Source organism: Microbulbifer variabilis (assembly GCF_052467165.1).
The window spans coordinates 2,551,615-2,609,285 of the sequence record NZ_CP174301.1 but is presented as its reverse complement, the minus strand read 5'-3'; the positions used below and the strand labels follow the sequence as shown (position 1 = coordinate 2,609,285).

Below are 57,671 nucleotides of genomic sequence, written 5' to 3'. Positions count from 1 at the left end.
GATACGCAATCAGAATTAGAAACCCCGACTGATAGTGGACATTGACCTCCTTATTTTGAGTGCCTCTTATTGCAAATAAATGAATAATGATAAGGCACAATAAGCAAACAGGAATGTTTATTAAGAAAGCCCATCGCCAACCCAGATGGGTAACAATAAATCCACCTAAAATAGGGCCTATTGATTGAGCGGCAGCGGTGAATATTACCAGTAGTCCTACGACTAAACCCCGTTCAGATTTGGGGAAATGGCTTTCAGCTAGAACAAAGATCATACCGAAGGAGGCCGCCATGCCTGATCCCTGTATGAATCTTCCTATTATTATGGTTCCTAGGTTTGGGGCTGCACTTGCAATCAATGATCCGACGAGGAAAATGGTTATGCCAAGCATGAGCGTAATTTTATGCCCAAATCGATCTCCAAATTTTCCAGTGGTGATAATTAATCCCCCCATGGCTATTAGATAGATATTGTTGATCCATTGCAGTTGATATATTTTTGCAGAGAAATTACGCCCTATTGTAGGGATGGCGAGGTTGATCACGGTGACATCGATATTAACGATCATTAGAGCCAGACCGAGGCCTCCCAGCACCCACCATCGATGTGGATATGGAGCGTTTTTTGAGGGATGTTCCTTTTCGTTGCTCATGTTGTCCGATCAACCATATTTATTGAAAGTTTTTTTGGGAAGGTCTTCGTTGAATAGAAGAAGTAAGATAAGTAGTTCAATAAAGGTCTAGATACTATTATGCCTTCTATATAACTTAGTGATTTAATCTATTGTCTAAAGGTGGAGATACACAAGATTTAGGTATAGAGAGCCAAAATATAGTATTGCTGTAGTGCAAAGTTATCAGCTAGTGCTTAAGTTATCTATAGTGATACGTGACAGTTATCAATGCTATATACGCTAGTCTATTTTTCCTCTTGCCAACTTGAGAGTGTGGTATATAGGGGAAAAAAGCCCCTATCATTAAGTTGGGTCAGGACTCTTAATGGAAAAGGATATGGGGCTAAATATACGACGCGTAGTGACAGGACACGATAGTGCCGGCAAGCCTGTCGTGGTTCTGGATGATAGGGGTGAACATACTGCCAGTTGGCGTCCTCATATGGAGCAGCAACAGTTCTGGACAACAGCCGATCTGCCCGTTGAGATTGACACGGCAAATAGCGATAAAGGGGCTCGTAGGGCTGGTACTACTATTGCGGGTGGCTCCATCTTTAAAGTGGTTGAATTTGGCCCAGGTGTAACGCCTCGTATTCATCGTACAGATAGTATTGACTATGCTGTAGTCCTCTCTGGGGAGATTGACATGGCTCTGGGAGAGGATAGAGAAGTTCATCTGGTTGCTGGAGATACATTGATACAGCGCGCGACCATCCATAATTGGATTAATCGAGGGACTGAGCCTTGCCGTATTGCGTTTGTTTTAATCAGTGCTAATGGGAACTCGGCAATTGGTTAATATGAATTATTTGGTTGGGCTGTAAATCTCGAATTCCATAAAATGTTTACAGGCCGATATTGTACGTCTGTAAATGTACTGGAAGGTAAAGAGGCTAATTTACCGGCGTAACCTGTGATGAATAGTTGATATAATGGACTCTATATCTGGAACCTGGATGGAATAGGCTCATTGATATCATTAGGGTGAATGAGCGCTGCTTCTATCCCCGCATGTACGCCGAGTGCGGCTGTCTCCCTGGACATACTTGGAGTGCCAAGATTTTCAGGTAATGCCGCCACGTGAGGTAATTGTGGGAGGTGAATCCAACCGGCACGTATATCTAGCTGATTTATGGCAATATAATGTAGTACACCGTACATTAAATGGTTACAACAAAAGGTGGCTGCGGTATCTGAGATATCTGCGGGAACGCCCACGCCACGCATAGCCTTAACCATGGCCCTTAAAGGTAGGGTGCTGCGGTAGGCCACGGGACCGTCGGGTATGGTTGGCTCACCCTGCATTTCTACACCGCGGTTATCCTTTAGGTTATATCGGGTAGAATCATTAAAATTTTGTGCGATTCGTTCCACTGTTATTTCTGCACGACCGCCATACTCACCCAGCATCACCACTAACTGAGGTTGTAACTCTTTTATTGCAACAGTAACAACCTCAATACTTTCAAAAAAATTATTGGGCACTAAGATTCCAGAAATTTCAGCTTCCCCTACATAGGTTCCATCTAAAACACGCATGACTGATTCTGCTGGATTTATGGGGGTGTGCCCAAAAGCTTCGAAGCCGGAAACAATAATTTTTTTCATATTTGGTGGTTCCGCTGAAATTTTCTCTCGGGCAATTGGTTGCTGACAAAGATAAAATTTATAGGCTTAAATTTACATTGGGAATTGTTTGCCCAGACCACGAAATTTAGTCTGTGAGGCCCAGTTGTTCCAGGAAGGAATACTTATCCCAGTCAACCCAACTTTCCACCATTTTGTCTTTTTCGTATAGATCAGTGTGAATACCAGTCCAGGTGGTAGTTTTTCCTGTCGGTTCGTACTGCATAAATTTACCAGTATGCTTTGCTGTCATTCGCCAACGTGTGCAAACATAGTCGCCCTCGGCCACTTGAAGTAGGATTTCCATCTTTACATCTGAAAATCCTTTATGGAATTCGGTGACAAGTTCCTGCCATTCTTTAAGTGACTTGCATGAGGTTGCACTTCCTGCATCAGGCATCTGGTGGTTCTTGTAGTTGGGCGAGAGATAGCTAGTGGCTTTATGAGGTGTGTTATCTCCCCACTGCTGGAGAAGACTCTTTGACGTTTCTTTATGATTGGCAGTCATATAATCCTCGGATGATTTGTTAGTCGGTACTGTGCCATGGCAGAAATCCAAGCATAGTGTAGGGCGTGAAATTTTATAGAAAGTAGTAGCGCACTATGCCTTTTATTAAGAGACTTTTGTGACAAGTCAGGATGAGGCGTTCAACTGTTACTTAAGGTCTCTAATTTTGTTCAACAATTTTTGATATTTGGTGGAAGGCATAGTAATTCTTGTGCCATTAGATATGAAATTTGATTAATACCATGGATTTAAGTTGTGCCAATCATTGATATGTTTGTCAAAGACTGGAATGATTAAATTGGATCTTTAAGCTCCTAAGTGGATATATTTTTTAATTCTTGTAAAAGCTATCGAAATCATGATGTGTGGTTGATTTCTCCATAACCCTCTATATAAAGACTACATAAAGCCTGGGTGAGAGACGAATTTATTGGGGTTGTTATTTGAATCAATCCCTGGGAAAAATTCCTTGTAAAAATTTCCATAGTACGCCCAGCTTGCGTGAAGTAGCCTTCCTTTTGCTGATATACACCAAATAATGGCCGGCTCGCTTGTATCCATTGTGGCAGGATTTCAACTAGAAGACATCGATGTGATGTCATTGTTTTCCAGGTAATCGCATAAGCTAGCGATGCCTGATTCGGCCAGGGTAGCTTGGTATAGGGGGAAATAGTTATTGGCTATGTAATAGTGGGCATATTGATTGTTATTTCCTGATTATTGCTCGATAAATTCCAATGAGCAGGGCTTTTATCAAAGCTAAAGGCAAGCAAAACCGTTTAGTTCTTTCGGACTCCGGGATATACCCGATTGATGTATATTTTCTAGTGATGCAACTAAGCGCCGGTGATGCTTACCCAACTTTTGTGCATATAGAGAAGAGTTAACGGATGTTGCTTTGATGCGTATTGCCAGGTTAAAGCCTTCTCCAATGATATCTCTTAACTGGTTATCGAGAAACAGCTCCAATCGATTAAGGGGGTGAGCTATAAGTTTTGGAAACTGTGGAGCGTGCCAAAATTGTCCGAGTGTTGTAGGTGCCCTTAAGGGAATAAGCCCAGCTGGTCCACTGTCACGATTGGCGATACGATCTTCAATTTCTTGGAAATCAGTCAATAGTTGACTAAGGCTAGATTCGAAAATTTACCGGATTTGGAGATAGTACTGTAGAGGTACGGGAGACAGCACGGGCTTCTTACTATAACTGGATAGCTCTAGAGGCTGAATACTGATAGTCGTTGGCACTAGTGATAAAACATGAAATCTATTAACGACACTGCCATAGTCCATTGATTATTAATCCTGCAGGAACAAAGATACCCTAGTTAGAAAGTAAAATAAGAAAGGGGCCCGAGGGCCCCTTAAGGGTCTGTTCTTTGTGCGTATAGCACTTTGCTAATAGCGCAGATTGCTAATGCACTGGTTATATTCGCGGATATACACTTTACCACCGATACGAGGATTGGCATTTGCTTTGTCCGCTGCCGCGTTCATACAACCTTCTACTTGATCGCGAGTCAGGCCATAGTAACGAGGCGTAGAGTCGCGCCAATAGTAGCTAGGCTGAGAACCACGCCAGTAGTAGCGAGGCTGAGAACCACGCCAGTAGTAGCGAGGCTGGGAACCGCGCCAATACATATTTCTAGGTTGCTCATATTGACGGATACGAGTCGGAGGTTGTACTGGGTAAAAATAACGACCCTGTTCATTAAAGGCATAGAAAGTATTGCCGCTTTGATAGTAAGTTTTACCAAGTATTTGCACCGGTGATGCGCCTGCTGGCAGCTGTGCCAGACGCTCTTGCGCATAACTGAAACCGGCAAGAGAGAGTAGTAATATCATTGAAAGTACATAACGCATAACGTTTTCTCCTTCTCCCAACTTGGCAACAAGTCTACTCGAACATGTGTGCAGTCCCAACGTGCTGTTTGAGAAGTTTCATTTTTTTGTAGATTTTTTTTGTTATTTCAGGCAAAGCTTTTTTGAGTTCCCTTGTGCTGTTTATTTCGATAACTGGCAGCAGCCTCAAATAATATTCCAGACCATGAATCGACTATAGAACTTAAGTCTCGATTTATGTCAGTTTGTACGGTTGACCATGACTTTATACGTAATGCTTTTGCTTTAAAATGGGGCTAAATTGAATGATATTTGCGATGACTGGTTCGTCATATTATTTATAAATATTTTGGAGCCATTCCGGATACCTTGATAGAGAGTAAGTGCCAAAAATGCGTAAAGCTAGGGGATTAAGAGGCCTTTTAATTCGAGTAGATGTGGTTGGGGCTGCAGTTCCAAGCTTTGGGTTGCATTGGCTAGGATGGATCCTTCACTGAATGAGCCTAGTAGAAGGCTCTTTTGTTGCAGGCTCATCAGGTGATTTTTTTAGTTGATATGAAATTATCTCGATACGTTATTTTTTCAAAAATAATAAGCGTCTAGCGTGACAGCGTGTAAAATGATTTTTTTCTCGAAAAGCTGTGTTCATGATTGCAAGACCAGATAGCACATTTTTTTTAGATCTAAGAAGTTTTCAGTGAACTATAAATATGTATAGAAGGAGGGGATAAAACTATTTTTCAATAGTATTGATGTTTGTGACTCCTTGGGTTTCTCAATCTATATGGCTCTATTTCTGCTGATTTCTACAGGGTGATAGTAATCTAGTCGAGTTGGAATTGCTTTTTTGTATTGGCGCCCCTTGTAAGTTCTTTTCATTGTGTTTTGTATAAACGCTGGAATCCAATTGAATTATAGGTTACCCGTCAGTTTCTAAGTTCTTTGGTCTGACATTGGTTGTCATAAAGTTTGGTACATATTATCTGTGTTGGTGGGGGTAACTTTGTTATTAATTGTTGTCTTATTTGGCAGGCTAGGCGTGCAGCTGATGGCTTTTGCTGTTCACAAAAAATGGCTTAATTCTTACGTAGGATTGGAGTTTATACGGTAATATTATTGGGGCTTTGTGTCCTGTCTATGGTGGAAATTCTTCTCAGCTCTGATCTTTTTTTCTTTGGGGTGGCTGATTTCTGATTTTGTTTGGCTGTGTTGATGGGGCCTGTCTGATTGACAATTTTAACTGTAGTGATGTCATTATTCTTGATGGCTTCCACTATCAGATTACATGAATTGGTAGGTCACTTACCAATGCTGGTAGCTGGTTTTTTGGTGATTTTTTTGTAAGAGGAAAGTCAAAGTTAATTGAATTTATGAAGTTATTTGCTTCGAGCCTGTTAACTTAAGGATTACCTTGGATACCCCGTTAGTTATCTATCAATATAATATCTCCCGCTGAGATCAATTAGGGCTTTGTAGGATAGGCCTACTCGAAGGAGCGTTCACTATTATTTAGATATAGTTTGGTCGAAACCGGCGTTGCGCAAGCTACAGTTTGAAGTGACATGCAAGCTTGTCGACAGCAGTGGGCGAATTCCAGCAGTTTTTCTTCTGATTCGTCACTCTCGATGATCAAATGCATTTCCACTCGATCACCTTTGCCAAAAACCTCCTCAGGTTTGATCCCCCCAAAATTCATTGTTGTAGAAAACTCGGTTTTTTGCTCGAGCCTCACACTGTTCAGTTTAATATCTGCTAGTTTTGCTAGCATCTCTACGTGGGACATCATGCAAAGTGCCAGTCCTGCAGAGAAATACATAATTGGTGATGGGGCACTGCCTCGACCGCCAACCGCGGTACCTTCATCACAAATCAGTTCCCAGGTGCCACCATTGGGAACATTGGAAAATATCGTAGCTTTTTTAAGGTGATGCCCCTGAGGCAATTGTTCTACGTTGATATGTGCATGGAACTTCAGTAGCTCCCCTTGTTTCACCTTGTCCAGGTGAGGTGCGGCAAACGTTAATTGTTCAGCTTCTTCCGAAAGTTTGCGAACAATTGTTGAAGAAGACATGTCCCACTTGATGGAGTCCATATTTGCCTCTCCTCAATTAATTTAAGTCCTGACCTGCGGGTCACAATGAAGGCAAGTTATTGACCTTAGAACTCGGGGCTGGGAATCATACAGGTAGGGCGGAATATTAGGGTGCCTTTGATCTACTTCACAGAGTCTTTAGAGAAAAGCAGTTATAGGTATAGAGAGTAACTTAGGATTATCTTCCTGAGTCAGCTTAAAGCATCCTATCAAAACTCAAAGATTTTTCAGTCCAGGACTGGTAATGCGGTTAGCTCTGAAAGCTTATCAGCAAATTCCAGGGCATCCTCTTTTCTGGTGAAAACCCTGGCCAATACGCCTTCGTTGGCGCTGGCATGTCGAAATACCAGATTGATATGCCAGCTGGTGTAGCTTTTTTTACTGCTTGCCGAGTAGCTTGAATAGGGAATTACTTTTATTCCTTGAAAGATGCTAAGGGGGTGCCTCTCTGTCCAGCTATGCCAAAGGATTCGGTTTTCAGAAATAAACAACTTCTTTGTGCCGTCGACATAACGTGTTTTTTCGAATGAGAAGGTGATGAAAGCAAGTAGTGCAAGCAGGGTAGTGGCAATCCAGGGGAACATCGCATTGCCTTCCAGAGCGAAGCTAAGGCTCACTAGCAGCCAAACTAGGATAAATCCGCCGAATATATAGGTTAAGACTTTGTTGGACTGCAGTTCCATTATTGTGGCCCGATTTAAACCGACTAATTACATGCCTCGTTGACAGAATTAAATAGATAAAATGTAGACTTTGGCGTCACAAAATGGTAACTCCTGCTGCAGCATACTCCTGTAAATGAAGAATGTCAGCGATTCTTAGGTAGAGGACTAGGGAAGGGAGGTAGTGGGAGTTGATAGAGCGAAGGTATCAGGACCTCTAGAAGGCCCTGATACTATCAAAGGGTTTGATCAAGCGTTACGCCGCTTTAGTGGGTCATGCAGTTGCTCTGCTATTCCCAGTAGTAACGACTCGGTAGTTTCCCAATTGATGCATTTGTCGGTAACGGAAACGCCGTATTCCATATCATCCAGGTTCGGCAGGATTTTCTGGTTGCCGGCTTTCAGGTTGCTTTCCACCATGATACCGATAATTGACTGGTTGCCGTCGAGGATTTGATGGGTCACATTGTCCACAACAAGGGGCTGTAATTCGTGGTTCTTGTTGGAGTTCGCATGGCTGCAATCCACCATAATATTTGGCACGATATTAGACTTGCGTAACTCCTGCTCACACATTGCAACACTTACCGAGTCATAATTTGGCTTGTCATTACCACCGCGCAGTACCACATGGCCGTATGGGTTGCCGGACGTGTGAATGATCGCAACTTGACCGCGCTTGTTGATACCAAGGAATCGGTGGGGATTAGCGACAGACTGCAAGGCGTTAATCGCCACTTCCAAGCCGCCGTCGGTACCATTCTTAAAGCCCACAGCGGAGGATAGGCCGCTGGCCATTTCTCGGTGAGTTTGGGATTCGGTAGTACGCGCGCCAATAGCTGACCAGGAAATAAGGTCTTGCAGGTACTGGGGTGAGATTGGGTCCAGCGCTTCTGTAGCGGTGGGTAACCCCAGCTCGGCGACATCCAGGAGCAGTTTGCGGCCGATGTGCAGACCTTCCTCAATCTTAAAAGAATCATTAAGATGAGGGTCGTTGATCAGACCCTTCCAGCCAACTGTGGTACGCGGTTTCTCAAAATAGACACGCATCACTATCAGCAGAGTATCGGAAACCTTATCAGCTACCGCCTTAAGGCGCTTGGCATACTCCATCGCGGCGCCCACATCGTGAACGGAGCAGGGTCCGATTACCACCATTAGGCGGTGGTCTTTGCGATCCAGGATGTCACGCACGGCGGAACGCCCTTTGGCGACAGTTGCTTCGGCGGCATCACTGATGGGGAGTTCTGATTTCAGCATCTCCGGGCTGATCAGAACTTCCTGGGAGACGACATTCAAGTCGTCGAACTGCTGTGTGGTCATAGCGTCTTCTGATTACTCTGTTCCATAGTACCGCGCTGCACTTGCAGGCGGATGACTTATCCTACTGTGCCACAAAGAATAGGGCGAGGGTTTCATTTGCAACCAAATATTTGGCCCGATTTTGGGATATTCATTTACCTTTATCCTGTGACAGTTTGGCACTTTGACAGAATTTAGGGGAGCTCAGTTGAGTCCGTTGTGGCGAATAGGGCCTGCGAACTGAGAAGATAATCACGTGCAGCTTGGGAATGCTGCCACTGAGGAAAGGAGACCTTGAGGGGGTGAACTACTCGTTCACCGGTATGGTTGGTTGGAAGGGCTGCAGTAGAAGGGCCTCTGGCTTGGTAGATTAAAAGTCACAAATTTGAACCCCTTTGAGCAATCAGGAATGAAATTGAAGTCGATGGTGTGGATGCTCTCATATGAATCTTTGCAGTTGCTTTAGGTATTAGGCTTGAATCAGCACTCAGAATCGTAGTTGGGCTCTACCTTTCCGAACATGCGCCATTCTGACTGTTTTCAAGAATGTGCTCTACTTTCGTGGCTGGATTGAGGGGAGGATACTCTGCACATGAAACGATGTTTGCGAATAATCGCTTGCCTAAAGATTGCGGAATTCTGAAGTTTCTGCCCATGGGCTTGGTGACCCATTCGGAAGGGTTAAGATGCTAATGGTCAATTGGTCAGTTTATGAAAAATAGCTTCAGGGATGATGTGGAATCAGAAATCAAACGGAATCAAGAGCCAAACGGACTGCTGAAGATCTAAGAAGGCTCGTGAGGCGTGACCTTCGCGGGAATATTTGTACTGCTTTTAACCCGCCCTTAATAAGACATTAAGTTAGTCTTGTTCTATAATTTTACTGATCTATGCTAACGCATCAATTTGCTTGCATATCTTGCTAAATTCAAATGTGGCAATCCTAGTGAATCACTGCTACCCCTTTGCTTGAATAAAACTTTGAGTAAAAAACTATGAGGCTACCGATACTTTTAATGCTAGTTATTTACTCCAGTGGGCTTATTGCCGAAACATTCAAGGAAAAAGCAGTTAGTAAAATATCCGCATATTACTGCAGTGGAAATCAAAATTTTCTTTACTGTATCAAGCCTGAGATACTATCAGACTTACAAAATTGCGTTACATATTTTGTAAAGAATACAACTGAATGTTCTTCGAAATACCTGGATTTAGGCATGAGTCTATCTGATGAAGAGCAGATGAATATTACGATGGAGTTTGGGCAGTGCTCATTGAGAGAGTTAATGAAGGCAGAAGATATAAAGGAATCGGATTTTGATGAGTGTTTTAGTAGAAACTATGATGAATCTAAACGAAGTCCAGTCCTTGATAGATAGCAAAAAGATGTATTAGCTAGCATGAGTGCATTTAAATTTTTCATGTAAAATATGCTTAGGGGAAAGTTAATATGTGGGTGTTATAAGAATAATTATTTTTCTTAGAAGTCTTAATGAGACTTCTAAGAAAAAAGTAGAGACATTAATGGTGTGTGGTATGGCGATGTTATCCATTAGTGAGGAATACTGATGGAGATTCCATGATTAGTAATCAGTCACTCAGAAAGCGCCAATAAACAAAATATAAACTAAAGCAGATCAGCAAGCCCAAGCAGGCAAAAGTATAAACCAAATACCAGCCTTTTAAGTGATACTCTCTTGGTACCCATTTACCATTCATGACCAAAATATTGAGTAATGCAAAGATTGGTGCGCAAACGAAAGATAAAGTGGTGACAAAGTCGATAAGGCTTTTTAGCTGATTGGCAAATAGGGAAATAATAAACCAGCTTATAAGGCTTAGCGTAACTAGGCTTATTATGTAGACCCTATTCTCAGAAATCTGGTTGCCACCTGAGCCTTTTAGGGCGCTTCGCCAAACTTGAGGGAATCCATCAGAGACCGCAAATGTTGTTGAAAAAAGTGCGAAAAAACAAATAATACTGATTATTAAGTGGCTCCAATCACCTAGAGATTCGGTATAAATATTGATTAGTTGTCCGGCAAAAATGCCAGCAGACTGGGATACTTCTATACCTTTCCCAAACATTATTAATGCGCCTAACCACACAAATACTATTGCTAATAGCAAGCTGGTGAAATAACCAACTTTAAAGTCAAATACTAAAGACTTCTTAGCATACTCTCTTTCCGGAAGTTCTTTTATTTTTCGTTCTGACCAAATAGAGTGCCAAACAGAAACTTCAATAGATGTGGGCATCCAGCCGACTAAGGCAACGACAAATGCGATACTCATAGCTGGGCCTAAATCAGTCAATAAATATGTTTTAGGGGGGAGAAGGCCGTACTGACTTATTGCAGCAATGAGCGTGATTAAGCTGGCGATAGCTAGTATAAGTACCATCCATTTTAAGGATTCATTTAGCCACTTAAATTGGCCAGCAATCAGTATTCCGCATGTGATGATCAGAATGACGGCGGACCACTCCGAAACATTTAAGACATCACCAAATAGATTCAGAGCCAAGGCTGCAGTGACAATCGTAACCGCCGCCTGTACAAAGAACATTGTTAAAAATGTGAGTGCCAGATAACTATAAAAGCCCAATCGACTGTGTTTTTTGTAGCCTTCTAATAGACTCTCGCCAGTTACAGCAGCATATTCTGGACCGATTTTGAAAAAAGGATACTTGATTAAATGAGCCAGAAAGATAAATCCAATTAAAGCAAAAGCGTAATCCGCTCCTGCCCGGGTAGACTGTACGATATGAGATACGCCAATACTGCTTGCAGCCCAAATGATTCCAGGGCCCAGATTTGAGAAAGTGCGTTTAAATACATCCATTAAATTAGAACTGCTCAGAATGGTGTTTTGCAAAATAACTTTTTGCCATGTCGATAAAAGTTTTAACTTTCAAAGATAGTTCACAACGATGAGGGTAGAGCGCAAAGACTGTTAGTGGTTTTATTGTGAATTCAGGCAAAATTTCAATTAATTGCCCAGATTCGACATAAGATTTGACTGAATAAAATGGGGCTTGAATAATCCCTTGTCCTTCTGCGGCGGCTTCATTTAATAGTCTTCCATTATTGGATTGCCATGCCCAGGGAAGTTTTATTTTCTTGATTTCTTCTTTATCTAGAAATAGCCAATGGTCGCCGCGGATACTGTGGTTAAAGAACAGTAATTGGTGCTTCTTTAGTGCTTCCAAGCTTTCAGGCTGTCCATTTTCTTCAACGTACGAGTCACTCGCCCAGAGTGCTAACTTGGTCTTTGCGATAGATTGGACGATATAGCTAGAATCGGGTAACTCTGGTGCGATCCTAAAAACAAGATCGATTTTATTGTCAAGTAAATCGAGAGGATCATTGCTAAGGTGAAAATCCAGAAACACTTGAGGATAAAGCTCGCGATAATTTGCGATCAATCCGGAGAAGTATTGACTGCCCAGTTCTACGCTAGTGGATATCGAAAGTCTACCCTTGGGCTCTTGATTATATTCTGACATCGCCTGATCGACGGCATGAAGTTTTTTTAGTATTGGTGAAATCTGTTTATAGTAGTTCTCGCCTGCTTCGGTTATCGATACTTTGCGCGTATTGCGCATCACCAATAGGCAGCCCAGCTCTTCCTCTAATTGCTTTATGTACCTGCCAACCATCGCTGCGGAGATTCCGAGCTCACGAGCAGCAGCTGCGAAGCTCTGCTTTTCGCAGGCCAAGCAGTAGGCTTCAAGTGCGTGTAATTTATTCATTGACTTTCCTCGCGGCCAGTCAGCTTCATCTCTTATCGTCGTGGATCGGAATTGAGTATACCGATATACCAAATAAACTTATAGTTTATACACTATAAAATAATATGGCATTTCAAATATGACTTTAGTGGCGCAAAATAGCGCGATTAGATTAAAATCCTGCAAGCCTCCCTTTAGATAACTCCATGAATATAAAGAAAATATTGACTCTGGTAGTTCTATTTATCACCACCAATAGCTACGCCTTAGCTTCCGAAGATACTCTAGAGCCAGTTTTGCTCATTAACGCCAATATAGTGGATGTTAAATCACTTAAAATCGCCAAAGATCAATCGATCCTCATCGAAGGCGACAAGATTAAGAGAATCGCTTCTACGAAGAAGCTGTCCAAAGTGAAGGGGGCAAGCGTTGTTGATTTAAAAGGTAAGTTCGTTATACCAGGTCTAATAGACGCTCATGTTCATCACGCTACAGATCCGGATGACTGGGATAAGCTTTCGATTACTACTGAGCGACTTAGATATCTGCTTCGCGGCGGCGTCACGTCTGTGAGAGATATGGGAGGCGATGCGAGAGCACTAGCGTACTTAAAACGTCAAGCTGAGGTGGATTCGATCGCGTCGCCGGATATCTACTTTTCAGTCATAATTGGTGGAGAATCCTTTTTCTCAGATCCTAGAACCATTGCATCAGCCAAAGGGCGCGAACCTGGGCACACCGTCTGGATGAGAGCGGTAGGCGAGCATTCCGATATGGATTCAATAATGCTCCAGGCTAAAGGTGCTGGTGCAACAGGCATCAAGATATATGCAGACGTTGAAGCTGAGACGGTTCCATTACTCGCTAGCGCGGCCAAAAAACACGGCTTAAAAGTCTGGTCGCATGCTTATATTGGCCCTTCCAAACCCCTACAAACCGTTAATGCTGGCGTTGAGACTATTTCACATGCCTCTGATATATCCGCACAGTTAGTTGACAACTTCAAGGAATGGCGAAGAAAAACTGCTGAACTGGATGGCTCAAAGTGGGAAGAAATCCTACAAAAAGATAGCTATTTAGATCTTTTTGACGCGATGAATGAGAATGGAACAATTCTAGATGCAACACTCACCGTTTTTGAACAAAGGAATGAATTAAACGAAAAATATAGGCTGCTTGATCAGCTTAGTACAAAAATGACACAATTTGCCTATCAAAGCGGCATTACTATTGCCGCGGGCACAGATGCATTTAGTGACCTGGAAAATGACACAACACCGATGATTCACCATGAGTTGAAGCTACTCGTAGGTGAGATAGGTATGAAGCCTCTCGAAGCAATTCAAGCAGCTACTTTAAATGCCGCAAAGGTGATAGGAATCGAAGACTCTGTCGGTAGTGTTGAAGAAGGTAAGAAAGCAAATTTGGTGGTGCTTTCAGAAAGTCCCGAGAAGAATATTGAAAATAGTAAATCGATAGTTCATGTTGTAAAGAATGGTCGTTTTATCTTTATCGGCGACGACCCACAGTTGCCTTTCTCTTCTTCACGTGAAATGAATGGAACTATTTGGCTATCCGGACAGATCGGCAATCATCCTTCAACTTTAACCTTGGCAGGTGAAAGCCTGGAAGTTCAGATGCATCAAACAATGAAGAATATTGGCCAAGTTCTTGAGAGCAAAAATCTGGGTTTTGATGATGTGGTTAAATGTACTTTGATGCTTGCTGATATTGATGACTGGCCAGAGGCGAATAAAGTTTATATTCAGTACTTCAATGGAAAAAAGCCTGCAAGGAGTGCTTTTGCAGCAAGCGGACTTGCACTTGATGCAAAAGCGGAAGTTGAGTGTATTGCTTCACGAAGTACTGATTAATTCTGGCGAGGGGGTTTTATGAGCGATATAAATAGAAGAGCATTAATTAAATCTCTGATGTCAGGTAGCCTTGGTTCTTATCTGGCTATTAATTCGGGCATATTAAATGCTTTTTCAGGGGTTGATGCAGGCAAATCAGTGTGGAATCAATACGATTCATCGATTGTAATTGATGGGCTCAGTGTAGCATTCTCGCTCAAGGAGCCTGTTTCCCAGAAGTCGCTGGGGATATTCAAAAGCTCAGGGATTAGTGCCTTGAATATGACTGTTCCCTACCCAGGTGATGACTATGGAGAGACTTTAAAAAAGGTCGAAAAAACTAAAGCTATCATTGAGCATAATTCAAACTACTTAAGCTTGATTCTATCCGCATCAGATATTCTAAAAGCTAAAGAGGACAAAAAGCTTGGTATCATAATGGGATTTCAGTCAACTGAAATGTTTGATGAAACACTTTCAGGTATTTCAGAGTTTGCCAAGATGGGTGTTAAGATCATGCAGGTCTCTTACAATGGCCCTTCAATTCTTGGTAGCGGTGGTCTTGTCAAGGAAGATTCAGGAATTACCTCGCTCGGCAAGAAAGCCATAGAGATAATGGAATCAGAGAGGGTGCTGGTCGATCTATCACACTCAGGAAAGAGAACCGTTGCCAGTGCCATCAGGCAGTCAAAAAAACCGATTGTGATCTCCCATACTGGCTGTAATACGATTTATAAGCATCCTCGAAATAATGACGATACAGAGTTGAAAGCAGCAGCAGACACCGGCGGCTTGGTTGGTATCTATTTAATGCCATTTTTGGAAGGCGGTGAGCATGAAATTAAGGCTGATATGGTAATTAAACATCTATTGCATGCCTATAATATATGCGGTGAAGATCATGTTGCTATCGGTAGTGATCAAGGCGTAGTGCCAGTCAACGACGGCCCTGAGTATCGGGAAAGTATTCGCAAAGAAGTTGAGCGTCGTATTGCGGCAGGAATTTCAGCGCCAGGAGAAACCCCACATCGTCCTCCATTTATTCCCGAACTGAATTCTGAGAGACGAATGGAGCTTATTGCTTATAAGCTAAGTCAAAAAGGGATCTCTGATCGAGTAGTAGAAAAAATAGTTGGTAAAAACTGGTTGCGTGTTTTTTCTAATGTATGGAATTAAAGGAAGATAAGCTTAAATGGATAAATATCTAAAATTTGATAATATTTTAACTCGGCTGGTTGCTTGTGTTACGCTTCTCTTTACACCTTTGCTCTCTGCTGAAGAGCTTAGCACTTACTCTGAATTCCCAAAAGGTTCAAAGACTGAAGTAATTCCTTTCCCGATCGAATTTGCTTCAGATATCACCTTGAATGGTATTGAAGAGCTTGTGTTTCTACCCGGCATGTATAAACAAGAAAAAGAAGATTTTTTTAGTTATGCTTTTTCATGGACCCATAAGCCTGAGAAGAATCAAGTTTTTGGAAAGACCAAAATTGAGAATTTTATAGCCTCCTACTATAGGGGGTTGTACAAAGCCGTCACTGAAGGCAAAGAATATGAGCCTGCTATTACAATTGAGCAGGTTGATGGCAAATATACTGGTCAGATAAGCTGGATTGAGCCATTTGTAACCAAAAAGGAACAGACCCTCCGCTTTAAAGGGGACCAAATCCATTGTGAAAAAATTAATGAGCTTCGCTGGTTTTTCCTTGTCTCTCCACAAGATTTTTCTCATCCCGTTTGGAAAGAACTTCAGTCGATAAAACCCTCTGATTGTTAGTGGTAGAACCCTAGATTTAATCACCTCTTTGACAAATACGTCACTAAAGAGGTGATAGCGGATAGAGAGTTTGGTTTTTATAGTGAGATGCTAGTTCGTTTGTTACTGGGTCCCACAGGTAGGTAGGCCCTTGGCGCTCCCACACCTTGAGTCAGACCAGGTTATCTGCATGAGGGGCTAGGACGGCTAAGCCAAAAACTCGACCCAAAAAATAGTGGACTTGGCTGTTGGTAAACTCATTTCTGTGTAAATTAGTACTTAATTTTACCGGTAATCTACCTTATTTCCATCCTTTTAAGGTCGGATAATGGCCAGCTGGGTTGCTATGTGAAGTATGCTTGTCTTGGCTTACTCTGTGTTTTGTATATCCCAATTGTGTGTATTTAGCACAATTCAGTTACAGCCCTCTATACGAAAGCTAAAGTAACTGTCAATGGCAGTCCGGTATGGAAAAAAGTACATTCAATTCCATAGGGCCAAAGAAAGTAATGAGAGTTATCGCTATGTGTGCCGGAGCCCTAGACAGTTACTGCGGGGGTACTTATTGCAGGCTGGGCACAAAGTGCTTTTTGTCGCCCGTGGAAGCAACTGTGTACTTCTAGGAAGCGTGGTTTAATGGTGCTGCTTTTTAAGGCGGGAGCCCTTTACAATTCAGATTGATGCTTCGGAGAAGGTTACTTTATTTGGGGTAGGAGGTCTGATCCTATTTTGCAATAAGGTCTACGATACTGGAAGTGTCGTGAAACTTCCCCTCGACGCTGTAGATGAAAGTGCAAAGGTCCTTACTCCCGAATGGGCGCACCTCAAGGGTTAATAGAGTAGTTTAAGAGCCAGGCTTAGTAGGGCAGGGCCTCTCGTCTTTATCAATGTAAATGCAGCAGATTTTTCAATCGAGGTCACATTTTCCCTATCTGGAATAGTTGATCGTTGGTAATACCGTCGAGCTTCCACTCCAGCATATGAAGGCTGGGTTGCCTGCTGGAGTGCTTCATAAGATACTCGGCTCTATGTACATCAATATATCGTTTTAAAGGCGTCTTTACCCCGAGTTCCTCAATGGTGGAGTAGCGCGAAGGGAAAGAAAACTAGGTATTAACCTCGGTTAACGGCATAGTCTATACGGTATTGAAACCTTGGGTCTATCGCTGGCCCGTACCCAATCTCGTGGGGCAAGTGAAGAAGCCTTATCTCCAGATACGTTGGACGCGGGCTCACGCTGGGAAAGAAGGCTGGAGAGGGAGGTTTAGCTGCCAAATAATCTAGATACGTCGGCGTATCTACACTGGTGACTTGGTGATTAATTTATCGTAGTCTTTACTGATAACTGATTAGTACCAAATTTACTCTGAACTAATCAGAAGTTCCCTAGGGTTTGAAATGGAACTATTGCCAAACGAAACAGTACATAATAATTAAGGCGGTGACAATCCTATGTTAAGTTTTCAATTTAATACTACAAAATCGATTATAAATGGCCCTGGTAGGTTAAATAAAATTAGTGAGATATGTGATCAACTAAATATAACTAAGTTGTTAGTGGTCACTGATCAAGGTATTGTAAATTGTGGTTTGGTTGAGAAACTGAAGGAGCAATTACATAGTAAATTTTCGACCATTGTCTTTGATGAAGTTAGTGCTGATCCTAAAGAGCAGATCGTATTGTCGGCAGTAGCCTTAGCAAAGCAGCATAATGTTGATGGTGTAATTGGATTTGGTGGTGGCAGTTCAATGGATACCGCCAAAGTTGTTGCTGTTATGATGGATTCTCAGCAATCTCTAGAACAGCTATATGGGCTTGAACGAGTACAAGGAGGTCGCGTACCCTTGGTTTTAATACCTACCACTGCTGGTACCGGTTCAGAAGTAACACCCATCGCGGTTTTAACAACAGGAGAAACCACCAAAGATGGCATCGTCTCCAAACAATTATTGCCAGATGTTGCCTTATTAGATGCACAATTAACTCTAGGGTTGCCAGCTCATATTACTGCTGCAACGGGCATTGATGCTATGGTGCATGCCATAGAGGCATATACGTCTAAGCACAAAAAAAATGCCTATTCAGATATGCTAGCCAAGCAGGCATTGCTATTGCTATCAAAAAATATAGAACAAGCCACACGTCATGGAGAGGACATAGAAGCAAGACAAAATATGTTATTGGGTGCCTGCCTTGCAGGTCAGGCTTTTGCCAATGCACCAGTTGCCGCTGTACATGCGCTAGCATACCCATTAGGGGGGCATTTTCATGTACCTCATGGATTAGGCAACTCGTTAGTATTGCCACATGTGATGCGCTTTAATCAGAGTGATACAGCCAAGCTCTATAGTGAATTGGCGCCATATATTTGTGAACACATAAATACGTCTCAATCAGATCAAAAAGTGTGTTCTGATCTCATTATCTTTATTGAGCGGCTAATTGAACGATTAAAATTACCCCGGACCTTAAAACAGTTAGATATTGGCGAGCATCATTTAGAGATGCTCGCCACCGATGCAATGCTACAAACTCGCTTACTAATCAATAATCCGAAACCGCTGTCTCATGATGATGCACTCCTGATTTATCAGGCTGCTTATGAGGAGGCTTTGTGAGTAAGCAGGCTGTGTTGCGTACAGATTATTTTTGTTTTGAAGAGTTAACTACCAGATGGATGGATAATGATGTGTATGGGCATGTAAACAATGTCGTTTACTACTCATATTTTGACACTATTGTGAATAGCTTTTTGATTAATAAAGCTGGATTGGATATTAAAGCCAGTGAGAACATTGGTTATATAGTAAAATCTGAATGTAATTATTTGGCTGGTATTTCATATCCTGAAAAAATACTTGGTGCTTTTAGGGTTAATCGAATAGGCAATTCTTCAGTAGAATATGGTGTCGCAATTTTTAAAGAAAAACAAGAAAATGCATGTGCGCATGGCTCTATGACGCATGTCTTTGTTAATCGGAGTACCGAACAGCCGAGTAAAATTTCTGGTCAATTGCTAAAGGCATTACAAAGTGCATGTATTAAGAATTGAAAATTAAATATATGTATTAAGTTGGGCCATATACAATACAGAACAAACGGTTTTGATAAAAGACTGCTGATTGCCTGGGGCTTTTATATGACATTTGTCTTGCCCATGTGAAAGTTTATCAGCCTATCGCCAACTAGTTTCTGGCGTTCTTTCAAGGTACGTCGGTAACTACATAAAATGTTGAAATGAGCTTTAAGAGGCCACCAGGAGAGGGCAATTCGGATTGAAGCGAAGTATCCGTGGTTGGTACATTTCTTGAGTAAATTTGGGCTGTAAACGGTACCCTTTGTATGGACATGATCCATGTTGCATGCTGGTTATATCTTGGCAATATGCTAAGAGTCACTTACTATGCATTGAGCTAGGCTAATTCTAGCTGCAATTTGATATACATTCTCTCTTAAACCTTGATATGTTAATGGTGATAATTACAGCTTGGATGACCAAGTCATATTTATCGCTAGCGATTGGGCGAAGTTAATTGGGCTATCTGACTATGGATGATTTCATCAAACCCTGGAGTAGATCCTTAAACATCTTGCGCATGAAGGTTTGCCTGGCGGAGTGGAAAATATTACGCTTAATCAGGTGATGAATATGCTTTCCATATTTAGAGTAAGTGGCGATCATCTTGAGCTCATTTGGGGTAATAGCTCAAAATTTGAGGTGATAATATCGCTCAAGTTTTTTTACAATATAGTGAGGCTATTTCCGCTAGGAAGTACGTTCTATGTTTTTATTGAATTTCATAGAGTTACAAAGAGGAATTGAAGTTGTTAATAGTGGCCCTGGATGTATTTACTCTGAATGAAATGAAGGATATCGTTGAATCAATAAAATCAGAAGTTAATATTTATAAAATTGGCCTACAGCTGCTTACTTCAGAAGGCCCTGAAGCTATCCGATACCTCAAGAGTCATGGAAAAACAGTATTTTTAGACCTTAAGTTACATGAAATATCTAGCTCTGTTTCATCCGCAATAAAAGCTGCAGGCAGACATGGAGTAGATATGATTACCGTCCATGCTTCAGGTGGCCAAAAAATGATGGAGTCAGCAGTAGAGGCCGCATCAGAGTTTCCCTGTATGAAAGTGCTAGCTTTAACCGTTGTAACGGGGCTAAATGATCAGGATCTGATCGATATTGGTTTTAGCCGTAAAAGCCAGGATCAAGTTATAAGGCTAGCTCAGATTGCGCAGCGTAGCGGCTGTCATGGAGTTGTTGCTTCCCCACAAGAAACGGAAGCCCTTCGAGCGCTGCTGGGTAAGGATATGATTATGGTTACCCCAGGAATTCGCCCAGAAGGCGGCGACATACAGGACCAATATAGGATTGGTACACCTGCCCATGCAATCAATAGTGGAGCTTCATATATTATTGTTGGGCGGCCTATAGTTCAGGCAGACAATCCTGAAAAAGCGGCTAAGGAAATTAACCGGCAAATATATTTGGCAGCAACAGATATATACAAATAAATGAGCTTCTTGATCCGCTTGCTGAAAGGCTGTAGTGTTCTCATGTAATTCACCGGAGTTCTTGGTGGAGGCTATGACATATTAAATATTACAATCGGCCCTATCAAGCACTTTCAACTTCGGTAAAACTCATGACAAGCCGCTGAATGTAAAATCATGTTGAGGTAGTGAAAGAAGAATCGTCTTATCATTACTATCAAGAAGGTGCTTTAAAGGCAGCCAAGTGACTGCCTTTATCTTCCGCATTAATATCAAGGAGCTATTCAGAAACTCCTGAATTGTGAAAGCGAATGTAGTTAGCGATTCGGCGGGCTGCTTTCTGTGTGGTTTTGTCTGTTGGGTGCAGTCCATCAGGTAAAGGGTGAAAGCCCTCCCATATATTCAATACCTCCGCCCCAGGGAGTTCACTGCTTAAACGGTTATAATGAAGCTCCCGCAATTCGTTATACTGCTGTTCATTCATAATCCAATGCAAACCGAATAATGCTGCGGTTGTTGACAGGTCAATATCCTCCCAAGCTGGCATTATGTCATAGATAGGCGTGATACCTTTATTGAGGGCAGTCTGCCCAACAGCTATTAATCTATCGATATAGGCATTCAGTTGACTTGTATCACATGGTTGAGCCTGGTCTTGAGGAATACCAAAGGCATCCGAGTGTAGGCAGTCATTTGCTATGGTGATAACAACATAACTCGCATTGTATTTTACGCCAGATGGTTGGGAGGGGTCAGGTACAGCGACTCTCATTAGTGCTCGGTTAAGTTGGTTTTCATAACCAAACCAAAAACCTGGACCACAATCCGGTCCAGGGTTACAGCCTAGGCGGTTGAAGGTTGTCGCCCCAGCCTGAGCTTCATTTATAACATAACCTGATAGACTTTTCTGCCGAATAAGTGCTTGATGTAATGATAGATATTTACCGGCGCTAATCGCGATTCCGCCAAGGGGGGAATTGAAATCATCATTAATTGGTATTCTGCCATCGGTGAAAGATGCTCCAATAGTTAGGATAACGGTATCCTCTTTCATCTCAGCCAAGAGACTTTCACTTAGAATGATACTGCTAATGAAAGCAAGAAATAAAAATCCTTTATTCAATTTTAATTTCATAATAAATCCTTTTTCGTAAAAGTCGGTAGTGAAGCGTCTGGACAACTTAAACTCGATAGAGCGTGATATATCATTTGTCTAGCTTATCTTTAAAAGTATATTAAGTCATTATTTAAAATGTAAATAGCACATAAATTGACGGCTAACTCACCAATACGAGTATTCTATTAAATTGAATATGCTTCTATTTCTAAGTTTTTTGTTTGTCAGTAACGAGTAATATTATCTGAAGGTTGGTGAGCTAAACAGCTTTGTCCGTCTGACATTGTGTTATGTATGTTCTACCAACAACTTGCTTGAAGAAAACCAATAATTTCATTGATTCTTAATGGCTTCTCGATAAGATATATGGCAATGAAAGTACGGAATTATATTATCCTTCTTTCTTAATATGTGTAATAGCTAAAGGTAGCTATTGAACTTCGGTACCTTTTTGGATGGTTAGGCTGAAGAGCTTTGGAATTAAAGAAAAGGATGATATATTGATACTGCTTTTGAATTAGCTATTATGTTTCAATTAATATCAGTTAGTTGTTAGAAAATGAGTAGTATAAAAAAGAGCCTTGAAGAAATAAAGGCAAATAATAAGGAGTGGCGAAAGATAGCGTTTGCATTCTATTCAGTTGCTCATAATGATCTAAGAGAATGGCAAGAGCTACCTGATGATTTAAAGGCAAGTGAAGTCGGTGATATCTGTCAAAAATACATCGAATCTAAAGATATAAAGTATCTCGAGGAGGCAGGTCAAATGATTGCTGGTAAAAACTGGTTTATAGCGCTCGGTAGGTCATTTTGATACTTTAGACTATTTCACAAATGGAAACTTAAGAAGTCGCAGCAGCGGACCGACAAAAGGCGTCACTCAAATTCCTACGCAATTACGGACTCCTTTTGTTGGCGGCTGTATGTGACATTATGCAATTTAACTTTTAATTCTGATTTTGCCAGATATACACGAGAAGAACTATGGCCAAATACCCGGAAGCCCTTGACCACATGCTGGCAGCATGGAACGAACCTGACTCTTCTAAAGTACGCGTCCACCTTGAAAATGCTCTGAGCAGCGATGTTCGGTTTGTTGATCCGTCTATTGATGTCTCTGGCATTGACGGATTTGAGAAAAATGTCCATGAAGTAAAGTCTAAGCTTCCAGGAGCTATTTACTCTCGAACTAGTGGTGTAGACTCCCAACATGGGTTTCATCGGTACCATTGGGCAATTCATCAAAACGATAAGTTGCTCCTAGCCGGGTTTGATGTAACAGAAATAGATGAGAACGGGAAAGTTTGCTGTGTAATTGGTTTTTTCGGCGAAATTCCCGAAATCTAAGGGCGATGGCGATAGCTGTGACAACGATTTGGTGCATAACAAAACGCTGTTGTTAAAAAGCTTTCTGCTGCACTCCGAATTTGTCACAGCGTTTGACGTTAGTGCGATAATCGGAGCTTGATGTTTCTTACTGTCTAATAAGGTTTGAGTTCTATAACTGAGGTCCGGGTGGAGTCTCCTTATTAATCGTACCGCACTCTCTGGCCCTGCTAAACTTTTAAAGCAGCCTCCAAAGTCTCATTGGAGTTGAAGCCAGTATTTTGATGATATCTTCCAGCTGCTTGAGGATAGAGGAGAGTTTAAGTAACAGCATACAGCCTTTTAGGGGCTAGATAGCGATCACAAAAATTTATTATCTATTCATATGAACAGGTAAACTTTTTAGCATATTTGGGCGCTCATCTTGCACAAGAGGTAGCGGACTTCTGGTTTGCCTACCTATGATTGGCGTATGAATACGTTTTTGAATAGAAGGGTAATCAGAATTATTAGGAGTCTCGGCGATACAGGCACGGTTAGGATTGAAATCCCCATTGGCCAAGTAGTTCCAAGGACCTTTTCATTCAGTAAAAATAGCCGTCCTAGAAGCGGCTGGCACAGGCGCCTTCAATAAAGACCCGGCGAGTGATTGATTCATTTAAACAGCGCATGAATCGGCTAGTATCAATCAAGCGTTCTAGTCATAAATAGTCTGAAAGCAATAGCTTTACGTTTAAATTATGCACATTGTTTCTTACCCTGCTTCGCCACTGTTTACTTCGTGATCAGCTGTACTGTTCTGCTTAACGAGGCTTACTAAGGTACTAAGTTACCTAATAAGGCGCTGCTGCTTGAAAGCGCTATACCCCCTTAAATGAGCACGGCTTTTCATACCTAATTTCGACGACTTTTTGTTCTCGATATTGGCCGAGTAGTGAGATTCCTATTCCTGCCATGATGATGATTCCTCCAACGATTTGAGCAAAGTTGGGAATCTCTTGAAGAATCAGAAAGGCGAAGAAAGTGCCTGCTACGGGAGTGATGGCTGTAGCGATAGAGATATCGGCAGAGCTGGCCCCTCCTTGGAGTCCTTTAAACCAGGTGATCTGCCCAAAGACTATAATGATCGCGCCGTATACCAGCATCCACACCCAGAGGAATGGAGAAAAGAGGTCGTCAAAGTGATGGGGGCCAAATACAGAGAGGACAATGATCGAAAAGAGTATCACTCCTGCAAGCATGCGGAAAACTGAAAAGACGCCAATAGGGATGCGATCAAGCAGTTTCCGACTTACCTGAACGGCAATGACTCCTAAGAGTGTTGCTACAGCGGTTAAAATTTCTCCTGCTTTGGGAAGGGTTTCTAGGAATTGGTTCATTGCTGGATTTCCAAGGTTCAGCATTTTCATGCTCATTGGATCTTCCATCGGAGGTTGATGTAGCACAAAAATTGCAATAACACCAACTGTTACCACAATAGCACCCACTATTGAGAACCCGGTGGGCTTTTCCCTGAACATTAAAAAAGCTAACAAGAGTCCTAAGGGAGCATCTAGAGTTGCAATTAAAACGACATTAGTCACCTCTGTGATCATTAGAGCAATAAAGAAGAAAGCAGGGGCAAGAACACCAGACATCAAGATAAGCACAAACATGTAAAACCAGTCTTTGAAAGGGTACTGTTTTAAGATGCTGAGGCGCCAATCTTTCCTATAGATTATTAAAAGGGTGATACCCGCCAAGAGATTTCCTGCAAACAAGAGGTTGCAAAATGATATGGGATTATTTCCATTAATGGGGTGATAGGCACCGAGCTCCCCGATTTTCGCAACAACAGAGTTGGAGGCAGCAAATATAAGAATCGAAATCCATAGCCAAAATCGGGTACTTTTTACGGTGTGTTGATTTTCCATCTGGTATCCCCTGAGTGCTACAGTAAGCTTTAGCGGATGTACCTTGCCCCTGGCTAAGTACGCCTTATCTGATAGTGGAAGTAGGTCATTCTGATCTGGATTAGTTTAGACTAAATCTCATAATCGGCTGCCTACAAGCAGTTAAAATATATCTATATATCAACGTCGGAGTGGTTATTCTTGTCAATGTCCGAGGCAATGTTACGCGTATTCCCTCGACGTCCAGTAAAATATTCGAATTTAGTTCGGAAAATTTGATTGGGGTATCTGCCTGAGCGATGGGTTCATGGACGTAATTTCATCTCTTATGCTGCTGAACGTGGAACTTACGTTGATGGTATACCATCTGTACAGTTAGGAGTTGATGTCCAAGGATTTGCTGCAAGGGAGCGGGATTGCCAACCAAAGAACTATTTCTTAGTCAACTGAAAGGACTTCCAATTAAGCCAAACGGATAAAAAACAAAGGCAGCCAATGTCAAAATCTGAGCTTTGCCTGGATTTTGAGGCAAGTATTTTAGGTATTGCACAGGTAAAGAATGATCTTTGAAGATAGACCTTACTTAAGGCAAATACAGTTCAAGAGGAATAATATTGGAAGCTTCGGCCCATATCCTTTTTGTATTCCAACCATAAATGAACTTGTTTTTTGGGTTTTCATCCAGATGTAACCATTGATACACAAGGCGCAAAGTTGAAAAAATAGTAACTGCTTTTTATTGATCTGGTGGTATAAAGAATAATTGTGAAGTGCTATTCAAGTTTGTTGCTTGCTGCTTGCTGCTTGCTGAGCCTGATTTGTTATCCTGGATAAATTATCCATGCAATCACGTAGGGACGAAGTTAGCCTGGTTATATTCAAAAGAAACCAAAGTTAAAGTGTAATTCTCAGCTTGATATAAGGCATTAAAGTTAAGGAAGTGATTGATACTCTCGATAATCATTCCTTCATGCTGTCACGATGTTGAAAAAGAGTGTCAGGAAGTGAAGATTTTGGTGGATGAACGCAGGGATCTCACTAAGGTATTCACTAGAGCAAAAAATGAACTTTCTGAAGTGCAGCGTTTAGGGGTAGAGAATCCTAAGTTGAAACAGGAGGTTGATATACTAGGAAAGTGGCAATGGTTTTTGCGGAGGAACATTAGCAAGATATCGATTTGTCCAGTGGTTCGATTCATAACTAGGTATCAAACTATCTTACTGGTGACTCGGAGTGAAACACAGTGGCCATTATGATTGGCTGAAGAGGTCGCGATCAGACCGAGAATACCAAGGTGATGATCTTAAGGTTCAAATCTCCCATTTTATTTATTTTTATTTCGTTGCTTTGCTTAGTTTATTGGCTGCTTAAGAAGATTGTGTCCAATAAGGCTAGATAACACCTAAGAAAGTAGATTGCTTTTTTCACGGTCACCAGGTGTCTTAAGTTATTCTGTGTTTAAACCGGTGTCAAAATTAATTTTTATCTGTAACTAATGAGTTTATTTTTCTTTTTCAATCAATTTTTAGAGGTTATGAGTGTGACTTATGAATGGTTTTTCCAAATTTTGGAACAGGTGGTTTCGTAAAATGTTATTAACGTAGGATAGGGTTAATCAAGATAGTCTATGTGATACGAGTATATGTGATGCCGAGAGAGGGAGTCACATTTTGTCGGGTTTATTGATTAGGAAAGTAAGTGTTAAATTATGAGAGATAGTGAGTAAAATTTTAAAAGCGAGCTGTGGCTAGCCCGCTAAAAGGTAAGCTTACTTATTGAGACGAATAATTTTGGAGTGTTCGCTTTTTACTTGCGTACAAGTAGTAATCCAGTTTCAGTGTGGTCCGTATAGGGGAATTGATCGAATAGAGCAAAGCGTTCAATGTGATGTGTTTGACTTAGCAACTTGAGGTTTTCCAGCTGTGTCTCTGGATTACAGGAGATGTATAGTATTCGTGGGAAACGAGCAACCATTTTGCAGGTTTCCTGGTCCAGGCCTGCACGGGGTGGGTCAACCAGTACGGTATCGAAATTATAGTTGTCCAGGTCTATGTCGGCGAGCCGGCGGAAAGGGCGGACCTTATCGATAGCCTGTGTGAACTCTTCGCTGGACAGCCGCACAATATCCAGATTATTAATACGATTTGCGCGGATGTTTTCCTGGGCGGAGTTAACAGAGACTTTGGATATTTCTGTGGCTAGTACTTTCTGGAAATTCTCACTGAGCGGAATGGTAAAGTTGCCGTTCCCACAGTATAGCTCTAGCAGATCATTGGCGCTTTCTCCGCAAGCACTTTTGGCCCAACGGATCATAGAGCGGCAGATCTCACCATTGGGTTGGGTAAAGCTACCTTCCACCTGCTTGTATTGGTATTGCTTGCCACCTATCTCCAACTGTTCGGTGACATAGTCCCGCTCCAAAACCACCTTTTGCTTTCGAGAGCGGCCGAGGATTGGGAAGCCGAGTTTATCTTGCAGTGCACGGGCTTCCTGTTCCCATATTTCATCCAGCTTTTTATGGTAGATCAGGGTAATCAGGGCATCACCACTTAGAGTGGTGAGAAATTCAGCGGAGAACAGGCGCTTGCGTAGAGTCTCACTGCTGTTTACGGCCGCCAGGACCCTTGGCATCAGTTTATTCATAAGTTCTGAGCCGACAGTAAACTCGTTAATAATAAATGGCTTCTTGTACTCGCCCTGACGATACATGGCGTAGTAGGCTACGCCGCCCTCATGCCAGACTTTGAATTCTGCACGCTGTCTGTAGTGGATGGGTGGTGAGGGAAATAGCTCTGGCTCCAGGTTAGTGAATTCCCGGTAAGCTTCACCCAGGCGCCGGGCCTTCTTGTTCAGCTGCTCTTGATAGTCGTTGGTGTTAACGCGGTACAGTGCCATATAGAATACGGTAGTCTCAATAATGGAGCGGGCGCGAATTATATAGGAATCTGTATGGCAATAGGTGAGATAGCAATCAGGGTACAAGGGCAGGGGTTACATGAGTTTACTGATCAGGTGACTGACTGGGTCTCTTATCAAGGGGCAAGGGAAGGACTCTGTACGTTGTTTATTCAGCATACTTCCGCGAGTCTGTTGATTCAGGAGAATGCTGATCCAAGTGCGCGTAGGGACTTGGAGCAGTGGCTGAATCGCTTGGTACCTGAGGATGATCGCCTTTACACCCATACCATGGAGGGGCCGGATGATATGCCGGCCCATATCAAGTGCGCTTTGACTGCAACCAGCCTCTCAATCCCGGTGCAGGGTGATCGCCTGATGTTGGGAACCTGGCAGGGTATCTATCTGTGGGAGCATCGCCACCATCACGGAGATCGGCGAGTAATCTTGCACATTTGATTGGAGACTAAGAGCGGTCCTGCTTGGCTAGTGGCTTAATGGTCATAGTTTCACAGTCTGCATTCCCTTTTCCTTTAAAAGTTGGATGTTTCGAGAGTCACTCCAACCGAACTGCAGTAGTGGTCCAGTAGTTCCTGGGTGTGAATTGCGCGTGCAGCAGCGGCGTTGCGAAGCTCAATATCTTCAGTTGTAGCCATATGACAAAAATGTTCAATCATGTAAACGACTTGGGATTTTTGGGTGTCAACAGCAAAGTGTTCAAATTCTCTGGGAGTTGCCATTCCTTGTCGTAGCGTAAAGTCTGCTGAGTAGTTGGGGTTGCCAAATACAAAGCTATCCTTCCAGTCCAAGACAAAGTCATTGAGCTGAATCAGACCGTTGTCTCCCAGGATGTTGAGGTCCATATCGCACACACCAGCGTCGTAGCCAAAGTCGAAAGTTGAGGTTTGAGCACTGGAAAATTCGATCATGCCGGTGCCACTAATAACGGCACCAGTTTCTCGGTCGCGTTTTACCGCTCCGGCAATAGATTGGATTGTTCCTGCCGGGCGCAAGAACTCTACGATAGCTCGCATGTTGTACCAGCCGATATCTGCAATTGCGCCAGTTGGTTCCAACTTTGGATTAAAGCGTATGTTGTCGCGTTCTACGACGGGGAAGAGGAAAGCGGAGTAAATGCGCTGAACATCCCCGATAGACTTCTGTTGCTGCTTGATGATCTGTTTTGTCCTCGGGTGGTGGGTGAAGTGAGTGGCATCCATAAAGGCAAGCCCTGTCGACTGGGCCTGATTGGCAATTCTGCGTGCTGAAAGTCCATTGAGGAATGGTTTTTCGCTAATCAGGTGATTGCCATTTTTGAGGGCTGCCAGACAAATCTCTTCCCTGCAGATAGTTGGGGTTGCTACATAGACAGCATCGATATCCCCTGCCTCTACAAGCTGTTGCCAGCTTTTAAACACTTTGGCAATTTTGTGTTCACTAGCGAATTTTTTGGCCCTGTCAAAGTGTTTACTTGAGACCGCGACAGCTCTGGCTCCGGTGGCTTGGTCTATCGCCTTGGCTGTTACACCGGCGATCATACCACTGCCGACGATTCCGAATCGGATATCTGGCATAACATAGATTCCTGGGTGTCTTGCTAAAAATTGCGGAGTAATTTCAGGATGTGGCTGTGAAGCGCAGTGTAGAACAAGGTTGTGCGAGGTGTTGTATGGGAGGGCTATGATCAGCCTGGCTAGATAGCCAGGCCGTTGGAGATAGTTGGCCTGGTCTGAATTCTTAGAAGTTGAATAGTAGGAGTTACAGGCAGTTGGTGGGTTTGGGTAGGCCAGCGATTTTACTGGCCACCTTGGCTGGGCTTGGTGGAAAAAGCTGCATCAGGTAGATGCTACGACCTTTGTCTGCACCCAGGTGTTGGCCGATAAATTTCACCAGGGGACGCATGGCGGGAGACAGGTCGAACTGGCGATAGAAGTCCTGTAACAGCTCGATAACTTCCCAATGGGCATCTGTCAGCTTTATGCCTTCGGCTGCCGCCAGCTGTTCTGCTACATCGGGGCTCCAATCTTTAAGGTCCCGCAGATAGCCCTCTTTATCTAGGGGAATTTCTTTACCATTAGCTGATAAGTGATCCATTTCAACTTCTACCGGAACCAGCTGACGATGGGGTTATGCTGAGTACAGAGTTTTACCCAGCCAGCATCGTCAATCATTTTGATACCTGACACAATTGCCGCCAGCTCCCGCTGGCCGCGTGCTGCGGCATCGGCCTCCAGACAGTAAACGGCTGAATTCTGTAGTGTTTGCAAAGCATCATGGCGCAGGGCATAAACGCCATCCTCGATTAGAAGTAACGCATCTCCTTCGGCAAAGCTTTGCAAGCAGTCCCGCAAGGCGCTGGAGCTGAATGGAGATTTACTGACTAAATGTAATGTCATATCAAAAGCTCAATACACATTGGTAAGAGGCAATTAAAGCGCCCGGCTGCTCAATTGTCTTGATCTCTACTCCAGGAATTTCTATCAGTTTGGGCTTAACCCCCCTTTCTGCGAGACTGCTTGCGCAAACATAGAATTGTTCCAGTCCAAACATAGGGAGTGCCAGCAGGTTTCGGCGTTGACTCTTTTGTTGGATTTCTTCCGGCGATTGGTTGCTCAGCAACTGGAATATCCCATCACCGATAAATAGCAGGTCTACTTCCTGCTCCATAGCGGCTGATGCAAGCACTGCTTCGAGACCTTCGCGAGCCAAAGCACTCCCGTAGGGAGCCGTGCGGCATAGGGCGAGAGTTTTGTTACCCATGATTAGCCTCCAAAAGTTACAAGCCGCTCAGAATTGGCTACAGCGTCAGTTAGTTGGCCTAGGCCTGCCAACTCGAATCCTTCTGCGAGGTTTGCTGATAGCTTCTCCTGTCGCTCCGCTTCCCGTTGGCTTAACACGCCGCGCCTCTGCGCTGCTGCGATGCAAATAACAAGGTCAAGATTGTATTGCCGCTGTAAATCTTGCCACTCGCCGGTTAAGTCGGCTTCATCCTGGGGGGGCGCGGCGATGCTATTGCCATTTTGTATGCCATCGCAATAGAAAAAAATCCGGTAGATTTCGTGCCCTTCAGAAAGCAGGGCTTTGGCAAAGCGCAATGCGCTTGCGGCGGACTGGGTTGAGTGGGGCGCAGAGTAGACTGCCAAGGAAAACTTCATAGCGGGCCAAATAGTAAAATGCCCCGCACTGCGGGGCATAGTATTGACTCAACAGCAGCTGCTGATTAGTCGTCGGAAGAAGCGAATCCGATGATGTGCAGCAAAGCAGTGAACAGATTCAGGATGTCCAGGTACAGGGAAGTAGTGGCCATCAAGTAGTTGGTTTCACCACCGTTGATGATACGACTGGTGTCATACAGAATGAAGCCGGACATCAGCAGGGCAATAACCCCACTCAGGGCAACACTGGCCAGCGGCATGTAGATGCCAAAGAAGCTGGCAATCACCATGCCCAGGCCACAAACTACGGCGGCAATCAGCCCTACAAACAGGAAGCCACCCATAAAACTGAAATCTTTGCGGGTTGTCAGCACATAGGCGGAAAGGGCAAAGAAGATCAGTGCGGTGGTGCCAAGGGCTTGCATAACAATCTGGCTACCCCCGGCTAGGCCCAGGTAGTGGTTCAACATTGGGCCAATGGAAGCGCCTAACAGGCCGGTGAAAGCGAAAACAACGCCGATACCGGCGCTGGAATTTGCGGTGCGCGGCAGTACAAACCAGATCAGGGCCAGGGCTCCTAGTGAGCAGATCAAGCCCATGCCACGGCCCATGCCAACGGCCATGGCGATTCCTGCAGTGACGGCACTGAAAAGTACAGTCATTGCCAAAAGGGCGTAGGTATTGCGCAACACCTTCGCCGATTCCGAGCGGTCCAGTGCGCGGGTATTTGTATAAGCTTGTGGTTGCATTTAGCGACTCCTGCTATTTAATCGATACCGGAATCATATAGCTCGCGGTGGGGACCATCAAGTCGGGAAATCCCTTTTAAGCGCTGGCTATAATTCTTGTTAAATTCGAAAAACCTCAATTTTTACAGGGTTTTAGTCGAATCTTCTCCTGCAATTAATAGGGGCATAGTGGGCCTTTTCAAGGGGATTTACGTTACGAGGGTCGAAAAGGCAGCTCAATATCCACGATTAACGGTAGATGATCAGAGGCCTGACGGGTGAGGGCAGTACGGGGAACACGCACCCTTTTTACCGCAAAGCCGGCGCTCAGGAAAATATGATCAATTCGCACTTTTAAGAAGGTACCTTTAGGTGTATGCCGGGGGGCCTGCTCTTGAGCATCACGCAGGTAACCTCCGAGGCGCTTACACTCCGCCGAGGCCGGTAGGGCGTTAAAGTCACCCAGTAAGATGCGTTCGCCTTTGCAGCGTGGGTTGCTAAGCCATTCAGGCCCCAGCAGTGCATCCACCTGACGCAATCGCTCGGCTCTGGAGAGGCCAAGGTGAGTGTTAATGATCTGGATCTTGCTGCCGTTGTGCTCAATCTCCACCCAGACTGCGCCGCGGGGTTCATCAGCAGCTGGATTAAACAAGCGCCCCTTACCTTTAGGGGGGCCTGGCAGTATCCCTTTCTTGACCAGTTTCACCGGGAGGTGGGTGAGGATGGCATCGCCGTAGCGCTCTTCGTTGAGGTTGATTGCCGGCTGGAAGTGCACATCCATCGCCAGCAGTCGCGCCAACCGTTCCGCCTGGTCCAGGCCGCCACTGCGCTTACGCTTTACATCCAGTTCCTGCAATGCCACCACGTCTGGGCGGTAGCGGGCGATTACCCTGGCTATACGTTGCGGGGAGAGGGTGCCATCCACACCCCGGCAACTGTGTACGTTATAGGTCATGATTCTTAGGGTACTTTCCGGCGACCTGTGTTCGTCCAGCTTCATCGGACGTGCGCCACGCAGATAGGCCCGGGCGGCAGAGCGTAGATCCTGCGGGCGCCAGTAGCCCAGCCCCGGATCTGGTGGCTGGATATCCTCTGGCATCAGCGCGAAAGCATGGGTCTCGTTGGGGCCAGCGGCGCCATGGCTGCCATTTTCCATAGCGAATGTCAGCGGCTGTTTTTCACTGGAACACCAGCCATACATCATGAAATCGCCGGAATCCGGATGACTGCAAAGGCTGATCATGTCGTCGATAGCCTGTTCGGGGTAGGGGTGCTCGTCCCCCATCAGCTCGCGGCCATCCTTTGGCAGACTCACCGGGCCATGTTTCCACCAGCCGTGGACAGGGGATGAGGGAGAACTTGGGTCCACCCGGTAGAGCACCAGTGGCACGTGGGCCTTCTCTACAATCATGCGTGCTACATCTGCGCGGCTGTTACCATCCAGGTCCAGGTTGTAGAGCATTGCCAGGGGCCCCAAGGCGGTCAGTGCCAGCGGGGTTTTACTGGCATCCTGTTCCGGCGCCCGCTCAAGTTCAACCTTATCCATCCATTCGCTGCCAAACAGTCGCGCCCGCTCCAGCTGGACTCCACGTCTACTCTGGCCTGGCTCGATTCGTGGTGGTTTTGGCAGTCCGGAAAGGATTTCTGAAAGGGCATCGCCAAGGCTGCGGCCATACAGCTCCTCATAGGGTTGGGTTTGTTCCTGGCCATGGTCGGAGAAGATCCATACATCGTAGTGGCGGCGGTCTGAGGCATGGGCAGCGCGCCAGATACGCGCTATGGCATCGTCTATACCCTTCAGTACCCAATGGGCGAAAGCCGAGCGAGGACCGCGGCGGTGCGATTGCTCATCGTAACCCAGTAGATTGACATAAATAATGGGCAGGCCGCGGGTAATATCGACTTTGGCGCCCATAGTACAAAACTCTCGTGTGAGGATTGTGATGCCGACCCGCGTTGGGATAAACATCAATTCCTTTATGAAGTTTTGCCCCTGCATTAAACCGCGTACGCAATCTATGAGGGAAAGAACCAGTTCCACCACGATCAAAGCGCCGGTGCGAATCAGGCTCCATAGATTACTGAGCACCAGTATGCAGATGGTTAGTGGGCTGGCACTGCGCAGTGCGGGTCCCCAGCCCTGGTCGGCGGGGCAAAAATGGGCTTCACCGGTTTTGGTTCCGGCACGGAACAGACTGAGATAACAGCTGCCACCGCTTAAAAGTGGGTCGCGCTGTTGGGTATTGATCCTTTTTTCGACTAATGCAGCCACTTCCGGATCGTACATGCGGCCAAGCTTTTGGGTCTCGTGTACCAGAAAGCCGAAGGCGGGCACCGCCTGGCGCACTCCATAGAAGAGTTCCGCTTGAACAGCGGGCGTGGTGGAGGGAACTCCAGGGTACATATGTTCTAGACGGTAATGTTCCTTCCGGATCAACCGTTTTAGGAAGGGCATGCGGCCTCTGGCCAGAGCTTTGAGTAACTCGGGGTAAGCCAGTCCATCAATCTGGATCAGGATCAGCCCCGGTGCATGGGGTTGGCGTCCACTGGTGGAGAGACCCAGTAGAGAGGCAATCCACTCACTGCGACTGAAGCGACGGCGCCAACGCCTGACGGAGAGTCCAATACGGCTTAACATTGCTCGGGATTACTGCTCCGGTGCCTGCCTCAGTGCTGCCCCAGCGGCTCCGGTTAGGCCTTCGATAATTTCCCACTGTGCCCCCATTAACTTGCATATCCTTCCCCATTGATTTGGGTGGATCCGACTTGGCTGGGTATTGTTTTTTACCAGGGGTTGGTAAAGGTCAAGCGCGCGCTGGGCGCAGCTTCTCATGGAGAAATCCCTGGCGGTGTTTACCGCCTGGTAAATTAACTCTCTGCGGCCTCCCGGAGGTAGGTCATGTAGCCAGTGAATGGCAGAGACAAAATGTTCAAGGTCGGTGTTGTTGAGTAGCCGTCCATTGATTCTGTCTTTGACCATTTCCCGGGTTCCATTGGCCTCCAGAGCTATGACTGGAACCCCGCTGGCCATTGCTTCAGACAGGACAAGGCCCTGAGTCTCTGTTGTTGAGGAAAAGACAAAGGTGTCCATGGCGGCGTACATATCTCGCCGTGATGTACCGAGAACCTTGCCTGGCATGTGTACACGTTGTAACAGGCCTTGCTGGGTGAAAAAGTCACGCAGGTCATCTTCCAGTGGCCCACTTCCCGCCAATAGGAAGTGGGTATTTTCCCGGTCGTGCATAAAGCGGGCTACTGCTTCACAGAGGAAAGGCAGATTCTTCTCCTGGCCAAATCTGCCGAGGTGTCCCACTACAAATGCTGAGTCGGGAATATGCAATTGGTTTCGGATACCCCTACCATCACCGCCGCAATATTCTTCCACGTGAACTCCAGTAGGCACCTCTGCAATAGGCGTCCGTACGCCGCGTTCATGCAGTAGCCGCACAACACTGAGACTTGGAGCGAGTACCAGGTTGGCAAGGTTAGCGTAGCGGGTAGCAATTTCTATGGCGAAACGTTTAACAACCGGGGAGCTGGCCATCACATTATGGGTGTAGTGTTCATATAGTGTGTGGTGAGTGAAAACCAGCGGTAATTCTCGTTCGCGGGCAATTCGCAGTGCCGTCAGGCCCAATAGGAAGGGGTGGTGGGAGTGGATAATATCCGGTTTGAAGTCATCGAGCCTCTCATTTAGGGCGAGAGAAAAAGGTAGAGCGATAGAGAAGTCGCTACCGTTAAAGTTTTGTATCGCATGGATCCGTAATACATGTTCCTCGCGGGCTACCTGCTCGGCGAATTCCGGGGCAATAACCAGCACTTTGTGACCGCGCTTGCGGTATTCTTCGCTGAATGCTGCGACCGAGTGCGCCACGCCACCGACGTGGGGCAGGTAGGTATTGGTTAACATCACGATGTTCATGGACTTTTCAACTCTACGGAATTCAGGCCCTCGCCAACCAGGGTGGGTGAAAAGCCGAGGGGTTTGATGGCGATAGCCGGTGCCTTTCCGTACCATTCTCCTTTCCAGGATACTTTCGGGATGGCGCCAGGAGTAATTTCCAGGGAGATGACGCCAAACCGGGTTGGTGCTGGGCCGAACAGAATAGGCTTCCTGGCAGAAGTATCCTTGAGCCATTCAGGCGGTAGCCCGGATATCAGGATTAGGGCATCCTGCTCCTCGCGAACAAAGCAGTTCCGTTGCATTGCTATCCATTCAGCTGCGGCCCAGGCGTGTTGACCATCCCCCATGCAGCCTCCTAGGGAATGGGGGTGGATGGCTTCCGGCCATTGGCCTGTGGGGGAGGCGAGTTGTGCCACACTGCGCATTAGGTCCAGGCAGCGCCGGTCGCCGGCACGCAGCAAGACCTGGGCGATATGCAGGGTCAGGTAGGCGTTGATCCCCGAGTGGATCATGTCCTGGAAGAAACCTCCGCTGACAAAGCAGTTATTGATCAGGAAGTCCGCTAGATCAGTGAGCCTGGCATCATCCGCTGGATAGAGTTGCAGGGGGTAACCGGCAACAACGGAGCCAATGGCGCCGGCATCCAGGCGGCGATTGGGAGAGGCGGGCATTGCTGCGCGGCCAATTCTCTTCTGCGCCTCGGCAAGGCTGCGGTCAATGGTGTTTTGAAAGTCACCGGCTGCGGTATTAAAACGGTGGGCGTTATCGTCGATGCCCTCCCTGGTGCAGATTGAAGCTGCGGCATGCAGACCAGCCACTCCCCAGAAGTCATCCCAGTAATAGCAGTCGTTGGGGCCCAAGTGCTCTGCGCTGAATCCGGCGGGAAGCAGACCGGCGCAGAGACTTCCGTCCTTGGGTAGGCGCTTATTGATGATCCAGCGCGCCCCCTTCAGTATTGGTTCACACCAGGCCTGTTTTAGTGGTCTGTTACTCAGCTGGCAATAGAGGTCGAAAATCCATAGAGCTTCGCCATTGGAGTCCCATTCGCCATCCTGGGAGTGGAAAAAACCATCGCGTTTTTGTCTCTGGGGAAATTGATCCAGGGCTCGCTCGGCTCTACTGGTGAGCCCAGCGAACAATAGGGATTGAATCATAAAGGCCGCATCACGGAACCAGAAACGCTTGTAGGTATAGGGCCCAGGGTAGACATCACAGGGAGAGTGAAGGATCAATGTGCGGATTGCCGAATCATATAAGAACTGGAAGTCCCTATCCGGGACCTGCAGGGTACAATGCCCTTTTAGGCTTTCTTTCCAAGTTTTCGACGGCTGGCCTGTATGAGATTCCTCTCCTAGGGGAATGGATACATCCAGTTTGAGTGGCTTATGTCGTTCAATCCGGAACATGGCCGCTGCCGTGGCCATTCCAACGTCGCACTCACCAGACATACATCCCTGTTCATCCTTCAGGTGCAAATAGATATCGCCTCCGCGATAGTTGGATGCCAAGTGTTTGTCCACTGCTTGCCCGAATTCAACAGCGGGCTGGTCCTCAATTAGCCAGCGTCTTCCGCTCTCTTCCAGGCTTACCTTGTGCACGAAGCTGACTCCTTCGGGATTGCAAGGCCGCAGTGCCACCAATAACCATCCGCTATCTCGGCAGCTGGCAGTGAGATCCATCACGCAGTGGGGTTTTCCATATCGGGTCTCAACCCGGGTACAGTTGCGCAATTTAAGGCTTTTTAGGGCTGATTCAGTCACCACCGAGATATCGTCACCTAACTCCTGGTGTTGCTCGCAGTAGGTGAGACTGGCTGGGGTCAGCACATCGCCTGTATCACTGACTACCCAAGCATCAATGGACCAGCCATCGTAATGGGGAGTGAGTAGGCCGCGAGGATCGATAACCGGCAACTCATCGCAGTCTGGTAGGCCTACTGCCGTCCAGTTGCGGTGGCTGAGGTTGCAGTGAGTAATGGAAAAAGCGCGGGGGATGAATGACTTGTCCCTTGGATCGAATTGGCGCTGGATCCAGTATGGCCAGACCCAATCCAGGTTGTGTTGGATAACCTTACTGTTGATTAGGGCGCGGGCATGAAAGACTGCCCCAGCACGCAACAGCTCAATTGGTTCGCTGACCTCAGAGGGCTCGGCAAAGCGCTGCAGGTGTGCCATTAATGTAAGCGGGTCAAGGAAACCGTGGGCAGTTGCGAATCTGCGAACGAAGAAACGCCACGGTAACCATTTCATCCAGGGCATCACAGGTCCTCTTCTTTTACGATTCGTTTTAATGCGCGCCGCGCCATGCGAGTCAGGCCGATCAGGGCGATCACTGCGAGAACAAACCCCATGATGTAGAGCGTCCACTGGACTGCGGTGCGTTCCTCCACTTTGCCAAGTGAGGCTAGATCCGCGGCGATAGAGCCCACATAGACGTTGTGTAGGGTGAGGGGAATCACTCCAAGAGTGTTGCCTAGGATAAAATCCCTCAGCCGCACCGGAGTCAGGCCGAAAAAGTAATTGGACAGCTTGAATGGAAACAGCGGCACCAGGCGAGTCAGCATAATCATCTGCCAGCCCTCCCGCCGGATGACCTCGCCAATGGTGGCGGGCTTGATGTGCGACATCACCCAGCGTGATGGCCTTTCACCAAACAGGTAGCGGGCAATAAGGAAAGCAATAGTGGCGCCGAGAACTGTGCCGGCCACCACCAGGATAGTGCCTTTAATAACCCCAAAAACAAATCCAGCCCCCATGGTGAAGATCACGCCGGGTAGCAGTAAAACGATTGCTGCGGCCACGATGAGGATATAGAGAAGGCTGGTTTGCCAACCCCGTTCATTGAGCCATTGCAGTAGTTCTATCAGCCGTTCATCCAAATCAAAATAAAAAATCAGGCTCAGTGCCCCAGCCACGGCGATCAGGCAGATGAAAAAAACGACTATTGGAAGAAACTTCGCCGCCATAGAACTGCTCGGGGAACCAACAACGGGCGGTTTTGATTGCCGCCAGTTATTAGCCTAGCCAATGGATAACGGCAGGTGAAACTTCCTTGTGGCGTGACAGTGATGGAATTGACCTCTTAGCGATTACCCATCTATTTTTTGGCCTATTCCCGTTAGAAAAGAACTGGCGTCGCCATGAGATATTAAATAAGCCAGCCTAATAAAAGCTAAGTCCATAATTGCGAAAAGAAATTTAAAAAGGGCGACAACAGGATGGCGTTGGGATGGGCCCCACAGCTTAGCGCAAGGCGATCAGCACATATACTTATTCGATCTTAATTATTTGCGCATTGACCAGTTTTGTGCCGTTGCCGGAATAGGGGTGATCGTTGTTCAAGGGCGGGTTCGCAATATGGATATTCTTCGGCGCTGCCTGGAGCTCTGCCCCCGAGCCTGTGCTTCCTTTAAATGAAGCTGTGCAAACAGCAATTAGGACCAACTTGCGAGTGCAGGGCGCTGCGCTGGAAGTTGATGAGGCTGGAGATATGGTCGAAGCGCTCAAAACCCGTCGTTACCCACGCCTTCAACTGGATGCAGCTGTGGAGCATAACCTTACTACTCAAAACTATACATTTCCTCAGGGCAGTTTGGTTCCCGATTCAGAAATTGGGCCTATTCCACCGGTAAATGTCGAAATTACCTCTGAAGAGGGAACGACCGAGTTGGTTTCACTCGGGGTCCGCCAACCCTTAACCCGCTTGTACACCATTGCTTTGGAAATCTGTGAAGGTTACGTGAGTACCGAAATGGCGGCACAAAAAGTGCGGTGGACCCAACAGGATGTGGCCTATTTAGTGAAATTGCAGTACTTCGAGGTGGGGAAAATACTCGGAGACTTACAGGCCATAGATGAGTCCATACTTTTTCTTAGTTCCTTGAGTGATTTGGTTAAGAATTATGTCGACCAGCAAGTGGCTTTGGAATATGAATTGCTGGATGTGCGAGCCCGGCTTGCTCAGCGAGAGCTAGAGCGTCAACGGCGTGTTGATGAGATGATCACCGCCAAGGAGAGGTTAAATGCGTTACTTGGCAGAAATGTAGAAACACCGTTTAGTATTGAGCACCTTTCGGTACCCCCTCCGGCTCTCTTTGATATGGGGGAGTCACTTCAGTTGGCTTTTGAACAGCGGGCTGACTTTATTGAGTCACAGCTGGCAATTGAAAAAGCCGAATACAGTTATGACATCAAGAAATCGGAATATATACCGGAAATAGATATTCAATTTCGCTATCTCAAACTTTACAACGTACGCTTGATTCCAGATGCCGAAGCTTATGTATCCCTGGATATGCGTTGGGAATTTTATGACTGGGGGAGGAAGAGGGACGAGTTGGCAAGTCGCGCGAGCAAAATTGCGGGCGCTGAGGTGCAAATGGCAGAGGTACGTAATCGTATTGAGATAGAGGTGCGGGAGAGTCTCCGTAAGCTGCGTACTGCGCAGGAATCTGTAAAAGTTGCACGTGATCTTCAAGCGGCTTACCGGGAAAAAGTCCGGGTAATGATTAATCGCTATCGGGAGCAAACCGCATTGTTGACCGATGTGCTGGAGGCGGAAACCCAGCTTGATCGAGCCAATAGCGATTACAACGGCGCTGTACTTTCAGTTTGGGGTGCCCTTGCAGAGTATGAAAAGGCATTGGGGGAAGTTTAAGTGCTTAAACCTTTAGCCTTATTTTTTTTCACATTTTTGCTTATAAGTTGCCATGGAGAACCGCCTGCAAAGCAGCCCATGCCTGTTCAGGTAGCTGTAGCGCGCACTGAGCGCGGTGCTGAAGGGTATCCCTATTCAGCTGTAGTCAATCCTTACACTCAAGTGGATGTGGCATTTAGGACAGAGGGTTATATAGAAGATATTCCAACCCGTGAGGCACAGGGAGAAATTCGGATTTTACAGGCCGGGGACTACATAACAAAGGGGGAGATACTTGCGGAAGTTAATGATGAGCAGTACCGGGATCGGGTAATTGAAGCTGCAGCCAATGTAAGTAAGGCTGAGGCGGAGCGCCGAAAGGCGGATTTAGATTACAAGCGCGCTTCAGCATTATTTGCCACAGCCAGTATAACTGCACCAGATTACGATACCGCGCGTGAAGAGTTCGAAGTAGCTCAGGCAGCGGTGGTTGGAACTAAAGCACACTTGGATAAAGCGAAGGAGGATCTGAACGATACTGTATTACGTTCACCATTAACGGGAATAATTCTACAGCGCAAGATAGAAGTGGGCAGCTTAGTACATGCACAAGCAGTGGGGTTTGTTGTTGCTGATACTTCAAGAGTGAAAGTGGTTTTTACTGTGCCAGATGTAGTGCTTAGCTATACTAAATTAGGCAGCATTCTTTCAATGCGCACACAATCCCTACCTGAGAAAATCTTTACCGGTATAGTAACTGAAGTTTCTCCAGCGGCGGAAGTTCGTACTAGGGTTTTTGCTGTCACCGTAACTGTTGCTAACTCAAATGCAGAGCTAAAAACTGGCATGGTGATGTCTCTTGCGTTGGCAAAACGAAAAAGCCCATCAAATCGGGTGGTTGTACCACTTTCCTGCTTGTTAACGAATCCAGTCAAAGGAAAAGGATTCTTTGTGTATGTTCTTGAATTAGAGAAAGAGATACTTAGGGCGCGAATTAGAAGGGTGACTCCTGGTCCCGTTCTTGGCAATAGTATCGTTATTTTAGATGGCTTGTCGATGGGGGAGCGCGTTGTTTCTAATGGGGCTGCACAGCTGCGGGATGGTGAAAAGGTAAGAGTAGTGCCTTGATAAGGAGTTGAGAAACTTGTATCAGGATGAAAAAACAAGAGAGGAAGTACTTGAAGCGGAGAGTGAGCATAGATTTAATACTGCTCGCTTCTTTGTTGATAACCCCTCTATTTCCTGGGCACTTTTAGTAGGCGTCATGCTTTGGGGGATTTTCGCTTATTTTTTTATGCCGAAGAGCAAAGATCCAGATATTCCTGTTCGTATTGCAATGGCAACAACCACGTGGCCTGGACAAAGTGCGGTCAAGGTAGAGGAGCTAGTTACCAAACAAATTGAAGATGCTATTGCTCAAAGTGAATATTTGTATCAGCCTGATGCTCGCTCTTTTGGAGTTAAGTCCTTAACTTTAAATGGTATTTCCATGGTGCAAGCCCAGCTTGCTCCTCATACGGATGTCACAAAAGCTTTTAACGACCTCAACTTGAAACTAATTGATGCGCAAAATACTTTGCCTGCTGGGGTAGAGTCTACCCAGCTGAATACTGAATTTGGTGATACTGCTGCAGTTTTGTTGGCTGTTGCTAGCCCGCCAGCGGGAGCGGATGAAATAGCTTTACGTGCTAAGACTATTCGCGAAGCCCTATCTAAAATTCGCGCTAAAAATGCCAGTAATAACAAGGAGAAAGAGAAGCAAGAAGTAGGTCAGCGTGTTAGTATGGTAGTCGCGTTACCACTTTCTGTTGCGGGTATTAATGCAGAGGCAGCACTTCAAGTTTTTTCTAACTGGATGGAGTTAGAGGGCTACGGGGCCGACTTCAAAATACTCCATGGCCCAGGTTTTGTAGGTGTGGATTTTTTCTCTGATAAAAGCGATAAGCAACTTGCAGAAGCTAGGAAATTATTTCTAACTCAGCGATTGAGCGCACAAACTTTTTTTCCCGACGCATGGCAGCCAATTATTGTAAGGGATTTAGCTAGCACTCGCGCTCGTTTGTCTATGGTAGCTGGAGCTAAGTATAGCTATCGGCAGCTGGATGATTTTTCGGAGCTTGTTGCGGCGAATATTCGCACACTTCCTCAGGTGAAGCGTGTCTTGCGTTCAGGTGTATTACATCAACAGGTTAATTTGATTTATTCCCAGGAGCGGCTGGCTTCTTATGATTTGCGTCCAGATATGATTGCTCCAATCTTGAATGCCAGGAATAATATAATACCCGGGGGTACTCTAACTGTAGAGAATATGGATATCCCTATATTTCCCAGTGGAGACTTTAATAATTATAAGGAAATTGGCGATGTCCCTGTTGCATTAAGTGAGGATGGAACCCCGGTATATTTGAGGGGGATTCTTGATGTTACGCTGGGTTATGAATCACCGCCGACTTTACTCAATTATTATATTTATAAAAATAAGCAGGGTAATTGGCATCGTCACCGCAGTATTAACTTGTCTGTGCAGATGTTAGATGGTGAGCAGATAGGTGAACTTGGCAAAGCTCTGGATAAAGTCCTTGCGCGGGTTAAGGTCGACTTGCCTCCAGATTTAATCATTGAGAGAGTGTCCGATCAGCCTCGCCAAGTTAAAGAGAGTGTGGGTCTATTTATTGAGGCATTAATTGAAGCAATTATCCTCGTGGTAATTGTTGCTTTCATCGGATTTTCAGATTGGCGTTCAGCGGTATTATTAATGATTTCAATACCTATAACCTTGGCCATGACCTTTGGTTTTATTCAGTTTATGGGCGTGGACATCCAGCAAGTATCAATTGCCGCGCTTATTATCGCACTTGGCCTGTTGGTTGATGACCCCGTAGTGGCCGGGGATGCAATCAAACGACAAATGGCGGCAGGAAAACCTTCATTTTTAGCCGCTTGGTTAGGGCCAACGTTGCTTGCAAAAGCGATATTCTTTGCAACATTGACCAATGTGGTGGCCTATTTGCCATTCCTGCTGCTCACCGGTAATCAGGGAGATTTTTTACATAGTCTGCCAGTTGTAATGGCTTGCGCTTTGATAGCGTCGAGAATTGTCTCCATGACCTTTTTGCCATTTATTGCCAACATTATATTGCGACCACCAAAGGTCAAGGAACTGAGTCTTGATCTGAAGCGTAAGCAAGGCCTTACAGGTCATTATTATCGTTTGGCTGGTTGGGCAATTGATCATCGAAAACTAGTTCTACTGACCACCACGGTTATTCTAGTTTGTGGATTTGCATTAAAAAGCCAGCTTAAAAATGCGTTTTTTCCAGATGATGTTCAATATCTTTCCTATGTGGATATCTGGTTGCAAAATGATGCCAGCATTGATGCCACAGATAGTGTGGCAAACAAGGCGGAGCAGATTATTCGTGAGACAATTGCCCAATATCAGAAAGAGATAGGGAGAGATGACTCAATTTTGGAAGCCCTAAGTACCACTGTTGGTGGAGGGGCGCCGAGATTCTGGTATACAATTAACCCGCAGCAACAGCAGCCTAATTACGGACAAATTATCATCAGGCTGAGTAACAAAGATTTGACTCCGGTGCTGGCCCCTAAGATTCAGCAGGCGCTAACTGAAAATATTCCAGGTGCCTATTTAGATGTGCGCCAGTTGCAAACTACTCCAGTGACTTATCCATTTGCAATTAGGGTTTCCGGGCGTGTTACAACTGGTTCAGTGCAGGAAGAGCAAGATATCCTCTTGCTTCGCCAGACAGCTGAAAAAGTAAAAGAAATAGTGCAGCAGTCGCCTTATGCGAGAACAGTTCGCCAGGACTGGTCAGGTGAAAGCCTGACTTTACTTCTGAATGTAATGGAGGATCGTGCAGCAATGTCTGGTGTGACCAATGCAGATATAGCACTCGCATCCTCAACCGGAATTAATGGCACAGAAGTGGCTACCTTGCGACAGGGAGATAAAGAAATACCTATTGTCGCTCGCTTACGGTTGGATCAGAGAGGTCAGCTTGAAGATATTAATAACCTCTATGTCTTCTCTGCAGATAGCGATGTTCGGGTGCCACTAGAGCAAGTGGCAGAAACAAGTATCCGATTTAGAACTGAGAGAATTCATCGCCTTGAGAAATTCCGAACAATAACGGTCTTTGCTTTCCCATATGCCGGTTTTATTTCCTCTGATATTATGGCAGATGTAAAAGATGAACTAGATGAACTGGAAAATACTTTACCGAGCGGATACCAGTTGCAAGTCTCTGGAGACGCGGCAAATGCGAAACATGGATTTCTGCAACTGCTGATGATTCTCTGTGTCTCTTCCAGTGCAATATTTTTGGCTCTAGTATTTCAGTTCAGTAATTTGCTTAAACCATTAGTTGTTTTTGCTACGGTGCCACTTGGAATGGTGGGCGCACTACTGGCTCTTTATGTAACTGGTCAGCCATTTGGTTTTATGGCCTTTTTGGGCATTGTCAGTCTTGTGGGAGTAATCGTCAGCCATATCATAGTGTTATTTGATTTTATTGAAATTCGTCATGCCGCAGGTGACCCCTTCCGCGAAGCTTTGCTGGATGCCGGCATTATGCGTTTGCGTCCAATTCTGATCACTATTTCAGCTACTACTTTTGCTCTGGTACCTCTGGCTGTCCATGGTGGCCCTCTGTGGCAGCCATTGTGCTTTGCTCAGATTGGCGGCTTGATCCTGGCCACTTGCGGTACGCTGCTGTTGGTGCCAGTTTTGTATACGATCATGGTCGTGGACTTGAAGTGGATCCGTTGGGAGGAGCGCGGTGTAAAGGAAGGAGATGGCGACATCCCTGTGACAGCTTAATCTTCTCATTTTTTCCGTAAAGTATAAATATAGGGAATTGTCGCCGATTGCAGCTTGACGCTATCGGCATTAGCTATGTTTGGACCCAGTTCTCTCTACACAAAAATGTGAGGATTCTCCATGCGCCTTCTAATGAAAATTCTGATACCGGTAAAACCAGGTAACAATTCTATAGCTGACAAATCCATGTCTGCTGTTTTCAATGAATTTGTCGCTTCAGCAGATCCGGAGTCGTCATTCTTCTTTCTAGAGGATGGTAAGCGGGCAGCAATTTTTATCTTTGAGGAAAAACGCCAAGATAAATTAATGGCCTACAATGAAAATTTTTTTGCGGTGCTGGGAGCAGAGATCTGGGTAACCCCGGTACTAACCCATAAGGAACTGAAGAAGCATATGTAGTGGAGAACCGGATAGCACTAAATTACTTTGGAAACGTTATCCCTAGACACTAGAATTTTCGCTTGAAATTCTAATATGGATAGCTCCGGAGGGTTTTCCTATTGCTGGCTCGTCCACGGCCATCGCAAACCAGCTATCAGCCCCCGATAACCCGGGGCCTAGGGCTTTTCAAATCAGCAATTGGATTGGGCACAAAGCTAGTTCTGAGTGCCCATATCGCTGTTTTTATTGTATTTCTAACCGTATTATTTACTCCTGTACTTTTTGCCAGTACTGCAAGTCTTGAGGATTGTAGAAAGGTAGAAGGGAGAGGGCCGTTGATCAGTTACCTGGAAGCTCACGCCGGCCTGTTAGACCTGGAAACTGTTGTGATAGCCCCGTCACTTCTCACTTATCATGGCCTTGATAGAAGTTGCTCCCGATATGCCTCGGCGGAATTATTGGGAGCTGTAGTAATTCGCTCCTCTGGGAATGTAGCTAAACAACGCAGCCAGAGAGCGCCGGCAATCAGGCATTTCGATGCTGTGACTGAGAAGGACTTTAAGGCACAAATGGCCCATAAGCGTTATCATCATATCTGTGATCGCAAGTCGCCAAAGGGGCTCTCTTCTTGCAATAAGGCAAAATGGCACTACCACCAAGCTATCTCCTGCTTACGCGCTCGTGAAGCCTGGGAAAAGCGCTGGGGTACTTGGGAAACAGCCGAACCCCACGAACGGGCGTTGGAAAATGTAAGGGCCCGGTTGAAGAATGCGGAAAGGAACCGACGACGTAGTTGTGACACAGACTTTTCCGATATTCACTGATCTGTGTTTTAAATGAATCTTATTCTGTAGCTCCTTCTATTAATTACATTCCTCGCATGAGTTGTTATGGCAAATTCCGATTAGCCCCACACGATGACTTGTTCTCAGCCCAAAGGTAAACTAACAAACAAATACTATTTTTGGGGCGCGAGTGGTCTTTTGGAAAATATCTACTATTAACTGGGGCCAGTGGCTTTGTGGGGAGTGCTTTATTACCGACTTTAAGGAGGAAGGGCTATACCGTAACCTCGGTATATCGTCAGGCAGTAGAAGGTGGCCTCCAGATAGACAGTTTGAGTGCTGAAACTAACTGGTGTAGGGCTCTGGAGAATATTAATGTGGTGATTTACTCTGCCGCCAGGGTGCATGTGATACAGGAAGTTTCTGCGGACCCCCCTTCAAGAGTTTCGAAAAGTTGATGTTGAGGTCACCTTAAAGCTGGCCAGTGATGCAGCCTCTGTTGGAGTAAGATGTTTTATCTAACTGAGTTCGATCAAGGTTAATGGGGAATCTGCTGAGTGCCGGGCTTCCTTTAATGCAGATGAAGGGCATCACCCTTTCGATCTCTATGGAATTTCCAAGAAAGAAGCAGAAGATGCCCTATTGGCGTTGGCCGAGGAGACTGGAATGGAGGTAGTGCTTATCCGAACTCCGTTAGTGTATGGGCCTGAAGTGAAAGCGAACTTTCAATCGATGATGTCATGGCTCAAGTGGGGTTTACCTCTATCACTAGGTGCAATAGATAACCGTCATAGTTTGTGGTTTCTGTTTATAACCTGATCACTACTTGTTTTGCGCTCCAAAAGGCTGCAAACCAGATCTTCCTGGTTTCTGATGATATGGACATGTCACTCTCCGACTTGTTAACCCGGCTTTCAAACGCTTTGGGGTACCGTTCCCGACTGGTACCAGTGACAAAGTCCCTGTTGATTATGGGGCTTTCTCTGCTTGGAAAAAGAGCTATGGCTGAGCGATTATGCGGTTCCCTACGGGTGAATATAAAGAAAAGCTAAGAGGTTGTTAGGTTGGAGGCCACCAGAAACGGTAGAGAAGGGGTTAAAGAAGACTGTGCGGGCGAGATAGCCAGGTCGTGCCCAGAGGGGGGGGGGGGGGGGGGAGAATAGGCCGCGAACAGGGTTTGCGCGGCCCCAGTTGCGCTTACCCCTGCCGATTTACAATAGCAGCGTAAAAGCCCATTAGGTAGGATGTTGGGACCTCAACTACGGAGCGGTGACCCGACTTTGCCCTGAGCTTCACCCTGAGGGACTCTCTGCGCTTGAGCGCGCTGACTATTTGTTCTTCCTCTACAGGAACCTCTAATGTCTCTTCGAGCATGCAAGTGGTAACACCTGTGCAGTTAAGGACGCTTTTCTCTAATTGGGTCACATTGACTTTTGTTCTATCACTAAAGGTTGCGGATACGTAGTTACGCCAACTTGCCCTATAAGTTATATCGATGACCAAGCGGTAACGGATGGAACCGCCAGTTTCAGGCTCAAAAGCACGGAGTTCGTAGTAGACCAAATTGAGGTCTGAACCGTCAGTGGTCGCCTGCATTGGAGGGCCACTGTAGGCGATTCCAGGGTTCCCAATAGTACTGTGTATTGTTGTCACGCCCTGCCGGACCTCGGCAGAGCTTTTCTGTGTAAGGCTTGTTGTCGCACTGCAGCCGGCTAACAAGAGAGCCGTCAGAGTGATTGCGAGCTTGGTCATATACCTTCCCTGATGCGATGGATATTTCATGGCAAGGGAGTATCTCATATTTGGTGTCGCATGCAGGAATTAAGCCTCTTTTTTGGTCGTCTAGTTGTGGAACTCTAATTGCTCAAGATTTGTACTTTCAGGCTTGGGAAGGGGTGGGCTCCTAGTGGAGTTGCCATATTACTGGTTCTGAAGCATAGCCGCATAGCCCACTTTTCCATCCTCTGTTAACGGCATCAAGTACCACAACTACTAAGTGCTCAGTGGTGACGAATGACAAATTACCGGTGATATATAGGGCAGAAAATCATGGGTCGGGAATGATAAAGCCAACAATTCTAACAAGAGCTGGAACGCCTTCAACAAAGATAGCAAAGGCTAATTTTTGTTGTAATGGTTATGTTCACCAGCTGGTTGTGCTTAATAAAGCAACCGACCAGACTGGTGAAACTTTGTCAGGTAAAATTAGGTTGTGTTGAACTCAGTGGAGTTTTCCCTCGGAACGATCAAAGCCTGCATAGGGATGGTACAGGATCGATTTCAAGCCTGAGTGGCGTTCTCTCAGCTCCTGGGGCATATCTCCCAAGTGAACAAGGCGTGTTGGCTCAGCAGCCGCCATCCACCGCTCGGCGAAGGCATCCCAGGAATCTATGTGCTTATGAGCGGACTCCGAGTCCTTGAAATGTTCATAAATAAGTACTTTCCCATCATCAGTCACATAGTACTGATAGTTCAATGTCCCACCTTCTTTTTTAGTCGCATCTACCATCTCATCGACGATAGCTTTAAATTCAGCTTCACGTCCTTTCTTGATCTTCCCTTCGATAATCCAACCAACATTGTTAAACATGCCCGCTACCTCATTACCGAAAGACATTACTACTTACACATTTGCCAAGAGAGTGAGAAATAGTGCTCTTGGTATACTAAAAACTGTGTTAACACAGCTGTATTCTAGATGGGACTATTGGATATATGGCTCTTGTCCTTTAAAAATCTCCTTGTCGGTCTCACCCCTTTCTGCGGGACAGGTGCTAGGCAATAAATCACCTCGGTCAAGAGAAGTTACAAAACTCATTGGTAATAAACAGGACACTCTCTAGAGCTGGCCAATAAGGATGACGAGTAAGTCAGGTAATATATTTTGAGCTTTTATTAGATATGAGCTATTAGTGGTTCGTAAGGTTAATTGCAGAATTTCCCCCTCGCTGATCGTGCTATCTTTTTGAAGAGGTAATTTGCCGGAACTTTATGAAGGTATTAATTGTAGATGCAGGTCCAACGGTCTTACGCTTGCGGTGGAACTAGCCCGTAGGCACATTCTCGCAAGGATCATTGATAAATGTGATAGCTCGTCAACGTTAAGCCGTGCCCTGGGTATTACCTCTCGCAGCCTTGAGCTGCTTTCTCCGTAAGACGTTTCCAGGCAGCTTATTGAGGAGGGTACTGCTATCCAAGAGGCCTACATTTATCAGGGAACACGCCTGGTTATGAGAATGCCTCTCCATTCCTGCTCCTCTTATTTTCCTATAATTCTGAGGTTGCCCCAGGATAGGACAGAGATGATCCTCTCAGCAACCTTATCGGCCATGGGGGTTCAAGTCGAATATCAGGTTAAACTCTTATAGTTCAATGAAGAGGGTAATCAGGTAGTGGCGGAACTTTCCAATGGAGAGAATGAAACGTTCGACTATATTGTAGGGGCTGGTGGTATTCACAGCGCAGTCAGGGAATGTGCCAATATTGCCTATCCGGGTTTTGATTTGAAAGAGAAATGGTCAATAGCTGATGTTGAAAACTGGCCATACTCAAAAACATTTACCTTAACACAAATGAAACCTGGTTTAGTCGCGGTATCTGTGCCGATCGGAGAGAACCGCTTTCGTTTTGTATCCAGTTGTGAGAATGCTTTGGAAGCATTTCCGCTGCCTCTGAAGATACACAAAGTTCGAAGCGAGGGTGTTTTTAAAGTCTCAGTTCGCCAAGCTGAGAGCTATTCAAAGGGCAGGATACATTTGGTTGGGGATGCCGCTCATTGCTGCATCCCAGTAGGTGGACGGGGGATGAACCTGGGGATTGCAGATGCAGTTGAGCTGGCTAAGCGTATGGCTGGAAATCCGCTGGATGGATATTCAGAGTTTCGGCAGAGGGAAGATAAAAAAGTTATAGCGATCACTGAGCGCGGTAGAAAAATCGTCACTGCGAAAACATTGGTTGCAAGAATGGAGTTCAATACAGTATTGGCGGCAGCCAAGTACTCACCATTTGTTAAGAGAAGGCTCAGCCGGTTTGTTGTAGAGTGTTAATCATTTGAACTGAAGTTTGATTCACTAATATGGCCATTATAGAATTTTCGTTGCTGGTTGGTCTTATCTATCTGGTGGGAGATATTTAAAGTTTGTATAGCGACACTGTTAATGGTCTAAAGCTCCTTTCTGACATGAGATTCTAGGGAATTGATATAGTCCATATATACATCATGATCGCGCCTGACTCCATCTGGGCTTATGCCCGCCATAATGTCGTTGATTAAATTTAATATAATTTCAGATAGTGTTTCCGTGGCGCTACTCAGTCCTTCAAGCCGTACAGATTGGCTTATATGGCTGTAAAAGAAATCTAATAGCTTTGTATCGTGAAGGTTTATGCTTAAGCAAGCCAGCTCTATTTGCCTGGCATATATTTTATACTCAGTCATTATCATTAGTCGGAATCTGGAATTTCTTGGTAGTATTTGCTTGATAATATTGATATTTACTTTGTTATTGGCCTCAAGATATTCCCTAAAGCCCATCATGTCATGCGGTGCTGGAGTTTTTTCTTTGTGTGTTGCCGATTTTATTTCGGTGGTGCAGTAGTCAGCTATGTGAACCCTAAAATAGTGGTATGCATTTTTCAGTTGTCCAATTCTTTTAATTTGTCTTAGTTTTTCCTGACGAGCAGACTGATATTTGGTGAATTCATTGAGAAGTAAGCCGAAGGTTGCAATTCCAAGTAGTGTTTCCATGGAGGTCAGCAGAAAGCCAAATTTGCTGACCGGATAAATCTCTCCATATCCCAATGTCGTAATTGTTACGATGCTGAAGTAGATACTCTTTGAAAAGCCGAGTTGCTCATTGAGGCAGGAGTTGCAGCTACTATAGATGGCAGCAAAAATAAAAATGACTGAGAAGTAACCTAGAAGTATTTTCTTCCAGGTCAGGAAGGAAAGAAAACGAGTCATTTATCCATTCCATGATCTCTAGTTTAAGGCCCTTATTTCTATTCTAGACTCTCAATGTGTAAGTAAAACATGCTTTTCCCTTAGTCATGCCCATGCGGATCAGGATTGCCGCGAGCATACCTTAGAAGACCGTTGGTGGCACCCACTGGTGGAGGTTTACTTATCATGGGAAACCTGGTTTTCGGCACCTTCACTATTCAGGGGGCAGATTCTACAATATCAAAATGCAGGCCAGCAAAGCTGGTGTGCCGTGTCTTACCCAGCGGTGAAAACAGCAAGCCGGGCTATTGCATCGCACTCGCCGGCAGCAATAGCCCCTGGTACAGCATCACAATGGCACTGTCGCTCGACAGTGGGCAGAAATTTGTCGAATCCAGCAGCACTAATGTGCAAGCGGTTGTGGGCGAGCTGGTAACCACTCTGGTCAAGCACAAACCAGAAATCCCCGACACATACAACTGCGTATAGGTGTAGTTGTATGATAGAGGCCGGACCTTGGAAAACTGCATCCTCGGCGAGTTGGTAAACCACCAGAGTGGGGCGCTGATCGGCAATTAAATTGTCATCTTTGGCGAGGCGAATAAATCAGCTCAGGCATTTGGTAATTGGGCTATTTCCTGCGCGGACGTCTCGGCCCCACTATTGCAGAGCACCCAGCGGCGGCCGCTTTGTATTGATCGAAATTACATCAGTACAGAGCGATGCAACCTTAGCTAGACGCTAAGCTCTCGCGCTACCAGTTCAGGCTTGGCCAAGGAAACTACAACCAACAGCCAGTTTACTGGTGCCAGCCAAGGGTATATTTAGGGAAATTGATGTTCCTTCTATATCTAAAGAAAGTGTATTCATTTGAGAAAGAAGGATTTCCTTAAGGTTAGTGGAGGATAAACAGTTACCGAAGATCAAACAGAAGCATATGAAAAAAATTGTTTAATCACGGAAAGAGCCAAATTTCTATTAGGTATTGGTGTGACGGCAGAGCCCGACCTCGAAGTAGGTAATTCTGTTTTCCGTGCATGTGTGGGAAGTTTGCATTTGCTTGTCCATGGTGCTTCAAAACTAACAGCTATAAAAAGTGCTAAAGCCTGGTTGGAGAAAATAGCAACAAAAGTTGAAGAGAATAAACAGCGAAGTTCTTGATGTATCCAATTGGCGTAGCCGCCCTAATATTTTGTTCTGCCTCAGTAGTTTTTATCATAGGCTTATAGGTATCCATTTTTTCTGCTGAGGGCGTGCCCAGTTCTGCGAATTCTCAAGGATAAATTTAAAGGGGAAACAATTTTGTTAGCCCCGTTTTCGAGTATTTTTGCTGAAAGGAGAGATCTAGTGAAAAGAGATAGTCTTATCTTAGCTTCTTATTGATTTAGGTAATGATAAAATTTGCCTTTAAGATTCTTCTTAATGCAGAATGTGACCTTGGTGTTACAATTGAAGGGTTTTAATATGGGACTTTCGGCAAAGTTATCTGAATATGCAGCAGCACTTGCAAGCTCTAGATATAGATTCGACCCAAATGAATTTGGGTCGGATTTACAAGCTATTTGTGAGGTCGAAAAAAGTATAGGGTTAAAATTTCCGGCAGCCTACGTTGATTTCCTCAGTGTTTTTGGAAGGGGCCCAAAGTGGTTAGATGAACTACGCGGGTTTCAGCTTATTGATGAGCTGGTAAAGTTTCAAGAGGAGGTTAGGGAAGAGTTAGAAGAGGAGGGTGATAGTGATAAATTACCAGGTAGTAGTTTCGTTTTTAGGTGTATAGATGGTGCTGAACTACTTTTCTTCGAGTGTGGTGGCGACGCTAATCCAATAGTACATGAAATAAGTTATGGAAGAGATGGAGCGGAAGTTAACCCCACGGGGGAAACATTGGAAGAGTACATAGAAATCGCAATTAGAGATCTAGTACGGGAAGCTAACGTAGATCCTAAGAAGTACATCCATCTATTTCCATACCTGTAGCGGTTCAAAGTTGATCTGACATTATCAATTTTTTCTATTGGTAGTAGTCAGGTCAGGTTTAATATACTATTACTCCCCTCTAGGCCTTTTTATCGTGATGAGTTCGTGCACTAGAATTTAGCGCATGATTCAACTTGCAGTTTGAATAACCATGTCAAAGACAGAATTCCGCTTTGAGGGTGAAATAAATATTTTATTCGACCCTCGTTACTATATCGTATTATTTTTGATTATATGCGAAAGTATTTAGATGTATAAATCGCTAATGTAAGCAGAAGTATGGCTTCCTTTAATTGTTGACCGACTATGTATGATACTTTAATATTTTTTAATCGAATTATATTCTGAAGGTTCCATTCCACAAGGATCTCCCCAAGGAGGGCGGAAGTGTCATTTATAAACGAATTGAAATCAATTGGCGATGAATTGGTTGGATATGGTGTTGCCCGTGAAACCGTCAAAGTCTTAATGACGGGTGTTGCTGCTAGGATATCTACCGATTGGAATTCTACCTTGAGAGATTTGCCTGGTCATTTGTACGAAATCACAAAGCTTAGGAAGCTTTACAGGACGGGTAGAGATGCATTGGAAAATGACAGCTATGGTGACCAATATTACGGGTCTGGACAAGGTGTTACTGTTACCCAGCAGAAGTGGTCCACGGCGACTTCTCAAAGAGGAGCCTTGAAAAATGTTGGTCTTGCATTGACACAACTTAGTGGTGCGAATGGTGAGTTGCCGCCTCCAGCCTCAAACAGGTTGATTGCGGATATAGTTATTGGAAATATCTCCGAGGAAAACTTTGAAGGGAAATTGAATAGTTATTTGGATACAGGTATCAAGAGTTTTGTAAAAAATGATATGCCAGAACAATATAAGAATAAAAACTGGGGAATTCGAGTTACTCACATAACTGATAGCGAGCAGGGTTTAAGTAGAAAGAAATTTTATTCATTTGATGCAGATGGCAATGTAACTCTAACAAAAAGTCAGGAAAAACAAAGAGAAGATATCAACGATGTTATTGGCATAATGATACTAGCTACTGATGAATATAATGAAAAGGGCAAGGACATACTTAAGAGGGAGGTTCAAGAGTTGGCCCAAAGTTTCCTGGTGGTTTAGACTTGACTTTGATAGGACACCTTCTGAATAACTACACACTAGTAAATTGTTAACGTGGACTGCTGTGCAGTCCCTTCTTTTTACCCTCTCTCTTTTTTCCATGCTTATAAACCATTTCCAGATGATTAAGAGCTAGTGTCTGATGATCTTGGTTTAACTCCGATAGGGTTCTCGTATAAATCAGGGTTTCTTCTTCACGGGCTCTGCTTGTCCCCATTCTGCACTATGCGGGGGCCTTTGGTTTTCCTCAACCGGGCACAATAGTTGAATTGGCTTTTGCCTATGGCCAACCAAACCAGCCCTTTATTCGCACGGTGTTATCCCACGGGGTAGGACTTCCAGCGCTCGACCGTGAGGATTTAATTTGGCAGCAAAGCGACTCGGTGCGGCAAAAGGTGGACGCCAGCGCAGAGTGGAGCCGGGAAACCCACGGCGATATACGCGAGAAATCATTACGCAGAATTACCGAGGCCGCCGAAATTCAAGCGAGCTGCGACAGTGAATACCGTCAAGTACGTGAACATTCCGTAGAAGAGGTGGCCGGCGTAAAAATAATTGAAGTCCTTGGAGCTTTACGTTTCTTATCTGCTGGCGGCCTGAACTTATCCGCGCTGGACAATCTAAATATTACAACAGCCAGTGATATTAATATTTCAGCGGGCCGCGACATAAAGGAACAAATCGGAAATATTCGCGAATCAGTGGCCAAGGTTCGCCAAACCATCAAAGTAAAAGACGGCGGCAAGGTTTGGTTAGGCAGTGAATCTTTAAACGTGCTGAAAGTGCTAGAGGATTTAATAGGCGTAGTGTCTGCCCTGGCCGCCACCCTGGCGACGCACTCGCACCCAGGGAATGGCCAGAAGCCAACCCAAGAGGCGGCAATTAATGGGCACAAGAGCAGTGCGGATAGTTTGAAATCTCAGCTTAGCGCGGTGCGGGCTTAAGCTGGTTATATACTTAAAAGGAGAGAAGTTATGAAAAATAAGGTAAACAGATTTGCAATTTTTGCCGAGCGAGCCCACCTGATGAATGGTGGTGCAAGAAGCTATAGAGACTCTGCGCCGACTCAAGAGGCGGCAAAGGAACTCGCAGAAGAGATTGCTAAATCTAAGAAAGCAGAGTTTTATTCTTGGCTGCAAATTCTGGATATTGTGACGGGGAAGTTTACTGAATACTCGATTGAAGTTGGTGGGGTATTGGTGGAGAGGGAGTGCTAAGATTTATAGAAATGGCACTAGCCTTTTCCGTCCCCTGCCCATTGGGCAGGGGACGAAGTGTTGGAGCGTGGATTTTTTAAAATTAGCCTGCTGTAGATGGCAGGGTAAAACATATTCGCAATTTAAATGGTTGTTAGGTGTGATAACTCAGATCAAAGCTGACGGACAGTGTCCAATTGTATCGGAACTAAGCTCAAGAGCAAATGTTCGAATGGCTCTGCTTTTCGCGTCTCGGATGTCTCAGAGAGGAGGCTTAAATCTAGGCCCTATCTTCTTTGCCGCTTCATTTATGGGCGCGTGACCTGCACTTTCCCAGCCCCAACTTAGATAGTTACCTGGAACACCTAGACCCTGAGCGATGTCACCAAGATCATACACAGAGTCGCCTTTTTCCATGTACTTTACTCCAACAACCACACCGACCAGTGCATCATCAAACGCTAGCTCTATTGGTCTCGGTTCCCCTCCCGTTATTACAAATCGATACTCGTCTTCCGTTGACCAATCGACATGCTTGTAGAAAAAATATATATCATGATGATCTTCAATTTTTTTCTGAAGAGCTTCTTCGAAATTTCCCTCGAATACTTTTAAGTCAGTAACAGCGGCTTTTCTTTTATCGGCCGGTAATTGTTTTCCGTAGCGAACCGCGCCATGCAACAACCGCCCCTGTCCATTCAACCCATTCTCGAATGCCTGTCTTAGAAGCTCTTTATCGAAAATCAGGCATACACCCTTATTATCATCACCATATGTCGCCCACATTCGTGGCTTTGAATGACCACGAGCGCAAAAGTCTGATGGACAGCAGCCAGGTTCCCAGTCACCTTGAACATCGCGGGAAAAGCAAACGGTTTTTATGCGGTTTTTAAAGTAATCAGATAGTTGGTCACGGAATTTCCCAGAGCTTGAAAAAGCCCAATAATTGGGATCCGATTCCATCGGATCATTTACATTTGCAAGTGGATTGAAGAGAAGCGTTTTATTTTTGAGGATATGGTTAATCGCCGTATCCATGCTTGTGTAATGATACAGATACTTTTCTCGATCAAATTCCGGCATAAATCCTGAATGTAATGGATGCATTATTGTCTATTGCCCGTCTTTTTACGTTGATAGTCAGCGTTCTTAATATAGCGTTCAAATGTCCGCTTTGAGCCGTACAGAGACAGTCTAGCCGGAGTCTGATTAACGTCTATCTTCAGGGGATTCTGGCACTGTCTGTCAGGTCGGGTGCCGACTATTACATGTTAGGTGTGGTCGAGAATTTCCAATATTGTACCATCAAGACCTATTTTTGCTTCAATAAAGTTGCGAACTACACCACCGAAGGCATTTTTACCACGATAAGTAGTTTTAACGATTAGGTGATCGCCTTTATCCCAGTATACTGTTTTATCGTGCTTGTAACTATCTGGATCGTTCATTGCTTTTTTAATGAAGCGCTCAAGGTTGTTATGTGATCCATCCCATGGGCTGAATTGCCGCTTAATTAATTTGTTTCTAGCCTCTGCTGCTATTTTTTCTTTTTCTATTTTTTCAAGTTGGTTGTTGTAGTGCGTTATTTTTGCTTTATATTTCTCATTGTTTGGGTGTAACTTTGCCAGTTGCTGATATAGTTGTATGTTCTCTTCTGTCTCTGAAGCTGGAACTGATTTTAGTTTTGCAAGCAATGTTTTTGTTTTCTCTATTTTTTGTATTTCCGCTATTTTATTTTTTGCTGTTTTATTGATTTCTGATATTTCTTTGTCTCCAGAATATAGATGCTTATCAGTTAAGGTCGCTGCTGTTTGATAGTTCTTTTCTGATAATGCAGAATTTGCTTTTGCTAGGATTTCTTCTCTTTTTTTGTTGAAGTGCAGCATCTTTTCCTGATGGTCCCTAGCTGCTTTTTCTTCTCGCTGTGCTGCCAGCTCTTGTTCTTTTTTTTCTTGCACTGGACCAATTAGTGCGCCGAATGCAAAAAACAGGACAAAAATAGCTGTCACTCTTGCTGCGGTGGGTATTTTTTTATTGGTTTTTGAATATGCCATTTTTCGTGAAATTGGTAGCAACAACAAAGATATTATAATTAGGCATATACCACCCAATAGGGATTCAGCTAGTGATACCAGCCCGAATAATAGGAAGAGAACACCAAAGCTCCAATTGAATGTCAAATAAATATATTTCATTATTTACTCCTTCTTCTAATTTTTTTT

Annotated in this window: 52 protein-coding genes and 1 pseudogene (1 of these 53 running past the window's edge); 26 read left to right on the top strand and 27 right to left on the bottom strand. The window is 45.0% G+C overall.

Annotated features, from left to right (window positions below; all coding sequences use genetic code 11):
- A protein-coding gene (locus tag ACJJIP_RS11550) for an MFS transporter (protein ID WP_444945164.1) crosses the window boundary here: on the bottom strand, positions 1-652 show its start. 920 nt of this gene lie to the left of the window's left edge; 652 of the gene's 1,572 nt are visible here — the first part of the coding sequence; it begins with the start codon at positions 650-652; its stop codon lies off the left edge, out of view.
- Positions 653-1,010: 358 nt separating this feature from the next.
- Here ACJJIP_RS11550 and ACJJIP_RS11545 point away from each other — a divergent pair, with 358 nt between their 5' ends.
- Positions 1,011-1,472 (top strand): cupin domain-containing protein, encoded by a 462-nt coding sequence (locus tag ACJJIP_RS11545; RefSeq protein WP_444945163.1) that lies wholly within the window; start codon positions 1,011-1,013, stop codon positions 1,470-1,472.
- A 140-nt stretch (positions 1,473-1,612) separates the two neighbouring features.
- On the opposite strand, the gene pcp is transcribed toward ACJJIP_RS11545, so the two are convergent.
- The 6 genes from pcp to ACJJIP_RS11515 all read right to left on the bottom strand — a co-directional run bounded on the left by pcp (position 1,613) and on the right by ACJJIP_RS11515 (position 8,723).
- Complete coding sequence (gene pcp, locus ACJJIP_RS11540) at positions 1,613-2,281, bottom strand: pyroglutamyl-peptidase I (protein WP_444945162.1); 669 nt, start codon at positions 2,279-2,281, stop codon at positions 1,613-1,615.
- 106 nt (positions 2,282-2,387) lie between these two features.
- Positions 2,388-2,807 (bottom strand): ester cyclase, encoded by a 420-nt coding sequence (locus ACJJIP_RS11535; protein ID WP_020415144.1) that lies wholly within the window; start codon positions 2,805-2,807, stop codon positions 2,388-2,390.
- Between the two features lie 1,395 nt (positions 2,808-4,202).
- A complete protein-coding gene (locus tag ACJJIP_RS11530; RefSeq protein ID WP_020415145.1) occupies positions 4,203-4,667 on the bottom strand; it encodes a hypothetical protein in 465 nt (154 codons plus the stop codon).
- Positions 4,668-6,129: 1,462 nt separating this feature from the next.
- Entirely contained in the window at positions 6,130-6,738 is a 609-nt protein-coding gene (locus ACJJIP_RS11525) for an OsmC-related (seleno)protein (protein WP_444945161.1), read from the bottom strand.
- 227 nt (positions 6,739-6,965) lie between these two features.
- Positions 6,966-7,421 carry a hypothetical protein gene (locus tag ACJJIP_RS11520; protein WP_444945160.1) on the bottom strand — a complete coding sequence of 152 codons (456 nt, stop codon included), beginning with the start codon at positions 7,419-7,421 and terminating at the stop codon, positions 6,966-6,968.
- A 228-nt stretch (positions 7,422-7,649) separates the two neighbouring features.
- Positions 7,650-8,723, bottom strand: coding sequence for a 3-deoxy-7-phosphoheptulonate synthase (locus tag ACJJIP_RS11515; RefSeq protein WP_444945159.1), 1,074 nt, complete (start codon positions 8,721-8,723; stop codon positions 7,650-7,652).
- A 974-nt stretch (positions 8,724-9,697) separates the two neighbouring features.
- Between ACJJIP_RS11515 and ACJJIP_RS11510 the strand changes: the two genes are divergently transcribed.
- Positions 9,698-10,081 (top strand): hypothetical protein, encoded by a 384-nt coding sequence (locus tag ACJJIP_RS11510; protein ID WP_444945158.1) that lies wholly within the window; start codon positions 9,698-9,700, stop codon positions 10,079-10,081.
- A 211-nt stretch (positions 10,082-10,292) separates the two neighbouring features.
- Here the strand turns inward: ACJJIP_RS11510 and ACJJIP_RS11505 are convergent, their stop codons facing one another.
- Together ACJJIP_RS11505 and ACJJIP_RS11500 are read right to left on the bottom strand one after the other, a co-directional pair.
- Positions 10,293-11,546 carry an NRAMP family divalent metal transporter gene (locus tag ACJJIP_RS11505; protein WP_444945157.1) on the bottom strand — a complete coding sequence of 418 codons (1,254 nt, stop codon included), beginning with the start codon at positions 11,544-11,546 and terminating at the stop codon, positions 10,293-10,295.
- Between the two features lie 4 nt (positions 11,547-11,550).
- Positions 11,551-12,456 carry a LysR family transcriptional regulator gene (locus ACJJIP_RS11500; protein WP_444945156.1) on the bottom strand — a complete coding sequence of 302 codons (906 nt, stop codon included), beginning with the start codon at positions 12,454-12,456 and terminating at the stop codon, positions 11,551-11,553.
- Between the two features lie 185 nt (positions 12,457-12,641).
- On the opposite strand from ACJJIP_RS11500, the gene ACJJIP_RS11495 reads away from it, so the two are divergent.
- The 6 genes from ACJJIP_RS11495 to pyrF all read left to right on the top strand — a co-directional run bounded on the left by ACJJIP_RS11495 (position 12,642) and on the right by pyrF (position 20,572).
- Positions 12,642-14,309: an amidohydrolase family protein gene (locus ACJJIP_RS11495; RefSeq protein ID WP_020415153.1), complete on the top strand. Its 1,668-nt coding sequence runs from the start codon at positions 12,642-12,644 to the stop codon at positions 14,307-14,309.
- Between the two features lie 18 nt (positions 14,310-14,327).
- Complete coding sequence (locus ACJJIP_RS11490; protein WP_444945155.1) at positions 14,328-15,464, top strand: dipeptidase; 1,137 nt, start codon at positions 14,328-14,330, stop codon at positions 15,462-15,464.
- A 16-nt stretch (positions 15,465-15,480) separates the two neighbouring features.
- The gene (locus ACJJIP_RS11485; RefSeq protein ID WP_444945154.1) at positions 15,481-16,065 is read left to right on the top strand and encodes a hypothetical protein; all 585 of its coding nucleotides are present in this window, start codon (positions 15,481-15,483) and stop codon (positions 16,063-16,065) included.
- Positions 16,066-17,496: 1,431 nt separating this feature from the next.
- Positions 17,497-18,663, top strand: a complete 1,167-nt coding sequence (locus ACJJIP_RS11480) for an iron-containing alcohol dehydrogenase (RefSeq protein WP_444945153.1) — start codon at positions 17,497-17,499, stop codon at positions 18,661-18,663.
- On the top strand, positions 18,660-19,097 hold the full coding sequence (locus ACJJIP_RS11475; protein WP_444945152.1) for an acyl-CoA thioesterase: 438 nt from the start codon (positions 18,660-18,662) through the stop codon (positions 19,095-19,097). Before ACJJIP_RS11480 ends, ACJJIP_RS11475 begins: the two co-directional genes overlap by 4 nt.
- Before the next feature lie 782 nt (positions 19,098-19,879).
- On the top strand, positions 19,880-20,572 hold the full coding sequence (gene pyrF / locus ACJJIP_RS11470; protein WP_444945151.1) for an orotidine-5'-phosphate decarboxylase: 693 nt from the start codon (positions 19,880-19,882) through the stop codon (positions 20,570-20,572).
- Between the two features lie 259 nt (positions 20,573-20,831).
- Here the strand turns inward: pyrF and ACJJIP_RS11465 are convergent, their stop codons facing one another.
- The gene (locus ACJJIP_RS11465; protein WP_444945150.1) at positions 20,832-21,686 is read right to left on the bottom strand and encodes an SGNH/GDSL hydrolase family protein; all 855 of its coding nucleotides are present in this window, start codon (positions 21,684-21,686) and stop codon (positions 20,832-20,834) included.
- A 541-nt stretch (positions 21,687-22,227) separates the two neighbouring features.
- On the opposite strand from ACJJIP_RS11465, the gene ACJJIP_RS11460 reads away from it, so the two are divergent.
- Entirely contained in the window at positions 22,228-22,482 is a 255-nt protein-coding gene (locus ACJJIP_RS11460; protein WP_353375257.1) for a hypothetical protein, read from the top strand.
- Between the two features lie 170 nt (positions 22,483-22,652).
- Positions 22,653-23,015, top strand: coding sequence for a hypothetical protein (locus ACJJIP_RS11455; protein ID WP_020415161.1), 363 nt, complete (start codon positions 22,653-22,655; stop codon positions 23,013-23,015).
- A gap of 839 nt (positions 23,016-23,854) precedes the next feature.
- On the opposite strand, the gene ACJJIP_RS11450 is transcribed toward ACJJIP_RS11455, so the two are convergent.
- Entirely contained in the window at positions 23,855-24,907 is a 1,053-nt protein-coding gene (locus tag ACJJIP_RS11450; RefSeq protein ID WP_444945149.1) for a DMT family transporter, read from the bottom strand.
- A 1,785-nt stretch (positions 24,908-26,692) separates the two neighbouring features.
- The gene (gene trmA / locus ACJJIP_RS11445; protein WP_444945148.1) at positions 26,693-27,781 is read right to left on the bottom strand and encodes a tRNA (uridine(54)-C5)-methyltransferase TrmA; all 1,089 of its coding nucleotides are present in this window, start codon (positions 27,779-27,781) and stop codon (positions 26,693-26,695) included.
- Between the two features lie 54 nt (positions 27,782-27,835).
- Here trmA and ACJJIP_RS11440 point away from each other — a divergent pair, with 54 nt between their 5' ends.
- Complete coding sequence (locus ACJJIP_RS11440) at positions 27,836-28,240, top strand: secondary thiamine-phosphate synthase enzyme YjbQ (RefSeq protein WP_444945147.1); 405 nt, start codon at positions 27,836-27,838, stop codon at positions 28,238-28,240.
- A 74-nt stretch (positions 28,241-28,314) separates the two neighbouring features.
- Here the strand turns inward: ACJJIP_RS11440 and ACJJIP_RS11435 are convergent, their stop codons facing one another.
- The 10 genes from ACJJIP_RS11435 to ACJJIP_RS11390 all read right to left on the bottom strand — a co-directional run bounded on the left by ACJJIP_RS11435 (position 28,315) and on the right by ACJJIP_RS11390 (position 38,533).
- Complete coding sequence (locus ACJJIP_RS11435; protein ID WP_444945146.1) at positions 28,315-29,355, bottom strand: Gfo/Idh/MocA family protein; 1,041 nt, start codon at positions 29,353-29,355, stop codon at positions 28,315-28,317.
- A 184-nt stretch (positions 29,356-29,539) separates the two neighbouring features.
- On the bottom strand, positions 29,540-29,875 hold the full coding sequence (locus ACJJIP_RS11430) for a TusE/DsrC/DsvC family sulfur relay protein (RefSeq protein ID WP_444945145.1): 336 nt from the start codon (positions 29,873-29,875) through the stop codon (positions 29,540-29,542).
- An 8-nt stretch (positions 29,876-29,883) separates the two neighbouring features.
- Positions 29,884-30,177, bottom strand: a complete 294-nt coding sequence (tusB, locus tag ACJJIP_RS11425; protein WP_020415168.1) for a sulfurtransferase complex subunit TusB — start codon at positions 30,175-30,177, stop codon at positions 29,884-29,886.
- Position 30,178: 1 nt separating this feature from the next.
- Complete coding sequence (tusC, locus tag ACJJIP_RS11420; protein ID WP_444945144.1) at positions 30,179-30,541, bottom strand: sulfurtransferase complex subunit TusC; 363 nt, start codon at positions 30,539-30,541, stop codon at positions 30,179-30,181.
- Positions 30,542-30,543: 2 nt separating this feature from the next.
- A complete protein-coding gene (tusD, locus tag ACJJIP_RS11415) occupies positions 30,544-30,975 on the bottom strand; it encodes a sulfurtransferase complex subunit TusD (RefSeq protein ID WP_020415170.1) in 432 nt (143 codons plus the stop codon).
- A 26-nt stretch (positions 30,976-31,001) separates the two neighbouring features.
- On the bottom strand, positions 31,002-31,685 hold the full coding sequence (locus tag ACJJIP_RS11410) for a Bax inhibitor-1/YccA family protein (RefSeq protein ID WP_020415171.1): 684 nt from the start codon (positions 31,683-31,685) through the stop codon (positions 31,002-31,004).
- Positions 31,686-31,878: 193 nt separating this feature from the next.
- A complete protein-coding gene (locus tag ACJJIP_RS11405; RefSeq protein ID WP_020415172.1) occupies positions 31,879-34,302 on the bottom strand; it encodes an endonuclease/exonuclease/phosphatase family protein in 2,424 nt (807 codons plus the stop codon).
- Positions 34,303-34,311: 9 nt separating this feature from the next.
- Positions 34,312-35,586 carry a glycosyltransferase gene (locus ACJJIP_RS11400; protein ID WP_020415173.1) on the bottom strand — a complete coding sequence of 425 codons (1,275 nt, stop codon included), beginning with the start codon at positions 35,584-35,586 and terminating at the stop codon, positions 34,312-34,314.
- The gene (locus ACJJIP_RS11395) at positions 35,583-37,826 is read right to left on the bottom strand and encodes a hypothetical protein (protein WP_444945143.1); all 2,244 of its coding nucleotides are present in this window, start codon (positions 37,824-37,826) and stop codon (positions 35,583-35,585) included. The genes ACJJIP_RS11400 and ACJJIP_RS11395 overlap by 4 nt, the downstream gene beginning before the upstream one ends.
- Positions 37,826-38,533: a TVP38/TMEM64 family protein gene (locus tag ACJJIP_RS11390; RefSeq protein WP_020415175.1), complete on the bottom strand. Its 708-nt coding sequence runs from the start codon at positions 38,531-38,533 to the stop codon at positions 37,826-37,828. The genes ACJJIP_RS11395 and ACJJIP_RS11390 overlap by 1 nt, the downstream gene beginning before the upstream one ends.
- 368 nt (positions 38,534-38,901) lie before the next feature.
- Between ACJJIP_RS11390 and ACJJIP_RS11385 the strand changes: the two genes are divergently transcribed.
- From ACJJIP_RS11385 to ACJJIP_RS11355, 7 genes are all read left to right on the top strand, one after another.
- Complete coding sequence (locus ACJJIP_RS11385; RefSeq protein WP_444945142.1) at positions 38,902-40,224, top strand: TolC family protein; 1,323 nt, start codon at positions 38,902-38,904, stop codon at positions 40,222-40,224.
- Between the two features lie 78 nt (positions 40,225-40,302).
- The gene (locus ACJJIP_RS11380) at positions 40,303-41,331 is read left to right on the top strand and encodes an efflux RND transporter periplasmic adaptor subunit (RefSeq protein WP_444945141.1); all 1,029 of its coding nucleotides are present in this window, start codon (positions 40,303-40,305) and stop codon (positions 41,329-41,331) included.
- A gap of 16 nt (positions 41,332-41,347) precedes the next feature.
- The gene (locus ACJJIP_RS11375) at positions 41,348-45,043 is read left to right on the top strand and encodes an efflux RND transporter permease subunit (RefSeq protein WP_444945140.1); all 3,696 of its coding nucleotides are present in this window, start codon (positions 41,348-41,350) and stop codon (positions 45,041-45,043) included.
- A gap of 120 nt (positions 45,044-45,163) precedes the next feature.
- Positions 45,164-45,442, top strand: coding sequence for a hypothetical protein (locus tag ACJJIP_RS11370; protein ID WP_026305307.1), 279 nt, complete (start codon positions 45,164-45,166; stop codon positions 45,440-45,442).
- Positions 45,443-45,759: 317 nt separating this feature from the next.
- Positions 45,760-46,248, top strand: coding sequence for a hypothetical protein (locus tag ACJJIP_RS11365; protein WP_444945139.1), 489 nt, complete (start codon positions 45,760-45,762; stop codon positions 46,246-46,248).
- Between the two features lie 197 nt (positions 46,249-46,445).
- The gene (locus ACJJIP_RS11360; RefSeq protein ID WP_444945138.1) at positions 46,446-46,667 is read left to right on the top strand and encodes a Rossmann-fold NAD(P)-binding domain-containing protein; all 222 of its coding nucleotides are present in this window, start codon (positions 46,446-46,448) and stop codon (positions 46,665-46,667) included.
- 64 nt (positions 46,668-46,731) lie between these two features.
- The gene (locus ACJJIP_RS11355) at positions 46,732-47,028 is read left to right on the top strand and encodes an NAD-dependent epimerase/dehydratase family protein (RefSeq protein ID WP_444946925.1); all 297 of its coding nucleotides are present in this window, start codon (positions 46,732-46,734) and stop codon (positions 47,026-47,028) included.
- 378 nt (positions 47,029-47,406) lie between these two features.
- On the opposite strand, the gene ACJJIP_RS11350 is transcribed toward ACJJIP_RS11355, so the two are convergent.
- Both ACJJIP_RS11350 and ACJJIP_RS11345 read right to left on the bottom strand, forming a co-directional pair.
- A complete protein-coding gene (locus ACJJIP_RS11350; protein WP_444945137.1) occupies positions 47,407-47,961 on the bottom strand; it encodes a hypothetical protein in 555 nt (184 codons plus the stop codon).
- 469 nt (positions 47,962-48,430) lie between these two features.
- Positions 48,431-48,826: a putative quinol monooxygenase gene (locus ACJJIP_RS11345; protein ID WP_020415184.1), complete on the bottom strand. Its 396-nt coding sequence runs from the start codon at positions 48,824-48,826 to the stop codon at positions 48,431-48,433.
- Between the two features lie 361 nt (positions 48,827-49,187).
- On the opposite strand from ACJJIP_RS11345, the gene ACJJIP_RS11340 reads away from it, so the two are divergent.
- The 3 genes and pseudogenes from ACJJIP_RS11340 to ACJJIP_RS11330 all read left to right on the top strand — a co-directional run bounded on the left by ACJJIP_RS11340 (position 49,188) and on the right by ACJJIP_RS11330 (position 50,255).
- Positions 49,188-49,364 carry an FAD-dependent monooxygenase gene (locus tag ACJJIP_RS11340; protein WP_444945136.1) on the top strand — a complete coding sequence of 59 codons (177 nt, stop codon included), beginning with the start codon at positions 49,188-49,190 and terminating at the stop codon, positions 49,362-49,364.
- A 231-nt stretch (positions 49,365-49,595) separates the two neighbouring features.
- Positions 49,596-49,748, top strand: a pseudogene (locus ACJJIP_RS11335) (FAD-dependent oxidoreductase); the annotation flags it as partial.
- A 33-nt stretch (positions 49,749-49,781) separates the two neighbouring features.
- On the top strand, positions 49,782-50,255 hold the full coding sequence (locus ACJJIP_RS11330; RefSeq protein ID WP_444946924.1) for an FAD-dependent oxidoreductase: 474 nt from the start codon (positions 49,782-49,784) through the stop codon (positions 50,253-50,255).
- Between the two features lie 116 nt (positions 50,256-50,371).
- Here ACJJIP_RS11330 and ACJJIP_RS11325 read toward each other — a convergent pair whose 3' ends face one another.
- Positions 50,372-51,172: a potassium channel family protein gene (locus tag ACJJIP_RS11325; RefSeq protein WP_282950768.1), complete on the bottom strand. Its 801-nt coding sequence runs from the start codon at positions 51,170-51,172 to the stop codon at positions 50,372-50,374.
- A gap of 165 nt (positions 51,173-51,337) precedes the next feature.
- Between ACJJIP_RS11325 and ACJJIP_RS11320 the strand changes: the two genes are divergently transcribed.
- From ACJJIP_RS11320 to ACJJIP_RS11300, 5 genes are all read left to right on the top strand, one after another.
- Positions 51,338-51,640 (top strand): hypothetical protein, encoded by a 303-nt coding sequence (locus tag ACJJIP_RS11320; protein WP_282950767.1) that lies wholly within the window; start codon positions 51,338-51,340, stop codon positions 51,638-51,640.
- Positions 51,641-52,600: 960 nt separating this feature from the next.
- Positions 52,601-53,128 (top strand): SMI1/KNR4 family protein, encoded by a 528-nt coding sequence (locus ACJJIP_RS11315; RefSeq protein WP_282950766.1) that lies wholly within the window; start codon positions 52,601-52,603, stop codon positions 53,126-53,128.
- A 387-nt stretch (positions 53,129-53,515) separates the two neighbouring features.
- Positions 53,516-54,253, top strand: a complete 738-nt coding sequence (locus ACJJIP_RS11310) for a hypothetical protein (protein ID WP_282950765.1) — start codon at positions 53,516-53,518, stop codon at positions 54,251-54,253.
- A gap of 269 nt (positions 54,254-54,522) precedes the next feature.
- On the top strand, positions 54,523-55,197 hold the full coding sequence (locus tag ACJJIP_RS11305; protein WP_444945135.1) for a hypothetical protein: 675 nt from the start codon (positions 54,523-54,525) through the stop codon (positions 55,195-55,197).
- Between the two features lie 30 nt (positions 55,198-55,227).
- The gene (locus tag ACJJIP_RS11300) at positions 55,228-55,470 is read left to right on the top strand and encodes a hypothetical protein (RefSeq protein ID WP_444945134.1); all 243 of its coding nucleotides are present in this window, start codon (positions 55,228-55,230) and stop codon (positions 55,468-55,470) included.
- A gap of 240 nt (positions 55,471-55,710) precedes the next feature.
- On the opposite strand, the gene ACJJIP_RS11295 is transcribed toward ACJJIP_RS11300, so the two are convergent.
- A complete protein-coding gene (locus tag ACJJIP_RS11295; RefSeq protein ID WP_444945133.1) occupies positions 55,711-56,532 on the bottom strand; it encodes a DUF2971 domain-containing protein in 822 nt (273 codons plus the stop codon).
- 188 nt (positions 56,533-56,720) lie between these two features.
- On the bottom strand, positions 56,721-57,644 hold the full coding sequence (locus ACJJIP_RS11290) for a hypothetical protein (protein WP_444945132.1): 924 nt from the start codon (positions 57,642-57,644) through the stop codon (positions 56,721-56,723).
- Between the last annotated feature and the right edge of the window lie 27 nt (positions 57,645-57,671).

What these genes read in the sequence shown, in the direction of transcription:
- ACJJIP_RS11460 (WP_353375257.1), top strand. Translation starts at nt 22,228, where the DNA reads ATGAGTAGTATAAAAAAGAGCCTTGAAGAAATAAAGGCAAATAATAAG.
- ACJJIP_RS11330 (WP_444946924.1), top strand. Translation starts at nt 49,782, where the DNA reads ATGAAACCTGGTTTAGTCGCGGTATCTGTGCCGATCGGAGAGAACCGC.
- ACJJIP_RS11345 (WP_020415184.1), bottom strand. Translation starts at nt 48,826, where the DNA reads ATGTCTTTCGGTAATGAGGTAGCGGGCATGTTTAACAATGTTGGTTGG.
- ACJJIP_RS11395 (WP_444945143.1), bottom strand. Translation starts at nt 37,826, where the DNA reads ATGCCCTGGATGAAATGGTTACCGTGGCGTTTCTTCGTTCGCAGATTC.
- ACJJIP_RS11435 (WP_444945146.1), bottom strand. Translation starts at nt 29,355, where the DNA reads ATGCCAGATATCCGATTCGGAATCGTCGGCAGTGGTATGATCGCCGGT.
- pcp (WP_444945162.1), bottom strand. Translation starts at nt 2,281, where the DNA reads ATGAAAAAAATTATTGTTTCCGGCTTCGAAGCTTTTGGGCACACCCCC.
- ACJJIP_RS11480 (WP_444945153.1), top strand. Translation starts at nt 17,497, where the DNA reads ATGTTAAGTTTTCAATTTAATACTACAAAATCGATTATAAATGGCCCT.
- ACJJIP_RS11390 (WP_020415175.1), bottom strand. Translation starts at nt 38,533, where the DNA reads ATGGCGGCGAAGTTTCTTCCAATAGTCGTTTTTTTCATCTGCCTGATC.
- ACJJIP_RS11465 (WP_444945150.1), bottom strand. Translation starts at nt 21,686, where the DNA reads ATGAAATTAAAATTGAATAAAGGATTTTTATTTCTTGCTTTCATTAGC.
- trmA (WP_444945148.1), bottom strand. Translation starts at nt 27,781, where the DNA reads ATGGCACTGTACCGCGTTAACACCAACGACTATCAAGAGCAGCTGAAC.
- ACJJIP_RS11325 (WP_282950768.1), bottom strand. Translation starts at nt 51,172, where the DNA reads ATGACTCGTTTTCTTTCCTTCCTGACCTGGAAGAAAATACTTCTAGGT.
- ACJJIP_RS11380 (WP_444945141.1), top strand. Translation starts at nt 40,303, where the DNA reads ATGCCTGTTCAGGTAGCTGTAGCGCGCACTGAGCGCGGTGCTGAAGGG.
- tusB (WP_020415168.1), bottom strand. Translation starts at nt 30,177, where the DNA reads ATGACATTACATTTAGTCAGTAAATCTCCATTCAGCTCCAGCGCCTTG.
- ACJJIP_RS11320 (WP_282950767.1), top strand. Translation starts at nt 51,338, where the DNA reads ATGGGAAACCTGGTTTTCGGCACCTTCACTATTCAGGGGGCAGATTCT.
- ACJJIP_RS11295 (WP_444945133.1), bottom strand. Translation starts at nt 56,532, where the DNA reads ATGCCGGAATTTGATCGAGAAAAGTATCTGTATCATTACACAAGCATG.
- ACJJIP_RS11530 (WP_020415145.1), bottom strand. Translation starts at nt 4,667, where the DNA reads ATGCGTTATGTACTTTCAATGATATTACTACTCTCTCTTGCCGGTTTC.
- ACJJIP_RS11515 (WP_444945159.1), bottom strand. Translation starts at nt 8,723, where the DNA reads ATGACCACACAGCAGTTCGACGACTTGAATGTCGTCTCCCAGGAAGTT.
- ACJJIP_RS11450 (WP_444945149.1), bottom strand. Translation starts at nt 24,907, where the DNA reads ATGGAAAATCAACACACCGTAAAAAGTACCCGATTTTGGCTATGGATT.
- ACJJIP_RS11520 (WP_444945160.1), bottom strand. Translation starts at nt 7,421, where the DNA reads ATGGAACTGCAGTCCAACAAAGTCTTAACCTATATATTCGGCGGATTT.
- tusC (WP_444945144.1), bottom strand. Translation starts at nt 30,541, where the DNA reads ATGGGTAACAAAACTCTCGCCCTATGCCGCACGGCTCCCTACGGGAGT.
- ACJJIP_RS11500 (WP_444945156.1), bottom strand. Translation starts at nt 12,456, where the DNA reads ATGAATAAATTACACGCACTTGAAGCCTACTGCTTGGCCTGCGAAAAG.
- ACJJIP_RS11400 (WP_020415173.1), bottom strand. Translation starts at nt 35,586, where the DNA reads ATGAACATCGTGATGTTAACCAATACCTACCTGCCCCACGTCGGTGGC.
- ACJJIP_RS11490 (WP_444945155.1), top strand. Translation starts at nt 14,328, where the DNA reads ATGAGCGATATAAATAGAAGAGCATTAATTAAATCTCTGATGTCAGGT.
- ACJJIP_RS11430 (WP_444945145.1), bottom strand. Translation starts at nt 29,875, where the DNA reads ATGGATCACTTATCAGCTAATGGTAAAGAAATTCCCCTAGATAAAGAG.
- ACJJIP_RS11495 (WP_020415153.1), top strand. Translation starts at nt 12,642, where the DNA reads ATGAATATAAAGAAAATATTGACTCTGGTAGTTCTATTTATCACCACC.
- ACJJIP_RS11455 (WP_020415161.1), top strand. Translation starts at nt 22,653, where the DNA reads ATGGCCAAATACCCGGAAGCCCTTGACCACATGCTGGCAGCATGGAAC.
- ACJJIP_RS11300 (WP_444945134.1), top strand. Translation starts at nt 55,228, where the DNA reads ATGAAAAATAAGGTAAACAGATTTGCAATTTTTGCCGAGCGAGCCCAC.
- ACJJIP_RS11485 (WP_444945154.1), top strand. Translation starts at nt 15,481, where the DNA reads ATGGATAAATATCTAAAATTTGATAATATTTTAACTCGGCTGGTTGCT.
- ACJJIP_RS11510 (WP_444945158.1), top strand. Translation starts at nt 9,698, where the DNA reads ATGAGGCTACCGATACTTTTAATGCTAGTTATTTACTCCAGTGGGCTT.
- ACJJIP_RS11505 (WP_444945157.1), bottom strand. Translation starts at nt 11,546, where the DNA reads ATGGATGTATTTAAACGCACTTTCTCAAATCTGGGCCCTGGAATCATT.
- ACJJIP_RS11525 (WP_444945161.1), bottom strand. Translation starts at nt 6,738, where the DNA reads ATGGACTCCATCAAGTGGGACATGTCTTCTTCAACAATTGTTCGCAAA.
- ACJJIP_RS11545 (WP_444945163.1), top strand. Translation starts at nt 1,011, where the DNA reads ATGGGGCTAAATATACGACGCGTAGTGACAGGACACGATAGTGCCGGC.
- ACJJIP_RS11410 (WP_020415171.1), bottom strand. Translation starts at nt 31,685, where the DNA reads ATGCAACCACAAGCTTATACAAATACCCGCGCACTGGACCGCTCGGAA.
- tusD (WP_020415170.1), bottom strand. Translation starts at nt 30,975, where the DNA reads ATGCCCCGCAGTGCGGGGCATTTTACTATTTGGCCCGCTATGAAGTTT.
- ACJJIP_RS11535 (WP_020415144.1), bottom strand. Translation starts at nt 2,807, where the DNA reads ATGACTGCCAATCATAAAGAAACGTCAAAGAGTCTTCTCCAGCAGTGG.
- ACJJIP_RS11350 (WP_444945137.1), bottom strand. Translation starts at nt 47,961, where the DNA reads ATGACCAAGCTCGCAATCACTCTGACGGCTCTCTTGTTAGCCGGCTGC.
- ACJJIP_RS11290 (WP_444945132.1), bottom strand. Translation starts at nt 57,644, where the DNA reads ATGAAATATATTTATTTGACATTCAATTGGAGCTTTGGTGTTCTCTTC.
- ACJJIP_RS11440 (WP_444945147.1), top strand. Translation starts at nt 27,836, where the DNA reads ATGGCAATAGGTGAGATAGCAATCAGGGTACAAGGGCAGGGGTTACAT.
- ACJJIP_RS11370 (WP_026305307.1), top strand. Translation starts at nt 45,164, where the DNA reads ATGCGCCTTCTAATGAAAATTCTGATACCGGTAAAACCAGGTAACAAT.
- ACJJIP_RS11405 (WP_020415172.1), bottom strand. Translation starts at nt 34,302, where the DNA reads ATGTTAAGCCGTATTGGACTCTCCGTCAGGCGTTGGCGCCGTCGCTTC.